The following is a 55778-nucleotide window of genomic DNA, read 5'->3' as shown; positions in this document are numbered from 1 at the left end:
CGCCTTGCAGGAAGGCATGGGCAGCCGTGAGGCGCCGGGCTTGCACGTGCGGCTCGATGCGCCGGTGCCCGGCCAGACGATCGCGCTGGACACGCAGCTGGACGTGCTGCTGGGCGGCACCGAATCCCTCGTGCTGGTGCCGCTGGGCAAGAACAACCGCTTCGAACTGGAGTCGACCTGGCGCCATCCCAGCTTCGCCGGCACGTCGCCGCGACACGACACCAGCGCGGACGGCTTCACCGCGAGCTGGGATATCGCCTCCGTCGCCAGCAACGCGCAGCGCAACTATGTCGAAGGCCTCGCGTCGCCGGAGATGGGCTTGGCGAACATGGACTCCGTCGGCGTGTCGCTGATCGATCCGGTGGACATCTACACGCAGGCCGATCGCGCGACCAAGTACGGCCTGCTGTTCGTGCTGCTCACCTTCGTCGGGTTCTTCTTCTTCGAGCTGATCAAGCAGTTGCCGATCCACCCGATCCAGTACGGCCTGGTCGGCCTGGCGCTGGCGATCTTCTTCCTGCTGCTGGTGAGCCTGAGCGAGCACGTGAAGTTCGTGTACGCCTACCTCGCCGCCAGCGTGGCGTGCATCGGGCTGCTGGGCTTCTACCTGAGCGCGGTGCTGCGCAGCCTGGCGCGCGGCCTGGGCTTCGCGGCGATGCTGACGACGCTGTACGCCGCGCTGTACGGATTGCTGGTCTCGGAGGACAACGCGCTGGTGTTGGGCGCGGGCCTGCTGTTCCTGGTGCTGGCCACGGTGATGGTGGTGACGCGCAGGATCGACTGGTACCAAGTGGCCGGTGCGCGCCCGGCGGTGCGTCAGGCATGAATGAACGCGGCCGTGGGCGAATCCAGCCCACGGCCGCTTCGTCATGCCCGCCGCCCATCCTCCGACCGGGGTCCCCTACCATGTACGTCATGGACGTCAAACCGCTCGACACCGCCCGCCCGCTCGACGTGCGCTGCTACAACGGCGCCGCGATCGAGCCCTGGCTCGGCCACCTGGCCGCGCTGCGCATCGCGGTGTTCCGCGACTGGCCGTACCTGTATGACGGCGACGAGGACTACGAGGCGCAGTACCTGAAGATCTACCTGCAATCGCCGCGCAGCGTGGCGGTGCTGGCCTTCGACGGCGATCTCGTCGTCGGCGCCTCCACCGGGTTGCCGCTGGCGGACGAATCGGAGGCGTTCACGCAAGCCTTCGCGCAGACGTCGATCAATCCGGCCGAAGTGTTCTATTGCGGCGAATCCGTGCTGCTGCCGCAGTACCGCGGTCGCGGCATCGGCCATCGCTTCTTCGACGAACGCGAAGCCCACGCGCGCAGTTATGGCGACTACGCGTGGACGGCGTTCTGCGCGGTCGATCGCGAACCCACGCACCCGCGTCGGCCGGCCTTCCAGCGCGGCAACGACGCGTTCTGGAACAAGCGCGGCTACCGTGCGCGCCCGGAACTGCGCGCCCGCCTGCCGTGGCGCGAAGTCGGGCAGGCCGGCGAGGTCGACCACACCCTCACTTTCTGGCTGCGGCCCCTGGAGCGCACCCGATGACTTCAACGCAGGACCGCCCGGCCACCGCACTCAAGGTGGCCGTGGCCAAGTACACGATCGACGCGCCGGCGGATTTCGACGCCTTCGCGCACAAGCAGGCGCAGTGGCTGGACGAAGCGCAGGCGCTGGGCGCGCGCATCGCGGTATTGCCCGAATACCTGTCGCTGGAACTGGCCGCCACGTTCGACGCGGCCACGCGCGGTGACTTGCATGCCTCGCTGGCGGCGACGCAGCGCTATCACGCAGACTGGATCGCGTTGTTCTCGCGCCTGGCGCGCGAGCGCGACCTGCATGTGGTTGCGGGCACGTTCCTGCTCGACACCGGGCGCGGCCGTTATCGCAACCGCAGCTACGCCTTCGCACCCGACGGCGCGCATGTGTGGCAGGACAAGCTGCGTCTGACCGGTTTCGAGAAAGGCACGGGCGTGATCGAATCGGGCGATGAGCTCAAGGTGTTCGAAACCGACGGCGTGCGCAGCGCGATCGCGGTCTGCTACGACAGCGAGTTCCCGCTGCCGGTGCGTGCGCAATGCGAGGCCGGCGCGCGGTTGCTGATCGTGCCCAGTTGCACCGACACCGACGCCGGTGCGACGCGCGTGCGCGTGGGCTGCCTGGCGCGCGCGCTGGAGAACCGGTGTTTCGTCGCGCAGGCGGTCACGGCCGGCGAAGCGCCGTGGAGTCCGGCGCTGGACGTCAACACGGGAGAGGCGGCGTTGATCGCGCCGATGGACGTGGGCCTGCCGCACGACGGGATGGTGGTGCAGACGCGCGGCGAGCAGCGCTGGGCGGTGGCGACGCTGGACTTCGCGGCGCTGGAAGCCAGCCGCTCGCATGCGCAGGTGGCGAACGATCGCGATTGGGCGGCGCAGTATTTTCCGAGCGTGGCGCGGGCAAGGGTGGTGCGGGCGGCGTAGGGGGTGTCTGGTGTCTGGCGTCTGGCCTCCGGCCTCTGACGTCGGCGCTTGGGCACGCCGGTGACGGCCCCTCATCACCGTCATTCCAGCGAAAGCTGGAATCCATTTTGATTTGGCTTTGGCAGGCTTCTCAAAGAAGGAAGCAACAACAAAGCTTCCGATCGGCTACGCCGCTCGGGTCACTTTTCTTTGCTTGCCCAAAGAAAAGTAACCAAAAGAAAGGGCAGTGGGCCCAGATCAATCCCACGACCGGACGGAGCAAGGGCGCGTTCGCGATTCGCCATCCATGGCTCAGCGCTCACCGCCGCACATCCATGTGCGGCGCCCTTCGGGGCTAGGGACCTGACAGGCTGTTCGACAGCAACAGCAACAGCAACAGCAACAGCAACAGCAACAGCAAATCCATCGTAGCCACAGCAAATCCACCGTCATCCCGGCGAAGGCCGGGACCCAGGCCCGTAAAGCACGGGCACTCCCTTTGCGGAAAACCACCTCACCGTCATTCCCGCGAAGGCGGGAATCCAGGGACTTTTCACGCTTTCCCGCTGCCTATGAACAGCAACAGCAAAATGGATTCCAGCGTCCGCTGGAATGACGAGAAGTGTCGGAAGGCGTGACAGCCTGGATCCCGGCCTTCGCAGGGATGACGGCTTCGGGTTGACGACCGCTAGGCTCACACACGCCCTCACGCCCGCACGCCCGCACGCCCGCACGCCCGCACGCCCTCACGCCCTCACGCCCTCACGCCCGCACGCCCACACGCCCACACGCCCACACGCCCACGCACTCACGCACTCACGCACTCACGCACTCGTTGCACGCACCCCTCAGAACAACGAAACCCCCGGCACCAGCCACAACGACACACCCGCCAGCGCGGTGCCGATCGCCGTCGCCGCAATCACATCGCTCGGGTAATGCAGCCCCAGCACCACGCGCGAGGCCGCCACGCTCGCGGTGAACGGCACCAGCACCCAGGCCAGCACCGGGTAGTGCGCGATGCCGACCAGGCTGAAAGCCACCGCATGCAGCGTGTGGCCCGACGGAAACGAGAACTCGTCCAGCGGCGCCACCCACGCGTGGATGCGCCGGTCCGAAGCGAACGGTCGCGGGCGGCGCGTCCAGCGCTTGAGCAGTTTGTAGAGCGTCAGCGCGATCACGCCGGTGGCGGCCAGGTGCGCGGAGGCGGCCAGTCCATCCAGGCCGTCCACCGCGATCAGCACGGCCATCAGCACGTACCAGAACACGCCGTCGCCGAGCCGGCTCACCGCGGCGAAGTACGAGCGCGAACGCCCGCGTTCGCCCCAGCGGTTCGCGCGCAGGCACCAGCCGGAGTCGCCTGCGGCCAGTCGGTCGTGAAGCGAGCGCTTGTGCAGGGAATGAAGTTTCATGACGCCTCCCGTTCGGCTGCGGTCGGGGTGAGGGTGTCGGCGCTGCGCGCGTCGATCAGTTGCTGCAGCAGTGCGTCGAAGTCCGCGCTGACCTGTTCCGGGCGCAGTGCAGCCACGGCCTGCCGCGCCGCCGTGCGCATCGTTTCGCGCGCGTTGTCGTCGGCGGCCAGGCGCACGCATGCGGCGACGAAGCCGGCTTCGTCGTGCGAGGCGATCGCCGCGCCGTGCACGCCGTCGCGCAGGTATTCGCGCGCGGCGCCGTAGTCGAACGCCACCGTCGGCACGCCGCTGGCGAGCGCTTCCAGCGTGACGTTGCCGAAGGTCTCGCTCAGGCTCGGGAACACGAACAGGTCGCCGCTGGCGAAATGCCGCGCCAGCGCTTCGCCGCGCTGCACGCGGCAGAAGAGGAAGTCGGGGTTGTCCTGTTCCAGCTTCGCCCGCGCCGGCCCGTCGCCGACCCACACGAAACGCGCATCCGGACGCACCGCCTGCAGCTGGCGGAATGCGCGCACGGCCAGCTCGAGGTTCTTTTCCGCGGCGATGCGGCCGACGTAGATCGCCACCAGCGTTTGCTCGCCCGCGCCCCACTGCGCGCGCAACGCGGCGCTGCGGCGCTGCGGATCGAACAGCGCCGTGTCCACCGCGCGCGGCAGACGGACGACGTTGTCGAAACGCTGGGCGCGCAGGAACTCGACCAGCTCGCGCGTGGGCACCAGCGTCGCATCGGCATGGTTGTGGAAGCGGCGCATCCAGCGCAGCGCGGTGCCGGCGAGGAAGCCGGCGCCGTAGTCGCGCATGTATTCGTCGAAGCGGGTGTGGAAGCCGCTCGCGGCGGGAATGCCGAGCCGGCGAGCCGCGCGCAACGCCGACCAGCCCAGCGGACCTTCCGTGGCGACGTACACCGCATCCGGTCGCGCGGCGCGCCACGCGTCCCGAATGCGTCCGCCCGCCGGCAGTCCCAGGCGCAAGCCCGGGTAGCGCGGCAGCGGCGCACCACGCACCAGCACCTCGTGCGCGGCGGCGCGGTCGCTCGCGCCCTGCCGGGGACGGATGAGCTGGACCTCGTGGCCGCGCGTCCTCAGTCCCTGTTCCAGTCCCTGGACGGTGAGGGCGACCCCGTTGATCTCCGGCGGGTACGTTTCGCTGACGATCGCATAGCGCATGCGCGGCTCCCGGTTTGCGCAAGGTTGAGCCGCGGCGGTGTACCGGCGATGGCAGCGGGATGACGCGCGGATGACGCGGCTGTCCGCAAACCGGGACTGAAAACGGTTACCCGGTGTGACGGGAGTGAAAACCCGGCGTCAATGGCCGTCCGTGTCGATCCGATTAACGAATCCCTCCCTAGAATGAATCGCTTTGACATCGCCCAAGGAGTGCGCGTGCACCGACGCGAAGTGTTGCTGGCCGGTCTGTCCTGGCCCGTGTGGTCGTTGTTGGGAGGCGCGCAGGCGCACGCGTGGGCGCCGTCGGGCGCCGCGAGCGCGTTCGATGCCGATACCGTCGCCGGCATGGCGCGGGCCCTGGCGGCCAAACCGTTCGTGCCGCAGAGCAAGCAGCTGCCGGCTTCGCTGGAACGCATCGGCTACGACCAGTACCGCAGCATCCGCTTCAACCCGGCGCAGGCGTTGTGGCGCAGCGAGGGGCTGCCGTTCCAGGCACAGTTCTTCCACCGCGGCTTCTTCTTCCGCGACCGCGTGGACATCTACCAGGTGGCCGAAGGCAAGGCGACGCCGGTCGTCTACAAACCGTCGCAGTTCACCTTCCAGGGCGTGAAGGCGCCGACCGAGACCGACCTGGGCTACGCCGGCTTCCGCCTGCATGCCCCGATCAACCGGCCGGAGTATTTCGACGAGATCGCCGCCTTCCTGGGCGCCAGCTACTTCCGCGCCGTCGCCAAGGGCCAGGCCTATGGGCTGTCGGCGCGCGGGCTGGCGTTGAAGACCGGCGGGACGCAGGAGGAATTCCCGGTGTTCCGCGCGTTCTGGCTGGAGCGCCCGGCGCCCGGCGCGAAGCAGATCACCGTGCATGCGTTGCTGGACAGCCCCAGCGTCGCCGGCGCGTACCGCTTCACCATCACGCCGGGCGAGCAGACGGTGTTCGACGCCTCCGCGCGCATCTTCCCGCGCGTGCCGCTGGACGAGGTGGGCATCGCGCCGCTGACGAGCATGTTCCAGTTCGATTCCAACGACCGCGTCGGCATCGACGACTACCGCCCGGCGGTGCACGACTCCGACGGCGTGGGCATGGTCAACGGTCGCGGTGAACAGATCTGGCGGCCGTTGCAGAATCCTTCGACGGTGCAGGAAAGCGCCTTCGAGGACACCAACCCGCGCGGCTTCGGCCTGATGCAGCGCAAGCGCACGTTCGCCGACTACGCCGACAGCGAAGCGCATTACGAGAAGCGCCCGAGCCTGTGGATCGAACCGCAGGGCGAGTGGGGCGACGGCGCCGTGCACCTGTTCGAGCTGCCGACGGCGGACGAATTCCACGACAACATCGTCGCCTTCTGGCGCCCGAAGCAGCCGCTGGCCGCCGGCCGCGAGCACCGTTTCGATTACCGAATGCACTGGTGCGACCAGCACAGCTGGAAGCCGGAACTCGCCACCGTGGCGCGCACGCGCATCGGCGGGCTGACCTTCGGTGAGAACACCGGCAAGGCGAGGCTGGTGGTGATCGACTTCGACGGCGGCCGCCTGGCGGGCCTGGGCGACAACGCCAAGGTGCGCGCGGACGTGACCGCGTCGAAGGGGAAGATCGCTAACGTCACCGCGCATCCGAACCCGGGCGCGGGCGGCTGGCGACTGGGCTTCGAACTGGTCCCGGGCGAGGAACGCAGCATCGAGTTGCGCGCGGTGCTCGGCGACGAACGCGGCCCGCTCACTGAAACCTGGCTTTATCGGTGGACCCTGTGACCGAAGTTCACGTTCCGCCGGTGGTGACGATTCCCGTGGGCGGCGACGCCTCGCCGTGGCTGCCGCCCGAAGCGCCGCTGACGATGCCGGTGCAGACGCTGCGTGCAGGCGCGCTGCAAAACGCATCGCTGCCGACGACGCCGCGCGCCATGACGCTGCGGCGCACGGCGGTGATCGGCGGCGCCGCACTGCTCACGCTGATCGCCACCTACCAGATCTGGTGGGTGTTGCGCGGCGGCGGCATCGACATTCTGGAAGGCATCCTGCTGGTGCTGTTCGTCGGGCTGTTCGCGTGGATCGCGCAGGCGTTCGTCGGCGCACTGGCCGGTTTCGTGCTGATCGTCGGCCGTCACCGCGCGCGATTGGGCCTGGAATCGGCGCAGGCGCTGCCGCGGCTGGGCACGCGCACGGCGCTGCTGATGCCCACCTACAACGAAGACCCCGAGCGCCTGCTCGCGGGCCTTCAGGCCATCTACGAATCGGTGCAGGCCACCGGTCAGATGTCGCAGTTCGATTTCTTCGTGCTCAGCGACACGACGCGCGCGGACATCCGCGCACACGAGGAACGCGCCTTCGCCGCGCTGCGCGAGCGCATCGGCGGCGGCGCCAACGTGTTCTACCGGCTGCGTATCGACAATCGCGAGCGCAAGGCCGGCAACATCGCCGAGTGGGTGCGGCGCTTTGGCGGCGCGTATCCGCAGATGCTGATCCTGGACGCCGACAGCTTGATGACCGGCGACACCATCGTGCGCCTGGTCGGTGCGATGGAGCGCAATCCCGACGTCGCATTGGTGCAAACGCTGCCGATGATCGTCAATGGCAACACGTTGTTCGCGCGCATGCAGCAGTTCGCCGGGCGCGTGTACGGGCCGGTGATCGCGCACGGCATCGCGTGGTGGCACGGTTCGGAGAGCAATTACTGGGGCCATAACGCGATCATCCGCACGCGCGCCTTCGCCGATGAGGGCGGCCTTCCGGAACTGCTCGGTCCCCGGCCGTTCCGCGGCACGGTGCTGAGCCACGATTTCGTCGAAGCGGCGTTGATGCGTCGCGGTGGCTGGGCGCTGCACATGGTGCCCAACCTCGGCGGCAGCTACGAGGAAGGCCCGCCCTCGCTCACCGACATGCTCGTGCGCGACCGCCGCTGGTGCCAGGGCAACCTGCAGCACGGCGCGGTGCTGCCGGCGAAGGGACTGCACTGGGTCAGCCGCTGGCACCTGATGATGGGCATCGGCCATTACTTCACGTCGCCCATGTGGGCGATGCTGATGCTCGTCGGCCTGGCGATCCCGCTGTACAAGGCGGGGCTGGGACTGGAGATGTTCACGCTGCCGGGCTTTTCGCCGTCGGCCTACTGGCGCGAGCAGGATCCGGAACGCTTCCTGTGGGTGTTCATCCTCACCATGTCGGTGCTGCTGGCGCCGAAGTTCATGGGCTGGCTCACGCTGTTCTTCGACCGCGACACGCGGCGCGGATGCGGCGGCATGGTGCGCTCGTTCCTGAGCATGCTGCTGGAAACGCTGCTGGCCGCGCTGATGGCGCCGGTGACGATGTACGTGCAGTCGCGCGGCGTGGCCGAGGTGCTGGCCGGCAAGGACTCCGGCTGGGACGCGCAGCGTCGCGACGACGGCACGCTGCCGCTGTCGGGCCTGGTGCGCAGCTACGGCGGCGTGACCGTGCTGGGCGTGATCGCCGGCGTGATGGCGTACCTGATCTCGCCGTCGCTGGCGGCGTGGATGGCACCGGTGATCCTCGGCCTGCTGCTGTCGATTCCGATCGTGGCGTTCACCTCCGCACGCGGGCCGGGTTTGTTCCTGCGCCGCATGAAGATCTTCTCGATCCCGGAGGAGCACACTCCGCCGACGGTGCTGGTGCGCGCGGCGGAATTGCGCGCGCTGCCGGCGGAGCATGTGGTGCCGCCGGAGCCGCATCTTTGAGCGCCTGCTGTTCCCGCGAACGGCGCCCATAGAGGCGCGGTACTGAAATGCAAAAGGCGACCTTTCGGTCGCCTTTTGCTGTCTGCCGGCGGTAGGTTACTGGAGCACCAATATCTGCACCGACTCCGAGTCTCCCCAGATGTTGCATTCGCCAGTGCCGTAGATGGTCACCGACTTTCCACTCGCCTGCGCCGACAGGAGGCCGGCAAGTTGCGCCTTGCCGGAGGCGTCGTTCGTATTGATGGCGAATCGTCTGGCCGTGTTGCACGCAGCAGGGGTCGCAATCTGCGCGGGAACGACGAGTACTGCTCCGATCGGCATGAAGAGAACCTGGTTGATCGACCCCTGAGAAGATCCGGCCGCGTAGGCGGGCAGAGAAGATGCCAGCACGAGCATCGACAGAAGTCCTGCCGCAATCTTGCGCTTGGCCAGCGAATTCTTGCGGGAGATGTTCGAAGCAGAGATTTGGTTGTTCATCCTTTTTCACCTTTATGTTGTTTCTGCAGACAAGCAGATGGCGCTAGGCCCGTGGGTTTAGTTCAAAAGCAGCATCAGGGCTGGCGTGATATCGCGAACTCGGCTTTGAACGGTCAGTGCCGGGGAGCTTGATCCCTTGGCAAAGTAGTTGTCTCCGCTGAATGTCGCGGAGAACGTGTAATTGCCTGGCGACGACGGGAGCGTGTATTTCAGCGAGTAGGTGCTGGTGTTGAATCCGTAGTAGTAGAACCGTACGCCGCCGCTATCCACTTGAGCCTTTTGCTGTTGAGGTCCCGTGTTTGAGGGAGTGATTTGCCTGCTTCCAATGAGGTTCTGCCCGGAGAAGATGCTGACGGTTCCGCCGGTTTCAGTGTGCTTCGGATTCCACGGGTCGTAGTTCTTATCGGCTGTTAGGCATGACACCGAAAACGAGCCGACGGGTGCTTCAAGTAGGGCGATCAGGGTGACTTCTTGGCCTGGCCGGGGATTCTCCGGCTCCATGCGGATCGAGATCGTGGTGTCATTGCTTTGAAATCGGCCAGCGTCTTGGCAGGCAGCGAAGGTAATGCCTGAGTAGAGCAGTAGCAGGGCTGGTCCTATGCATCTGTATCGCAACATACGTTCCTCGCGTGTTGGCTTTATGGGCCAATGGAAGGTGCAGTTCGGAGGAGCTTCGCTTGAACTGCCCAACTTTCCTTTGGCGAGGAGGAGCGTGTCGGCGATCAACGCTCGGAGCAATGAGAAAAGTGCATCTACCTTCGTAGTGAAAGGACGAGCATTGCGCTCTCGACATCGCGAAAGCGCCTGGTCAGACGGCGAAGGTAGAAAGGAGCCTGGACTCGGCTCAATCAGTGCTGAAGCGGGACAAGCGACCGCTGTCGATCAATTGGCACTGAGTTGAAGCGACAGGCCCAAGCCGCCGATATCTTCCGGCTCACCTTCCAAATCCGCGCGAACCAACGGACGCGCATCAAGCCAGCGCCGCGATACGGTCAGCGTGAGCGTATTGCCTTCGGCGCGCGCGTCCAGCTGCGGAATCGGATCGGCCTCGTGCGCGCGGTGCAGCAGCACCGCCAGTCGTAGTAGTGCGGCCAGCCTGCGCGCCGATGTGAGCAGGCGGTCCGGCAGTGCATCGAATGCGGACTTGGGAATGTTGCGCCGATGCGTGCGCACCAGCGCCGCGAGGAACTGCTGCTGTTGCCGAGAGAAACCCGCGATGTCCGAATGCTCGACGATGTACGCGCCGTGCACGTGGTACTGGCTGTGCGCGATCGCCAAGCCCAGTTCGTGCAGGCGCGCGGCGCGTTGCAGCATGAGGTTGTCGTCGGCGTCCAGCGACCACGCCTGCGCGACCTGCTCGAACAAGCGCATCGCCGTGCCGGCCACGCGCCGCGCCTGGCTGTCGTCGATGCCGTAGCGTTGCATCAGCGCGGCCACCGAGGCATCGCGCGGATCGTCCGCGCCGCCGCGACCGAGCATGTCGTACAGCACGCCTTCGCGCATCGCCGCCTTGCTCACGGCCATGCGCTTGAGGCCCAGCGCGTCGAACGCGGCTTCCAGGATCAGCACGCCGCCGGCGATCACCGGGCGGCGGTCGGCGGACAGGCCGGGCAGGTCGATGGCCTCGATGCGGTCGGCTTGCAGCAACCGGTCGCGCAATACCGGCAGCGCTTCGGCCGTGACTGCGCCCTTGGTCAGCTTCATCGCCGCGCAGATGTCGCCGATGGCCTTGTTGGTGCCGGACGAACCCAGCGCTTCATTCCAGCCCAGCGCACGGTACGTGCCGGCGAACTGCTGGAACTCGGCGGTGACTTCGGTCAGCGCTTCCTTCCACTTCTTGCGCGAGAGCTTGCCGTTCTCGAAGAAGCGACGCGTGGTCGCGATGCAGCCCAACTGCAGGCTCTCGCGCTCGATCGCCTCGAAGCCGGAGCCGATGATGCATTCGGTCGAACCGCCACCGATGTCGATCACCATGCGCAGCTCGCCCGGGCGCGCGGGCTGCGCGTGGGCGACGCCAAGGTAGATCAGGCGCGCCTCCTCGCGGCCGGCGACGACTTCGATAGCGTGGCCCAGTGCGGTTTCGGCCGGCATCAGGAACGCCTGCGGCACCGCGAGGCGGCGCACGGTGTTGGTGGCGATGGCGCGCACGCGCTGCGGCGGGATGTCGCGGATGCGCTGGCCGAAGCGGGCCAGGCATTCGAGCGCGCGCTGGCGCACTTCAGGCGACAGGCCGCCCTTGCGGTCCAGGCCTTCGGCCAGGCGCACGGTTTCGCGCAGACGGTCCACGATGCGCAGCTGGCCGAGCACGTAGCGCGCGACCACCATGTGGAAACTGTTGGAGCCCAGGTCGACGGCGGCCAGGAGGTCGCCATCGACGAGCGGCAGTTTGCTGGTGGGGAAGGCGTCGCTCATGCGTACATGATCCCCGTTCAGCGGTGGTGGCGTCCATCCATGGCCAGATCGCGGGCGAGATCGCGCCGCATCAGGCGCCGACGTTGCCCAGCAGCGACAGCTGTGCCGAGTGCGGCGTCTCGCCTTCGCCCGGCGTGAGCCGCTCGTAGTGGCCGTCGGGTTGCAGGGTCCAGGCGGTGCAGTTGTCGGCGAGGTAATTGGCCAGCGCCTCCTCGTACACGCGCGTGGCCAGCTCCGGCGCGAGGATCGGGAAACCCGTCTCGATGCGGCGCAGCAGGTTGCGTTCGAGCCAGTCGGCGCTGGAGCAGAACAGGTCCGGGTCGCCGTCGTTGGCGAACCAGTAGATGCGATGGTGCTCGAGGAAGCGGCCGACGATGGAGCGCACGCGGATGTTTTCCGAAATGCCCGGCAGCCCCGGTCGCACGGTGCACGCACCGCGCACGATCAGGTCGATCTGCACGCCCGCCTGCGAGGCCTGGTAGAGCGCACGCACGACCTGCGGCTCGTTGAGGGCGTTCATCTTGGCGATGATGCGCGCGGGCTTTCCGGCCTTGGCGTGGCGGGTTTCGCGGTCGATGCGCTTGAGCACGCCGGCGTGCAGCGTGAAGGGCGACTGCAGCAGGCGCTTGAGCTTCATGCTCGGCGCCAGGCCCGACAGCTGCTGGAAGATGAGGTGCACGTCGTTGCCGATGTCGGCATCGGCCGTGAACAGTCCGAAGTCGGTGTAAACGCGCGCGGTGCCGCTGTGGTAATTGCCGGTGCCCAGGTGCACGTAGCGGCGCAGCCGGCGGCCTTCGCGACGCACGATGAGCATCATCTTCGCGTGCGTCTTGTAGCCCACCACGCCGTACACCACCTGCACGCCGGCGTCCTGCAGGCGATCGGCAAGCCCGAGGTTGGCCTCCTCGTCGAAGCGCGCGCGCAGCTCGACCACCACCGTCACGTCCTTGCCGTTGCGCGCGGCCTGCACGAGGCTGTCGACGATCTGCGATTCCTTGCCGGTGCGGTACAGCGTCTGCTTGATCGCCAGCACGTTGGGGTCTTCGGAGGCCTGCTTGAGCAGTTCCAGCACCGGCGTGAAGGCGTCGAAGGGGTGGTGCAGCAGCACGTCGCCTTCGGCGATCTTGTCGAACATCGCCTCCACGCCCGACAGCTGGCGCGGCTGGAACGGCAGGAACTTCAGATCCGGGCGCTGCACCAGATCGTAGACCTGGATGACGCGGTTGAGGTTGACCGGGCCGTTGATGCGATAGACGGCGTTCTCGGTGAGGTCGAAGTTCTCCAGCAGCGTGCGCACGATGTCGTCCGGGCACTGCTCGGCGATCTCCAGCCGCACCGCGCGCAGGTAGCCGCGGCCGACGAGTTCGTCGCGCAGGGCGAGCGCGAGGTTCTCCACTTCGTCCTCGTCGACGATGAGTTCGGAATTGCGCGTGACGCGGAACTGGTACGCGCCCTTGACCTGCATGCCGGGGAACAGCTCGTCGACGAACGCCGACAGCACTGCCGAGAGGAACACGAAATCGTGCTTGCCGCCGGAGACGTCCTCGGGAATCTGGATGATGCGCGGCAACGAGCGCGGCGCGCGCACGATGGCCAGGTGGCCCTCGCGGCCGAATGCGTCCTTGCCCTTGAGCACGACGACGATGTTCAGCGACTTGTTGAGGATCTTCGGGAACGGATGCGCCGGGTCCAGGCCCAGCGGCGACAGCACCGGCATGATCTCGTCGCGGAAGTACTCGCGCAGCCACTGCGTCTGCTGTTCGCTCCAGCCGTCGCGATGCATCACGCGCACGCCGGCTTCGTCCAGCGCAGGACGCAGCACGTTGTTCCAACATTCGTACTGCTGCTGGACCAGGTGCGCGGCGCGTTCGTGGATGCGCGCCAGCACGGTGGCGGGCGAGAGGCCGTCCGGTCCCGGCGGGACGCCCAGGTCCTGTGCGTGGCGCAGCGTGCCGGCGCGGATTTCGAAGAACTCGTCGAGGTTGGTGCACGAGATGCACAGGTAGCGCAGCCGCTCCAGCAAGGGCACCTGCGGGTCCTGCGCCTGCGCCAGCACGCGGAAGTTGAAGTCCAGCGCCGACAATTCGCGATTGAAGTACAGCTCGCTGTCGCGCAGCGGATCGGTGTCGAGCGCGGTGCTTTCCACGGCGGCATTCATGGCAAAACCTCCGACAGCGCGAGGTCGTCGCGCGGGCGCACGCGTTCGGCGCCGAAGTGACAGGAGAACGTGCTGCCGCGACCGACCTCGCTGGTGATCTCCAGCCGCGCCTGGTGCAGGTTGAGCACATGCTTGACGATGGACAAGCCGAGTCCCGTGCCGCCGCTTTCTCGCGAGCGGCTGGTGGAAACGCGGTAGAAGCGTTCGGTGATTCGCGGCAGGTGCGCGGCGGGAATGCCGTATCCGCTGTCGACGACTTCCAGCACCGCGCCCTTGCCTTCGGGGCGGAAGCGGATGCGGATCGTGCCGCCGGCCGGCGTGTAGCGCACGGCGTTGCTCACCAGGTTGGAGAACGCGCTGTGCAGTTCCTTGTTGGAACCCCACAGATCGCAGCCGGTCGCGTCTTCGACGATGACTTCGTGGCGGCCGTGGCTCAGCGCGACGGCTTCACGCCGCAGCGTCGCCAGCATCGGCGCCATCGCGACGGTTTCCTCGGCCGGCAGGCTGTCCTGCGATTCCAGGCGCGAGAGCATCAGCAGGTCTTCCACCAGCTGGGTCATGCGCTGCGACTGACGCTGCATTTCGGCCAGCATCGGCGCCCAGTCCGGATGCTCCTCAGGATCGAGCATGTCGAGGTAACCGTGCACGACGGTCAGCGGCGTGCGCAGTTCGTGCGAGACGTTAGCGACGAAATCGCGGCGCATCTGTTCCAGTTGCAGCAGGCGGCTGACATCACGCGCGACCAGCATCCACAGGTCGTCGGAGTACGGGATCAGGCGCAGGCTGAGCGTCGCGGCGGGGTTCCAAGGCGAGGCGATTTCCAGCGTTTCCGCGTTGCGTCCGGAGGCGAGCCAGTGCGAGAGCTGCAGCGGCTGCAAACGCTGCGCGAGCGGCGCACCGATGTCGCGCGGATAGCGCAGTTGCAGCAGGCTGGTGGCCGATTCGTTGAACCACTGGATGCGCTGGCTGTTGCGCTCCACGACGACGATGGCGTCGGGCATTGCCGCGGCGGCGGCGCGGTAGGCGCGCAGCATCTCGATCAGGCGCTTCTTGCGCGCGCGCATTTCCTGCTGGCTGCGGTGCAGGAGGCGGTCGAGTTCGTTCCAGATGCCTTCGCCCAGTGGCGGCTTCAGGCGCTGGCGGGCGGTAAGGCGCAGCAACACGTTGCGCAGGCGCCAGTAGTGCCAGGCAACCACGCCGAGCGCGGCCACCGTGATGACCGGCCAGGGATACCCGATCAACAGGCCCAGCACTGCCGCGCCCGCCAGGATCAGGGCCAGCTGGCCAAGGGTGCGCAACCAGGCGGAATGGGCTCGGGGTGGCATGGGCTCTTCGGGAGTGGGGATTCGGGATTCGGGATTCGCAAGAGCGCGCGGTCTATGGATGGTAATCGGCCTGTATGAGGCTTTTTCGAATCTCCAATCCCGAATATCGAATCCCGGCGAAGGTCCTCACGCCTCCACCGAGGCCGAAAAGCGATAACCCGCGCCGCGCACCGTCTGCACCATGCCGTCGAGTTGATGCGGTTCCAGCGTTTTGCGCAGGCGGCGGATGTGCACGTCGACCGTGCGTTCCTCCACGTAGACGCTGCCGCCCCAGACGTGGTCGAGCAGCTGGGTGCGGGTGTAGACGCGCTCGGGGTGGGTCATGAAGAAGTGGAGCAGGCGGTACTCGGTGGGGCCGATCTGCACCGGCTGGTCGCCCTCGGCGGCGTGGGCGAACACGCGGTGGGCCGCGCCGTCGATGCGCAGCGGGCCAACGGCCACGCTGCCGTCCTCGTCGTCCTCGCGCGAGCGGCGCAGCACGGCGCGGATGCGCGCCAGCAGTTCGCGCGCGGAGAAGGGCTTGACCACGTAATCGTCCACGCCTGCTTCCAGGCCGCCGACGCGGTCGTTCTCCTCGCCGCGGGCGGTGAGCATGATGATGGGCACCTCGCGCGTCAGCTGGTCCTTGCGCCAACGGCGGGCGAGTTCCAGGCCGCTGGTGCCGGGCAGCATCCAGTCCAGCAGGATCAGGTCCGGCACGCGGTCGGCGATGGCGGCCTGCGCCTCGCGGGCGTCGCCGGCATGCACCGGCTCGTACTCGCCCTTGCGCAGGGCGAAGGACACCATGTCACGAATGGCGGGTTCGTCTTCGACGATCAGGATGCGCTTCTGCACGCGGTCACCGGGGGAGCGGATGGAGGGGCCTGCCTGCTGCAGGCCCTGCCGTGGGCGGTCCTGCCAAGCCGCGTCAGTACACTACCGTTTTGTGACGGGCGCATGACACCGTCATCCGCGCCATGACGCGCACAACGCCGCTTACTGGCGGCGCAGGTCTTCGTCCCGGATGCCCTGGCGCTTGAGTTCCAGCACCGTCGGCGTGATCGCCGCGATCCGCGCTTCGATCCGGGCGCGGGCGTAATAGTCGAGGTCGGAACGGCGCTTCAGCGTGTTCAGCTGGACCAGCGCCTGCTCCGGCCGTCCGTTCAGGTACGCAGCCTCGGCATACGCCTCGCCGGCGCGGACGGGGTCGCCCGCCATCTCGCACGCACGTGCGAATACCCGCTGGAAGGTCGCATCGTTGGCCGAGCTGCCCAGCAGGGGGCGGAGGATTTCCTGGGCGCGCTTCCCGGCCTGCGGGGTGTCGCGTTCGGCCAGCACGTCGGCATAGCTCAGGACGATCGCGCGGTTGTGCGGCGTCTGGCGCAGCAGGGCTTCGAAGCGGGCATCGGCCGAGTCGCGCTTGCCGGACCTGGCTTCGGCTTCGGCCAGCGCGAGGGTGATCCAGACATCGCCGGGATTCTTCTGCAACAGATCACCCAGCGCCGTGGCCGCGACCGCGGGCTGGTTGGCGCGAAGCCGGGCGAAGGCCAGGCCGTAGCGCTGGGCGTCGGTTTGTTTGCCGGCATCGCCCATGCGCTCGTACTCGCGGATGGCCTCACTGGGCGTATTCGCACTGAGCACGCGCAGGCGCTCGCGGGCGTAGTCGAAACGGCCGGTGCCGCCCGGGCCGAAAGCCGTGCCGAGGTTGGCCTGCAGGGTGGGCGGCAGCAGCGGATTGACCGCGCCGTCGCTCGGGAAATGCGGGCGTGGAGCGGTTTCCTTCTCGCACTGGGCCGGGCCGCTTGGATCGCGCACGCAGACCTCGGAGGTGCCCTGCTCGCGGCGGATGCGCGCCGCGCGGTCCTTGGCCTCGGTGATGCGGGTGATGGTGACCGGGTGCGTCATCAGCCAGTCCGGCGATTCGCCCCAGTAGTTGGCGCCGTTGCTGCGCGAGCGCGCCTGCATGATGGTGAAGAAGTCCGCCATCGCCTCCGGGTCGTAATCGCTGCGCGCCAGAGTCTGGATGCCCAGGCGGTCCGCTTCGGATTCGTTGGAGCGGGTGTAGTTGATCTGGCGCTGCTGCATCAGGCCCATGGCGCCGGCCATCGCAGCCTGTGCGGCGTCGTCGGAGGAATTGCTGTTGGATGCCTGGGCGGCCACGATCGCACCGAGCATCGCCAGCAGGATCGGCAACTGGTCGCGCTGCGCGCGCTCGGCGCCGCGCAGGACGTGCTGCTGGGTGACGTGGGCGATTTCGTGCGAGAGCACGCCGGCCACTTCGTCCTCCTTGTCGGCCGCCAGGATCAGCCCGGAATTCACGCCGATGTACCCGCCCAACGTGGCGAAGGCGTTGATCTGCCGTTCGCGCAACATGAAGAAGGTGAAGGGCTGCTTGGGCTTGTCGCTGTTGGCCGCAAGTCGGGTGCCGAGGGTTTCCAGCCAGCTGTCGATCAGCGGGTCTTCAAGCAGATAGTCGTAGTGCCGCAGCTGCGCCAGCATCATCGCGCCGTACTCTTCCTGCTGCCGTGGGGTCAGCAGTTCGCCCGCCGACGAGCCGATGTCGGGCAGGTTGGCTTCTTGCGCCGGCGCGCACAGGCTGGCGACGGCAAGGGTGAGAGCGGCGGTGAGCAGGGCGGTGCGGCGCAAGTGGACTCCCTCTGGACCCGGCGGCCCGATCGTTCCGCAGGATGCGGCTCGGCATGGGCGGCGGGATGAATCGCCTGTTAATCCTTTTACATCACGGCCCGGCGCATCCACGGGGTGCAGTGTTCCGCGCACGGGGTGGAAATGCCGCAGGGGCGAGCCCATATTCGACCACAGCCGCATCCATGAGTTCATGCAGGAGATTGTCTTGACCCATCCCGCCACCGCGCCGGGCGCTCCGGCGCCCGAGATCGTCATCTATACCACCGCGATCTGCCCGTACTGTGTCGCCGCCAAGAACTTCCTCAAGAGCAAGGGCCAGTCGTGGACCGAGATCCGCATCGACCTGGACCCGGCCCAGCGCGAGACGATGCTGGCGCGCGCCCGGCGCACCAGCGTTCCGCAGATTTTCATCGGCCAGACGCACGTGGGCGGCTATGACGACATGATCGCCCTGCATCGCGCCGGCGGGCTGGAACCGTTGCTGGGCGTGTCGGCGCGTCAAGCCTGACCCCGCAAGGCAGCGCGGTTCGCGTTGAGCGAAACTGACGCGCTGCAGGCCGCTGCCCCGCGTGAGGGCGGCCTCCCACCCTTTCCTTACCCATTCCCCACAAGGCGCCCCATGAGCACCGAAAACGACCGCGTCGCCGAATTCACCGCGTTCCGCAAGCGCATGAACGAGCGCATCCTGGCCGAACCCAACCAGGTCGTGCGCCGCTTCTTCGCACTGGACACGCAGACCTATCAGGCCGGCGCGCTGGATGTGAAGACCAAGGAACTGCTCGGGCTGGTCGCCTCGATGGTGCTGCGCTGCGACGACTGCATCAGTTACCACGTCGCCCAATGCAAGGAAGCCGGCGTGAACCGAGACGAGATGTTCGAGGCGTTCTCGGTGGGGCTGGTGGTGGGCGGCTCGATCGTGATCCCGCACCTGCGCCGCGCCGTGGACTTCCTGGACCGCCTGGAGCAAGGCGAAGCCGCTGCGCCGGCCGGGCACGACCACGGCTGAACGCGCGTCCCGCTGGGCCGAGTCTCCAGAACCCCGAAAAGCCCGCTTCGGCGGGCTTTTTTTCGTCCGCAGGCCGCTTCCCCGACTTTCGTCGGATTCCGCACGCCTGCAGGGCCCGGCCGCTTCCGGCATAATTCCGGGGCTCACCATCCGGCGCCGTACTCCCGTACCGGGCGCCCATCAGTCGGAAGAAACCCCCTATGACGCAGACGATTACGGTCATCCGTGGCGATGGCATTGGCCCGGAGATCATGGACGCCACCTTGCACGTCCTGGACTCGATGAACCTCGGGTTGCAGTACGAATTCGCCGATGCCGGCCTGGTCGCGCTGGAAAAGCACGGCGAACTGCTCCCGCAGGCCACGCTCGATTCCATCCGCAAGAACCGCATCGCGCTGAAGTCGCCGCTGACCACGCCGGTGGGCGAGGGCTTCAGCTCGATCAACGTCGAACTGCGCAAGCGCTTCGACCTGTACGCCAACGTGCGTCCGGCCAAGTCGTTCCCGAACACCAAATCGCGCTTCGCCGACGGCGTGGACCTGATCACCGTGCGCGAGAACACCGAAGGTGCGTACATCGGTGAAGGCCAGTCGCTCTCGGAAGACGGCGAAACCGCGCTGCTCACGCAGAAGGTGACCCGCCGCGGCTCCGAGCGCATCGTGCGCTACGCCTTCGAACTGGCCCGCAAGACCGGCCGCAAGAAGGTCACCGTCGTGCACAAGGCCAACATCCTGAAGTCGACGTCGGGCCTGTTCCTCAAGACCGCGCGTGCGGTGGCGGCGGAATACCCGGACATCGAGTGCAACGAGATGATCGTGGACAACACCTGCATGCAGCTGGTGATGCGTCCGGAGCAGTTCGACATCATCGTCACCACCAACCTGTTCGGCGACATCATCTCCGACCTGTGCGCCGGCCTCGTCGGCGGCCTGGGCCTGGCGCCGGGCGCGAACATCGGTACCGATGCGGCGATCTTCGAAGCCGTGCACGGCACCGCGCCGGACATCGCGGGGCAGGGCAAGGCCAATCCATGCGCGCTGCTGCTGGGCGCCGCGCAGATGCTCGACCACCTGGGCGAGTGCGAGAAGGCCGAGCGCCTGCGCGCGGCGATCATCGCCACGCTGGAAGCGAAGGACTCGTTGACCCCGGACCTGGGCGGCAGCGGCAACACCATGTCGTTCGCCAAGGCGATCGCCAGCCGGATCTGATCGGGCTGCATGGATCCACCTCGACGGGGCGCCTTCGGGCGCCCCGTTGCGTTTGGGGCACGGCAGGCAGTCAAGACGTCATCACCGCGGAGCCGGGGATCCAACTGTCGGATGCAACTATCCTTCTGCAGAGCGTGGCGTGCCGGACGGTTGGATTCCCGCCTTCGCGGGAATGACAGCCGACGGGCAGGCTCTCCGCGGCGCGCCAGCGCTGTCGCGCGCATGCTCGCCCTGTGTTCTGGTCGTGGACTCGACACCGTGCGCTTGCGGCCTCAGAATTCGCCGGCTTTTCGCTTCATACGGATAGAAAGATGAATCAGACCGTCCGGCCGAGCGCCATCGCGCTGGCGCCGCTGCTGGTATTCCTGGGGCTGTTCTTCGGCGCCGGCCTGTACTTCACCAGCCACGGCGAAGCGATGGGCTTCTACCAGCTGCGCGCCCCCGTCGCGATCCTGCCGGCGTTGGCGCTGGCAGCGTTCATCGCGTGGCGGCGCGGACTGAAGCCGCTGGAGACGCTCATCGAAGGCATGGGCGACCACAATGTCGTGCTGATGTGCCTGATCTTCCTGCTCGCCGGTGGCTTCGTGGAGGTGTCCAAGGCGATCGGCGCGGTGGACGCGATCGTCGCGCTCGGCATCGGGCACCTGCATCCGGCGCTGCTGCTGCCGGGGTTGTTCGTGGTGGCGGGTTTCATCTCGCTGTCGTTGGGCACTTCGATGGGCACCATCGCCGCGGTGGCGCCGATCGCGCTGGGCGTGTCCGACGCGTCGGGCCTGGATCGCGCGCTGGTGCTGGGCGCAGTCATCGGCGGTGCGACCTTCGGCGACAACCTTTCGGTGATCTCCGACACGGCGATCGTCGCCAGCCGCACGCAGGGCTGCACGATGCGGGAGAAGTTCCGCGAGAACCTGAAGTTCGCACTGCCCGCCGCGCTGTTGACCGTGGTCGTGCTGGGTTTCATCGGCGAAACCGCGCCGGTGCAGACGCTTGAGCCCGTGTCACCGTGGCTGATCGTGCCGTATGTGATCGTGCTCGGACTGGCCATGGCGGGTGTGGACGTGATCATCGTCCTCAGCCTGGGCCTGGTGATCGCGGGTGTGTTCGGAGCGTTCTTCGCCGACGAGTTCGGCGTCGCCGCCTACGCCACGCACATCTGGGAAGGCTTCGAGAGCATGGTGGAGATCATCCTGCTCTCGCTGCTGGTCGGCGGACTCGGCGCGCTGATGAAGGCGACCGGCGGGCTGGCATGGCTGGCGCAGGTGATCGGCAAGTTCGCGCGTGGACACAAGAGCCGCCGCGCAGGCGAGGTGAGCATCGCCACGCTGTCGGCCACGACGGACGTGTTCACTGCGAACAACACCGTCGCGATCCTCATCAGCGGCGGGCTTGCGCGCGACATCGCGCAGCAGCACGGCGTGCCTCCCGCGCGCGCAGCGAGCGTGCTCGATATCTTCGCCTGCGTGACGCAGGGCGTGTTGCCGTACGGCGCGCAGATCCTGCTGGCGGCGTCGCTGGGTGCGGTATCGCCACTGGCCCTGGCCGGGAGCGTGCATTACAGCTGGTTGCTGGGTGCCATCACGATCACGGCGATGCTCTGGCCGGCGCGCAAGGTCGCGCCGGCGCATGCGGCCGACTGAGCAAGCCTGCGTTGCGGGAAACGAAAAGGGCGCGGATTGCTCCGCGCCCTTTGTTCGTCCGGCGTATGCGAGGTCAGTTGCGCGACTGCAGCTTCGACAGCAGGCGCAGGAACTCCACGTACAGCCACACCAGCGTGACCATCAGGCCGAACGCGCCGTACCACTCCATGTACTTGGGCGCGTTCTGCTCGACGCCGGTCTCGATGAAGTCGAAGTCCAGCACCAGATTCAGCGCCGCGATCACCACCACGAACAGGCTGAAGCCAATACCGATCAGTCCGGATTCGTGGATGAAAGGAATGCGCACGCCGAAGAACGACAGCACGAACGAAGCCAGGTAGACCAGGGCGATGCCGCCCGTGGCGGCGACCACGCCGAGCTTGAAGTTCTCGGTGGCGCGAATCAGGCCCGAGCGGTACGCGAAGAGCAGCGCGAACAGCGTGCCGAAAGTCAGCAGGACCGCCTGCATCACGATGCCCGGGAAGCGGTGTTCGAAGATCGCCGAGATGGCGCCCAGGAAGAAGCCTTCGGTGAGCGCGTACATCGGCGCGGTCACCGGCGCCCATTCCTTCTTGAAGATCGTCGCCAGCGCGAACACCAGGCCGCCGATCGCGCCGCCCAGGACGTAGGGCATCGCGCCGACCGGGCCCTCCGCGGTGAACTGCACCTGGCTCCAGGCGAACGCGGCGGTGAGCACGCACAGCAGCAGAAGCAGGCCGGTCTTGTTGACCGTGCCGTTGAGCGTCATCGTCGCGCCATCGCGCTGGACCACCGTGCCGCTGGAAAGGTCCAGGAAGGTGCCTTCCTTCAATGCGGGATTGCCGCTGCGTCCGATCATGTCGTCCCCTGTCCGTGCTGAATTGGAAGCCCGGAGCATACAACGGCGCATCGCACCGCCCGCCATGCGTTGACAGCGGCGGGCGCTCCGGCCAGACTAGTCGGCCTTTCGCGGCGTTGGCGCGCAACGGAAGTCCCGGCCTCGGGGTATAGCTCAGCCTGGTAGAGCGCCAGCTTTGGGAGCTGGATGTCGTGGGTTCGAATCCCTCTGCCCCGACCATCCAGACAGAGCGGGAAAGTTCGACCACCGGATGCGGCGGGAGTGTCAGTTAAGATGCAACGCTGGCGCCCGTAGCTCAACCGGATAGAGCACCGGCCTTCTAAGCCTGTGGTTGTGGGTTCGAGTCCCGCCGGGCGCGCCACAAGTTGTAGAAAACACCGCAAAACAAGCTTTATGGTGGCTGTAGCTCAGTTGGTTAGAGTACTGGATTGTGATTCCAGATGTCGGGGGTTCGAGTCCCCTCAGCCACCCCAGATGTATTGGCGAAACAGAAAATAGTTGTTATAGTTTCGCTTCTAGTTGTTCCGGGCCGTTAGCTCAGTTGGTAGAGCAGTTGACTCTTAATCAATAGGTCCAAGGTTCGAATCCTTGACGGCCCACCAATCCGGAAAGCACCTGGTCCCCCAGGTGCTTTTTTCTTTTCCGGGGTTTCTCAATTCCCGGAAGCGCGGCCTAGAATGCCGCCGCGGCGTTCATCGCCCGCGTCGATGCGAAAGTGGCGGAATTGGTAGACGCCCTGGATTTAGGTTCCAGTGCCGCAAGGCGTGCGGGTTCGAGTCCCGCCTTTCGCACCAGCCTTCCTCAGTGATTGGCGGCCGGCCAAGTCGAGCGAGCGCTCGCGAGTGATGCTGCCGGCTGCCGGCAGCCAGGCGCCCGCGAGGAAAACCGGGGTCGGCGCCGAATCGGGGCGTGGTGTCCGGCGGGTCAGGCCCAGCGCTGGCACGACGGCCCGCAATCGGCGAAACTATTCCGTTCCGCTGGCCGCGAAGCATTCCGCCCGGGCCGCGGGCAGGACAGGACCATCAACATCGTGCCGCGGCAGGTCGCCGTGGTGGCAGGAGTGGATATGCAAGTTTCGGTCGAATCGCTCGGCAACCTCGAACGTCGCATGACTTTCAGCCTTCCGGCGGATCGTCTGGAAGCCGTGATCGGCGGCCGCCTGCGCGAAATCTCGCGTGGTGCCAAGATCAAGGGGTTCCGTCCCGGCAAGGTGCCGGCCAAGGTGATCGAGCAGCGCTTCGGCGCGCAGGTCCGCGCCGAGGCCCTCGATGGCCTGCTGCGCGAAGGTTTCAGCAACGCCGTCCGCCAGGAAGCGCTGCAGATTGCGGGCAATCCGCAGATCGCGCCGGCCCCGGGCTCGGACGACCAGCTCTCGTACGTGGCGACCTTCGAGGTCGTGCCGGACTTCGGCGACATCGACGTGACCAAGCTCAACGTCGTGCGCCACACCGCCGAAGTGACCGACACCGACATCGACGCGATGATCGAGAACCTGCGCCTGCAGCGTCGCACCTGGAACGCGGTCGATCGCGAAGCCGGCACCGGCGACGCCGTCGAGATCGAAACCTTCTCGCAGGTGGGCGATGAGCGCCTGCCGGCCGAGGGTGTCGAGCGTGGCGCGACCATCATCGGTTCGGCTGCCATGTTCCCGGCGATCGAATCGGCGCTGGTGGGCATGAAGGCCGACGACGAGAAGGCGGTGGACGTCGAGTTCCCGGCCGACTGGCGCGTGCCGGCGTTCGCTGGCAAGACGGTCAAGGTCAACCTGAAGGCCACGAAGGTTTCCGAGCCCGTGCTGCCGGAAGTGGACGCTGCCTTCATCAAGAGCTTTGGCGTGCGCAGCGGTGATGCCGACCAGTTCCGCGTCGACATCCGCAGCAACCTGGAGCGCGAGCTGAAGGGCGCGCTGATGACCCGCCTGCGTCGCGAAGTCGGCGAACAGCTCATCGCCGCCTACACACATGTCGAAATGCCGCCCAAGCTGGTCGAGGGCGAGGCGCGCGACATGGCCCGCCAGACCATCGAAACCGCACGTCGCCAGGGCCGTCCCATCGGCGAAATCCCGGCCGATGCGCACGTGGGCTTCATGGACGCCGCGCGCAAGCGCGTGCTGGTCGGCCTGCTGGTGGGCGAGATCGCCCGTCGCAACGAGCTGCGCCTGGAGTCCAAGCGCGTGACCGAGACGCTGAACCTGATCGCCTCGACCTATGAAGAGCCGCAGCAGGTCATCGAGCTGTACCGCAACGACCCGCAGCTGATGAACGGCCTGCAGGCCCGCGTGATGGAAGAGCAGGTGATCGACTGGATCGCCGAGCGCGCCCAGCACACCGAGCAGGCGCTGGCGTTCAACGAAGCGATCCGCCAGTAATCGTTGCAACGGCCGCGGTTCGCCGCGGCCGGCTCCATCGAAAGGACGCGCCCCTTGCGCTCCGGTCCGGTTGGCCCCAAGTTGACCGGACCGCGCTTCCCCAAGCGCCCCATATCCGATCCAAGGTGCCGTCGAACATGGACAACCTGACCAAAGCTTTGAACCTTGTCCCGATGGTGGTCGAACAGACCAGCCGGGGCGAGCGCGCCTACGACATCTATTCGCGCCTGCTCAAGGAGCGCGTGATCTTCCTCGTCGGTGGCGTGGACGACCATGTGGCGAACGTGATCGTCGCGCAGATGCTGTTCCTCGAGGCCGAGAACCCCGAGAAGGACATCAGCCTGTACATCAACTCGCCCGGCGGCGTGGTCACCGCCGGCCTGGCGATCTACGACACCATGCAGTACATCAAGCCGGACGTGAGCACGATCTGCGTCGGCCAGGCCGCCTCCATGGGCGCGCTGCTGCTGGCCGCCGGTGCAAAGGGCAAGCGCTATGCGCTGCCGAACTCGCGCGTGATGATCCATCAGCCCCTGGGCGGCTTCCAGGGCCAGGCGACGGACATCGACATCCACGCCCGTGAGATCCTGACCCTGCGCCAGCGCCTGAACGAGATCCTCGCCAAGCACACCGGCCAGGCGCTGGAGACCATCGCCCGGGACACCGAGCGCGATAACTTCAAGAGCGCCGAAGCGGCCCGCGAGTACGGCCTGGTCGACCAGGTCCTCGAGCGCCGCCCGGAAGACTCGATCCAGGCCGGCTGACGGCATTCCGGCCCTTGATCCACCCATGACCCGGACCGTGATCCGACCCGCGAGGCGGGCCGGATCGCTGTGTTATCCTCGGGCCGCACCACCTGAACGCGTCCGTCCACGGCGGGTTCGAGACACGAGCACCATTTGGACACAGGCATGAGCGACGACCGACAGGGCCGCAGCACCGGCGACAGCAACAAGATCCTTTACTGCTCGTTCTGCGGGAAAAGCCAGCACGAGGTCCGCAAGCTTATCGCGGGCCCGAGCGTGTTCATCTGCGATGAATGCGTGGAGCTGTGCAACGACATCATCCGCGAGGAGCTCGAGGAGAAGGCGCAGTCGGCCCGGAGCCACCTGCCCAAGCCGCGCGAGATCCTCGAGGTGCTCGACCAGTACGTGATCGGCCAGCAGCGCGCCAAGCGCACGCTCGCGGTCGCCGTGTACAACCATTACAAGCGCATCGAAAGCCGGCAGAAGAACGACGACGTCGAGCTGGCGAAGTCGAACATCCTGCTGGTCGGCCCGACCGGTTCGGGCAAGACGCTGCTGGCCGAAACGCTGGCGCGCCTGCTCAACGTGCCGTTCACCATTGCCGATGCCACCACGCTGACCGAAGCCGGCTATGTCGGCGAGGACGTGGAAAACATCATCCAGAAGCTGCTGCAGAAGTGCGACTACGACGTCGAGAAGGCGCAGCAGGGCATCGTCTACATCGACGAGATCGACAAGATCTCGCGCAAGAGCGACAACCCGTCGATCACGCGCGACGTGTCGGGTGAAGGCGTGCAGCAGGCGCTGCTCAAGCTCATCGAAGGCACCGTTGCAAGCGTTCCGCCGCAGGGCGGGCGCAAGCATCCGCAGCAGGAATTCCTGCAGGTCGACACGCGCAACATCCTGTTCGTCGTGGGTGGCGCGTTCGCCGGCCTGGACAAGATCATCCAGCAGCGCAGCACCGAGGCCGGCGGCATCGGTTTCGGCGCCAAGGTGAAGAGCAGCGAGCGCAAGAACGACATCGGCAAGCTGCTGGCGGACGTGGAGCCGGAAGACCTGATCAAGTTCGGCCTAATCCCCGAGTTCGTCGGCCGTCTGCCGGTGGTCGCCACGCTCGAGGAGCTGGACGAGACCGCGCTGGTCAAGATCCTGACCGAGCCGAAGAACGCCATCACCAAGCAGTTCAAGAAGCTGTTCGAGATGGAGAGCGTGGAGCTGGAGTTCCGCCCGGACGCCCTGGCCGCCATCGCGCGCAAGGCGCTCAAGCGCAAGACCGGTGCGCGCGGCCTGCGCACCATCGTCGAGTCGGTCCTGCTGGACACGATGTACGAGCTGCCGTCCCTGGAAAACGTCTCCAAGGTGGTCGTGGACGAGTCGGTCATCGACCACAAGACCGAGCCGTACCTGATCTACCAGACGCCTCCGGCGGCTCCCAAGGTCGCCTCGGCAGACTGACGGCGACGTGACCGGCGTCCCGCCTCCGGCATCTCGGAGGTGCGGCTAAGCGCCTGATTTTCAACGGATAAATGCCCCAGGCCCGCAGCATAGTCTGCGGGCCGCTTGCATCCGTTCGCGCCGGACCCCATAACCGTCGCCATGGGCTGCGCACGCCCACGAGACCTCCCGGGCGGTCACCGCCCGCACCCCGTTTTCCCGGAGTCCCCCATGACCGTTTCATCCGACCGCGAGACGCTCAATCTGCCGGTCCTGCCGCTGCGCGATGTCGTCGTGTTCCCGCACATGGTGATCCCGCTGTTCGTCGGCCGCGACAAGTCGATCCACGCGCTGGACCTGGCCATGGAGGCCGACAAGCGCATCCTGCTGGTCGCCCAGAAGTCCGCCGAGACCGACGACCCCGGCGCGGATGATCTCTATCAGGTCGGCACGCTCGCCCAGGTCCTGCAGCTGCTGAAGCTGCCCGACGGCACCATCAAGGTGCTGGTGGAAGGCGTCTCGCGCGTGAGCGTCCACGACGTCACCGAGCGCGACGGCGCGCTGAGCGGCCAGGCCGAAGTCGTCGAGCCGGACAACGATCGCGAGGAACGCGAGATCGAGGCGATCGCGCGCTCGCTGATGGGCCTGTTCGAGCAGTACGTGAAGACCAACCGGAAGCTCCCGCCGGAGCTGATGCAGACGCTGTCCGGCATCGACGAGCCCGGTCGCCTGGCTGACACCATCGCCGCCCATCTGGGCGTACGCATCGGCGACAAGCAGAAGCTGCTGGAGACGCACGGCATCGGCGCGCGCCTGGAGCAACTGGTCGGCCTGGTCGATGGCGAGATCGACGTGCAGCAGCTGGAAAAGCGCATCCGCGGCCGCGTGAAGTCGCAGATGGAGAAGAGCCAGCGCGAGTACTACCTCAACGAGCAGATGAAGGCGATCCAGAAGGAGCTCGGCGAGATCGACGACGCTCCCAACGACATCGACGAACTGACCCGCAAGATCGCCGAAGCCGGCATGCCCAAGCCGGTGGAAACCAAGGCCAAGGCCGAGCTCAACAAACTCAAGCAGATGTCGCCGATGTCCGCCGAAGCGGCCGTCGTGCGCAACTATCTTGATTGGCTGCTGGGCGTGCCGTGGAAGAAGCGCACCAAGGTGCGCAAGGACCTTAAGGCCGCGCAGGACGTGCTCGATGCCGACCACTTCGGTCTGGAGAAGGTCAAGGAACGCATCCTTGAATACCTCGCCGTGCAGTCGCGCGTGAAGCAGATGAAGGGCCCGATCCTGTGCCTGGTCGGACCGCCGGGCGTGGGCAAGACCTCGCTGGGCCAGTCGATCGCGAAGGCGACGAACCGCAAGTTCGTGCGCATGTCGCTGGGCGGCGTGCGCGACGAGGCCGAGATCCGCGGCCACCGTCGTACGTACGTGGGTTCGATGCCGGGCCGCATTGTGCAGAACCTCAACAAGATCGGCAGCAAGAACCCGCTGTTCGTGCTCGATGAGATCGACAAGATGTCGATGGACTTCCGCGGCGATCCGTCTTCGGCGCTGCTGGAAGTGCTCGATCCGGAACAGAACAACGCCTTCAACGATCATTATCTGGAGGTCGATCTCGACCTGTCGGAAGTGATGTTCGTCGCCACGTCCAACTCGCTCAACATTCCCGGTCCGCTGCTGGACCGCATGGAAGTGATCCGCATCCCGGGTTACACCGAGGAAGAGAAGCTCAACATCGCCATGCGTTATCTGCTGCCCAAGCAGATCAAGGGCAATGGTTTGAAGCCGGAAGAGCTCAAGGTCGCCGAAGGCGCGGTGCGCGACATCGTGCGGTACTACACGCGCGAATCCGGCGTGCGCAGCCTGGAGCGTGAGATCGCCAAGATCTGCCGCAAGGTGGTGAAGGAAATCGCGCTGGCCGGTCCGACGAAGAAGGGCATCAAGAAGGGCGCCGTCAACGTCACCTCCAAGAACCTGGACAAGTACCTCGGAGTGCGTCGCTTCGATTTCGGTCGCGCGGAAGAGCAGAACGAAGTCGGCCTGGTCACGGGCCTGGCCTGGACGGAAGTCGGCGGCGATCTGCTGCAGATCGAATCCACGCTCGTGCCGGGCAAGGGTCAGCTGCTGCTCACGGGCCAGCTCGGCGACGTGATGAAGGAATCGGCGTCCGCCGCGCTGTCGGTCGTGCGTGCGCGCACCGAGCAGCTCGGCATCGACCTCGACTTCCTGCAGAAGCACGACGTGCACGTGCACGTGCCGGAAGGTGCCACGCCGAAGGACGGCCCGAGCGCCGGTATCGCGATGGCGACCGCGCTGGTGTCCATGCTTACGCGTAACCCGGTGAAGGCCGATGTGGCGATGACCGGCGAGATCACGCTGCGCGGCCGCGTGCTGCCCATCGGCGGCCTGAAGGAGAAATTGCTGGCCGCGCTGCGCGGCGGCATCCGCACGGTGATCATCCCCGACGAGAACCGCAAGGACCTTGCCGATCTTCCGAAGGCCGTGACGCAGGGAATGAAGATCATCCCGGTGAAGTGGATCGACGAAGTGCTGGGCATCGCTCTGGAACGCGCACCGACGCCTGCGCCTGCGGCGTCGGGCAAGGAAGAAGTGCCGGTGCGCGACGGTGCCAAGACGGTCACGCAGACCGACGTCAAGCATTGATTCCCACCGCCTGTCGGATGCAACCCAAAAACGCTGGAAGCCGCGCCACAGCTAGGTTTCCAGCTTGCGACGCCAAAATGCCGCTGGTATAACGGCTGCGGACCGCGCAGGCCATTGCAGCGCAATGGCTGCGCGGCAAGAGTCGATCGGGGGGAACGCCTTCGATTACATGCTGCTTCTTACGAACATGCGGCATCAATCCGCACAGGGAGTCGAAACGAATGAACAAGGCTGAGTTTGTTGGCGCCGTTGCCGAGGCCGCCGAGCTGTCCAAGACCGACGCTGCCAACGCCGTCGATGCCATGATCAATGTCGTGACCAAGGCGCTGAAGAAGGGCGACACGGTCACGCTGGTCGGCTTCGGCACCTTCCAGGTCCGCAAGCGCGCCGCCCGCCAGGGCCGCAATCCGAAGACCGGCGAGACGATCAAGATCAAGGCCTCGAAGAATCCGTCCTTCAAGGCTGGCAAGGCGCTCAAGGATGCCGTAAACTAAGCGACTCGCCGACGGGTGCTTAGCTCAGCGGTAGAGCGTCTCCTTTACACGGAGAGGGTCGGGGGTTCGAAACCCTCAGCACCCACCATCGAGCACCCCACGGGTTGTTTGAAAAGTTTCACCAGGTTTTGAAGCATGCGGAGTGGTAGTTCAGTCGGTTAGAATGCTGGCCTGTCACGCCGGAGGTCGCGGGTTCGAGTCCCGTCCACTCCGCCAGTTTCGTCAAAGGCGCCGGGAACGGCGCCTTTGGTTTTATAATTAGTGAGAGGACCGGAAACGCGGCTTGCCGCGCCAGGGTTCGGGGCGCCAGTCCCAGGTTTCAAAGCGCGGAGTGGTAGTTCAGTCGGTTAGAATGCTGGCCTGTCACGCCGGAGGTCGCGGGTTCGAGTCCCGTCCACTCCGCCATTTTCGTCAAAGGGCACCGGAAACGGTGCCCTTTGTTTTTTTACAGGTCCGGGCAGCGGAAACGGCGCCTTCCGTTTTTCCGGCATCAACCCGTTTCCCGCCGATCGTCGAATTTCCCTCGACGGCCCGCCGTGCCGGCTTCCGGCCGCGCTAAACTGTCCGGCTTACGACTGAACGCGTCCCGGACATGCTGCAGAAACTACGCGACAAGACCTCCGGCTGGATCGCCACCGTGATCCTGGGCCTGTTGATCATTCCCTTCGCCTTCGTCGGCATCGAGCAGTACCTCGGCCAGCGCACCGACACCTCCGTCGCGCGCATCGACGCGCCGCCGACCTGGTGGCCGTCCGCGCCGTCATGGTGGCCGGTGTCGGTGTTCTGGACGCACGAGAAGATCGGTGTGGACGAGTTCCGCAACCGCTTCGAGCAGGAGCGCCAGCAGCGCCGCGCCCAGCAGGGCGAGGCGTTCGACGCACGGGCGTTCGAGAGCGCGGACAACAAGCGCGCCATCCTCGACAGCCTGATCGACGCGCGCGTGCAGGAGATCGCCGCGCAGCGCCAGGGCCTGGTCGTCAGCAACGCGATGGTGCAGAAGGCGATCATGGACGTGCCGGGCTTCCAGGTGGACGGCAAGTTCAACTACGACCGCTACAAGCTCGCACTCGCCTCGCTGGCGCCGCCGCAGAGCGAGCGGCAGTTCGAAGAGAACGTGCGCGACGACCTGCAGCGTTCGCTGCTCGCCGTCGGCGTGGGCAGCAGCAACTTCGTCACCTCTGCCGAGATGGACCGTCTGCTGCGCCTGATGGGCGAACAGCGCGACGTCGCGCTGCTGATGTTGCCGCCTCCCGCGGCCGACACCGCGGCCGTGAGCGCGGCCGAGATCCAGCAGTGGTACGACACCCACACCGCGCAGTTCCGTGCGCCGGAGATGGTCGAGATCGAGTTCGTCGAGGTCGACGGCAGCAAGCTGCCGGCCGTCGCGCCGGCCGACGACGCTGCGCTGCGGCAGCGTTACGAGCAGGAAAAGAACCGTTTCGTCGAGGCCGAGCAGCGTCTGGCGTCACACATCCTCGTGCGCGTGGATGAGAAGGCCGACGCCGCCGCCCAGAAGGCGGCCGAGGAGAAGGCCAAGCGCCTGGCCGAGCAGGCCAAGGCGCAGGGCGCCGACTTCGCCGCGCTCGCCCGCGCCAACAGCGACGACACCGGCTCGCAGGCCACGGGTGGCGACCTGGGTTGGGTGAGCAAGGGCATGATGGTGGCGCCGTTCGAGAACGCGCTGTTCGCGATGCAGGCAGGCGAGGTGAGCGGTCCGGTCAAGAGCGAGTTCGGCTGGCACGTCATTCAGTTGCGCGAGGTCAAGACGGGCGCACAGGAAAGCTTCGAGCAGGCACGCGAGACGCTGGCGCGCGAACAGGCCGAAGCCGATCGCGATCGCGCGATCAGCGAGTTCACGAGCCGCCTGGTCGACCTCACGCTGAAGAACCCGACGTCGCTGGCGCCTTCCGCGCGCGAGATGAACCTGCCGCTGCAGAAGCTCGGCCCGTTCTCGCGGGCGAACGCGCAGGGCATCGCCGCCAATCCGGCGGTGCAGCGCGTGGCGTTCTCGGAAGACGCGATCCAGGACGGGAACATCAGCGATCCGATCGAGATCGCCCCGGGCCACAGCGTGCTGCTGCGCGTCACCGCGCACACTCCGGAACGCGCGCAGCCGCTGGCGCAGGTGCGCGAGCAGGTGATCGCCGCCGTGCGCGCCGATCGCGCCGCAAAGGCCGCGCGCAAGGACGCCGAAGCGCTGGTCGCGCGTGTGAACGGCGGCGAGACGCTAGACGCCATCGCCGCGTCGAAGCAACTGCCGCCGCCGCAGGTCCTGCCGGGCGTGCCGCGCGGCGCGCCGGTGCCGGACGCTTCGGTGGCCCATGCGATCTTCGCGGTGCCGGCGCCGGCCGAAGGCAAGGTGTCGGCCGGTCACGCTGCACTGCCGAACGGTGCCATCGTGCTGTTCGCGGTGAACAAGGTCACGCCGGGTGATCTGGCCACCCTGCCGCCGCAGCAGCGCGAGATGCTGCAGCAGCAGATCGCCCAGGTGGGCGGTGGCGACGACGTGCGCGCGCTGGTCAACGCGCTGCGCAAGCGCGTCAAGGTCGAGGTGGTCGAGCAGAACCTCTGACCACCGCGTGACGCGCCGGGCTCCGGCGCGTCAACGGCAGCAGAAACAAAAAGGCCCGGCAATGCCGGGCCTTTTGTTTTGCGTGGGAACGGCGGTGACGTTTACTCGGTGTGGATGCCCGTCATGCCCATGATGTTGTAACCGGCGTCGACATACGTCACTTCGCCCGTCACGCCCGCGGCCAGGTCCGAGCACAGGAATGCGGCGACGTTGCCCACATCCTCGATCGTGACGGTGCGGCGCAGCGGCGCGTTCTCTTCGACATGGCCGAGGATCTTGCGGAAACCCGCGATGCCCGCCGCGGCCAGCGTCTTGATCGGGCCGGCGGAGATCGCGTTGACGCGCGTGCCTTCCGGGCCGAGGTTGAGCGCGAGGTAGCGCACCGAGGCTTCCAGGCTCGCCTTCGCCACGCCCATCAGGTTGTAGTTGGCCAGCGCGCGTTCGGCGCCCAGGTAGCTCAGGGTGATGATCGAACCATTGCGGCCCTTCATCATCGGGCGCGCGGCCTTGGCCATCGCCGACAGCGAATAGGCCGACACGTCGTGCGCAATCGCGAAGTTCTCGCGCGTCATGCCGTCGAGGAACTCACCGGCGATGGCTTCGCGCGGCGCGAAGGCGATGGCGTGCACGAGGATGTCGAAGCCGTCGTTCCAGCGCTGGCCGAGCTGTTCGAAGCAGGCGGCGATCTGTGCGTCGTCGCTGACGTCCAGCGGGATGACGATGTCGCTGCCGTATTCCTTCGCCGCTGATTCCACGCGCGACTTCAGCTTCTCGTTCTGGTAGGTGAACGCCAGTTCCGCGCCCTCGCGGTGCATGGCCTCGGCGATGCCGCTGGCGATCGAACGCTCGCTGGCGATGCCGGTGATCAGTGCACGCTTGCCTTGCAGAAAACCCATGAGCCGATTCCTCTGTGATGCCTTTTGGTGGTCGCGACCGCAGCGCGGTCGAGCAAAGGACCTAGTGTAGCCGCGGGCGACGCCGCGTTGCGGCGATGCGCCGGCGTAGGGTGGTCAGGGCGAGCCAGTGGCGGACGGCAGCGCGTCGCCCTGCCGGTCCAGCGCATCGATCAGCAGCTTCTGGCCCGGACGCAGCACGGCCTTGGCGGACAGCCCGTTGCGCTGCAGGAGATCGTCGACGCCGATGCGGTAGCGCTTGGCGATGGTCGAAGCGCTCTCGCCCTTGGCGACCGTGTGGCGACGCGGTTCGCGCGCCGGCGGTTCGTCGTCCGTCACGGCCATCGCCATGGCATCGCTGATGTCGTTGGGATCGGCGGGCCTGGCTTCGTCGGCGACCGCCCGAGCGCCCACATCGGCGATCGCCAGCAGGCGCGCGGCCGAGCCGCCCGCTGCCGTGATGCGGCCTTCGGGGAAGGCTGGATTCAAGCGCTTGAGCTGCTCGACGCTCTGGCCCGTGCGCGAGGCCCACTGGTCCATGCGCTGCACGCCCTTGGGCAGCGAGACCGCCTGCAGGCGCGGCACGTTGCGGTCGAGTGCGCGCATCCATTCCTCGCGATCGTCGGCCTGCTCGATCAGGCACGACAGCGCGTGCAGCTTGCGCACATAGGCGGTGGTGATGTCCGACAGACCGACGAGCTTGTCGATCTGCACGTTGCGCGCGTTCTGGCCGCTGCGCTTGAGCGCGCCGAGCACGCGGTATTCGCCGGCGTTGTAGGCCATCGTCGCCAGACGCCAGTCGCCGGCGAACATGCCGTGCAGCGTCTTGAGGTAGCGCACGGCGGCCTGGGTCGAATCGACGGGCGACAGCCGGCCGTCGTAACCGTTGCGTATCGTCACGCCGTGGTTGCGTGCGGTGATCGCGATCATCTGCCACAGCCCGGCGGGCCCGGCGGCACTGCGCGCGCCCGGACGGTAGCCGCTTTCCACGAAGGGGATCAGCGCGAACTCGGTCGGCACGTTGCTCTCGCGCAACGCATCCACGACGTACCCGAACAGGGGCAGCACATCGTCATTGCCCGCGGCCAGCCGGCGCGGCACATGGGCGAAATGCTGGCGCCAGCGCGGCGAGGTCGCGTCCGCATCGCATTCCGGCTCGGCCAGGCCATCGCGGAAGCTGCGGTAGATCTCCAGGCCGTTGCGGAGCGTCGGGTCGCCGGAGGAGCCCGTCGCCGTCGCTGCAGGCGCGGGCGACCCGGCGCCGGTGGCTTCCTGCGCGAAGACGGGTAGTGCGGTGCATGCGGCCAGACAGAGTGCGCCCAGCCGGTGACGCCATCGGGAAGCGCCCGTCACGCGACGAATCCGTCCTTCCAGCGCCGCAACGCGGCGAATGCATCGACGCTGTCGGCCGGCGCCTGGCCGGTCTCGCGCGCCAGGCTGGCGCGTACTTCGGGGCTGTCCACCCGCAGGAAGGGATTGGCCGCAAGTTCGTCGCCCAGCAGGCTGGGCAGGGTCGGTCGTCCGGTCTCGCGCATGGCCTGGGCCTCCTCGATGCGGCGCCGCAGCGCCCGGTTGCCGGGTTCTACCACGAGGGCGAAGGCCGCGTTTGCGAGCGTGTACTCATGTCCGCAACAGACCCGGGTCTCGGGGGGCAGGGCGGCCAGCCGCGAGAGGGAGGCATGCATCTGTCCCGGTGTGCCCTCGAACATGCGCCCGCAGCCCAGGCTGAACAGGGTGTCGCCGCAGAACAGCAGGCCGTGGCCGTGGTAGGCGACGTGGCTGCGGGTGTGGCCGGGGACGGTCAGGACGTTGAACTCCCAGCCGGCGATCCCGACCGCGTCCCCGCCGCCGACGCGGCGGTAGCTGGCGGGAATGCGGTCATCGTCCGGTGCGAAGACCGGCAGGTCGGGCCAGCGTTCCAGCAGGCCGGGCACGCCGCCGATGTGGTCGCCGTGATGGTGGGTCAGCAGGACGCCGGCCGGTTGCAGGCCGTGCTCGGCAGCGGCGAGGACGGGGCCCGCCTCGCTGGGGTCGACGATGAGCGCACGCATGCCGCCCTCGCCGGAGAGCGTCCAGATGTAGTTGTCGCTCAGTGCGGGCAGGGGTGTCAGGTGCATGGGGTGTCGGGAGTGGCCCGGAGGCGGCGTGCGTGTCGCACAATCCGACCGTACACGCCGCAGGTCGCGGCATCCTGGAAACGGTCCCGACCATGCCCGGCCCCCACTACCTGCGTCAATTGGAAACATCCGAATCGGCCCTGCGCTGGTTCAGCAGCGAGGCCGGGCAGGGGCTGGTGGCGGTGGAGGAAGCCGCGATGTTGCGCGTGTTGGCCGGTTGCCCCGCCGCACCCTGGGCGTGGCTGGGCGTGGACGGCGCGCCGGCGCCGGAGGTCGGCGGGCGCGGTCTGCTGCTCAGGCGCGCGGGGCTGGGGTTCCATGGTGCGGTGCGGTGCCGCCTGCCGCTGCCGGTGGCCAGCGAAGTGTTCGGCGCCGTGCTGCTGCAGCACGCGCTCGACGACGACGTGCCGATCGAGCCCTTGCTCGACGAATGCGCCCGCGTTCTCGCGCCGGGCGGCGTACTGTGGCTCGCCGTACTGAACCCGTGGAGCCCGTACCACCTACGTTGGGCCCGCACCGGCCTGCGTGCGTACGACCCGGGCGTGTGGCAATCGGCGCTGCGACGCGCCGGTTTCGCCGCCGATACGGTGAGCCTGCAATGGCTCGGGCCGCACTGGCGCGTTGCGCACGGTGAAGTCGGCGTTGGCGCGTCCGATCGCCTGCGCGCCGGTGTCGCGCTGACGGTGAACAAGCGCGTGCACGCACTGATCCCGCCCAAGCCGTTGCGCGGGCTTCGTTGGCAGGCAGGCACGCGCACGCATCTGGTCCGACGCACACCGGTGTCGTCGTCGGACAAGCGATAATGGCGCCATGAATCACGCTGATCCGACGTCGTCATCTCCCAGCTCCCCCAAACACATCGAAGCCCACACCGACGGCGCCTGCCTGGGCAATCCCGGCCCGGGCGGTTGGGCCGCACTGTTGCGTTATCGCGGCCACGAGCGCGAACTCGCCGGCGGCGAGGCCGACACCACGAACAACCGCATGGAGCTGATGGCCGCGATCATGGCGCTGGAAGCGCTGAGCGAGCCGTGTACGGTGGTGCTCACCACCGACTCCCAGTACGTGCGCCAGGGCATCACCGAGTGGATCAACAACTGGGTGCGACGCGGCTGGAAGACCGCCGCTGGCGATCCGGTGAAGAACCGCGATCTGTGGGAGCGCCTGCACGCGGCGTCGCAGCGCCACCGCATCGAATGGAAGTGGGTGAAGGGCCACTCCGGCGATCCCGACAACGAACGCGTGGACGTGCTCGCCCGCACCCAGGCGCAGCGCTTGCGCGCCGCCGCACGCTGAGCCGCGACGGAAACATGTGAGAATGCAGCCGATGCGGCAGATCATCCTCGATACCGAAACCACCGGCCTGAGCTGGGAACGCGGCAACCGCGTGGTCGAAATCGGCTGCGTCGAATACGTGGAGCGCCGCCCCAGCGGCCGCACGTTCCACGTCTACCTCAAGCCGGACTGCGACTTCGAGCAGGGCGCGCAGGAAGTGACCGGCCTGACGCTGGAATTCCTCGCCGACAAGCCGGAATTCGCGCAGGTCGCCGAGGAGTTCCTCGCCTTCATCGAAGGCGCCGAGCTGATCATCCACAACGCCGCGTTCGACCTGGGCTTTCTCGACAACGAGCTGCGCCGGCTGGGCGAGCAGTACGGGCGCATCAAGGATCGCTGCACGGTCGAAGACACGCTGCTGCTGGCGCGTCAGCGGTTCCCGGGCCAGCGCAATTCGCTGGATGCGCTGTGCAAGCGCCTGGGCGTGGACAACTCGCATCGCCAGCTCCACGGCGCGCTGCTCGACGCGCAGATCCTGGGCGATGTGTACCTGGCGCTGACGTCGGGCCAGGAAGAAATCGGCTTCGCCGTGGACGCCGTCGCCAATGCGGTGGAAACGGTGCACTTCCGCAGCGATCCCAATGCCGCGCGTCCGCGCGTGCAGATCAGCCCCGAGGAGCGGGCCGCGCACGAGGCGCGTCTGGAAAAGCTCCGCAAGAAGGCCGGCAAGGTCGTCTGGGACCAGTTCAACGTGGTCGAGGCGGACGCCAACGCGGAACTCGCCACCGCCTGACGGTGGTGGCGCGCCTCTCGGCGCGGGAATCAGTGGTGGCGAACGAGGATGACGGTGACGTTGTCCGAACCGCCGCCGTCCAGCGCCGCGGCGACCAGCGTATCCACGCATTCCTGCGCGCTGCAGTCGGCCTGCGAGAGCACGCGTGCGATGCCGCGATCATCGACTTCTTCGGTCAGCCCGTCGCTGCACAGCAGCAGCTGCATGCCGGGCTTGAGCTCGCCGGTCATGGTTTCCACGTTGAGGTTGCGCGGGTCGGTCACGCCCAGCGCCTGCGTCACCACGTTGCGATGCGGGTGGCTGCGGGCCTGCTCCTGGGTGATCGCGCCGTTGGCGATCAGCTCCTGGACGTAGCTGTGGTCCTGCGAAAGCTGGGCCAGGTGGCCCTCACGCCACAGGTAGACGCGGCTGTCGCCGACCCAGGCCACTTCGAAGCGGTTGTTGACGATGCGCGCGGCAACCACGGTCGTGCCCATCGGCAGCGCGTCGTTGCGGCGTTTGGACGTGCGGATGATCTCTTCGTCGGCGATGCGGATGGCCTGCGCCAGCGGCGTGCCGTCGCGGATCTCGCGCACGATGGTCTCGCGCGCCAGGGCGCTGGCGACCTCGCCGTATTCATGACCGCCCATGCCGTCGGCCACCAGCCACAGCCCGAGCTCGCCGTCACCGTAGTAGGTGTCTTCGTTCAGCTCGCGGCGCAGGCCGACGTGCGTGAGGTGTCCGAATTCGATCATGCGTCGGGTGGCTTCGCGTCGTCGGGTCTTTCAGGCGGTAACGGAATGATCGGGGTGTGGCGGCCGCGAGGCAAGGAGGACGGACGGCGGGTGAATTCGGCGCGATGGGGGAGTGAGCCGAGGCGGGAGTATGGGCCACGAACGCACTGCGACCTGACACGGGATGGATTCGCGCCATCCATGGCCCTCACCCTTCGGCGCTTCGCGCCTGCGGGGCAGCCTGCGGCTGTCCAAATCGGCTGTCCAGCCGATTTGTCGAACCGAGGGTTCAAACCAAAGTCCGCGCTCACCCCCAGGCAAAAAAGAAGGGCCCCCTTTCGGGAGCCCTGTCTTTCATATCTGGCGGAGAGGGAGGGATTCGAACCCTCGGTACGCTATAAACGTACGCCTGATTTCGAGTCAGGTACATTCAACCACTCTGCCACCTCTCCGGGTGCAGTGAGCCGGCAATTCTACGGGCGCGAAGCGCGCGCGGCAAGCCGTCCTGGAGGCCGGCTACACTGTAGCCCCCTGAATGAACGGCCCCGTCATGTCCGAAATCCTCGTCCCGGTCTCCTTTGGCGAACTGCTCGACAAGATCGCGATCCTGCAGATCAAGTCCGAGCGCATGACCGATCCGGCCAAGCTGGAGAACGTCCGCAACGAGTTGTCCGCGCTGGAAAAGACCTGGATGGCCCATCCGGCCGCCGGCAAGGACATCGCCCGCCTGCGCGCGGACCTGAAGGCCGTCAACGAGCGGCTGTGGGTGATCGAGGACGACATCCGCATCAAGGAAAAGGCCCAGGCCTTCGACGAGGAGTTCATCCGTCTGGCGCGCAGCGTCTACTTCGAGAACGACGAGCGCGCGCGGATCAAGAAGGACATCAACCTCGCGCTGGGTTCGTCCTACGTCGAAGAGAAGTCCTACCAGGACTACAAGACCGGCAACACGCCTTGATTGGATGACTCATCCGTCTGGCGGGGAGGCCGGCGTGAAGGAGCGTGTTTCCTGGTGGCATGACGATCTGCTTGCCTGGGTGTGTCCGGGCGGCTTGCTGGTGACCGCGCTCATCGTGCGTTTCCCGGTGACGCTGCATGTGCTTCGGGCCCAGGCGCCGGAGCTGACGCTGCCTGCGTGGCTGGCCGCCGCTTATGTGCTGGGCCTGGCGCTGAGTCCGCTGGGGCGTCTCATCTATTCCGTGGCGCAGGGCATCGTTTGGCCGCGCCTGCGCCAGGCCTGGGCTCCGGCCATCAAGTTCCTCGGCGAGCGGCTGGCGCGGACGGAAGGGCTGGTCGTCCCGGACGCCATGCAAATGTCCACGTCGCTCTTTCACGATGTCGACCGACGCCTGCGCGAGTACCTGGAGGCGGTGGATCCGTCGTCCCGCGCCGTGCTCAACCGGATGAAGGTCCTGTGCAGCATGGCGTGCAATGCGGCTGCGGCATGTCTGGTCTTTGTCGCGATCGATGCGATCGCAGGCAACGCCACGACCTGGACACCGGCCCAGTTCGGTGCCGGAATGCTGGCGATCCTCCTCGCGCTGATCGCCGCGGTCTATCGCGAGCGCCGGCGTCAGCGCACGCAATTGTCGATCTGGCGTCGGTTGCAGATCAGCGACCGCGCTCCATCGGGTCAGTGACGACGCGCCCGCTGGCCGCTAACGCGCCAGCGCGAATGCCGCCACGGCGAACGCCAGCACTGCCGCGGTGACCGCCACCCCGACGATCCACTGCATCGCGTGAAGCCGGCGATCGTGTTCGGCCTGCTGGCGGCGCAGATCGGCCAGCGTGCTTTCCAGCTGCGTGGACGCCTGTTTCAACGCCGACAGCGTCTGCTCCATCTCGCCGGCCAGTGTGCGGATCGCCTGGTCGTTGCGATCGACCGCGTCCTGCAGTTCGCGGATCTGCTGCGGAATCTGCGAAGGCTCGCGGCTGCGAGTAAACATCGGCCGCGCGGCGCGGATCAACTCCGGCAGCAGCGGCGCGACGACGGTGAACCAGGCGGCCATCATGGCTCCTCCCGCGACGCCGGCGCGGCGTGGTCGGCGCAGTAGCGCTCGAACGCGGCGATGGCGTCGTCGACGGTGATCAGGTCCATCACGCCGGCATGCTCGATCTTCGTGCCCCAGCGCAGTTCGGAGGCGGGTTTGCCCAGGTACTTGCGCGCGGCGTCGTCGTAACGGTCCACGCAGTAGCGGCGGTCGCTGTAGGGCCCGCTGCGCACCGGGTTGCTCGCCGCGTGCAGGCCCAGCACCTTGGTGCCCATCGCGTTGGCGATGTGCATCGGCCCCGAGTCCGGAGTCAGCAGCAGCTGGCCGCGTTCCAGCAGCGCCGGGAGCTGCTTGAGCGTGTCCTTGCCGATCAGGTCCAGCACCGGCTGTCGCATCGCGGCGATGATCGCGTCGCCCGTGGTGCGTTCGAGTTCGCTGCGTCCGCCGCACAGCACCACGCGCCAGCCTCGTCCGGCCGCATGGTCGGCGACGGCGGCGGTACGTTCGTTCGGCCAGTTGCGCAGCTCATGGCTCGAACACGGTGAGATCAGCAGCGTCGGCACGCCATCGCGCGGCCACTGCGCCCGCGCCCATTCGCGCGCCTCGTCCGGGACCGGCAGGTCCCAGCGCACGTGGTCCTGGCGCAGACCCAGCGGTTCGCAGAAGCTGCCGATGGCGTCGAGCACATGGATGCCCGGACGGTCCGGGATGCGCTCGTTGATGAAAACCCCGTGCAGGTCTTTCGAACGCGAGCGGTCGTATCCCACGCGCCGGCGCGCCGGAATGAAGGCCGACAACAGGTTCGCACGCGCGGCCACCTGCATCTGCAGCAGCACGTCGAAACGGCGCGCATCGCCGAGACGTTCGCGCAACTGCGCGCGCAGCGCACGCATGCCGGCGACGCCAGTCTTCTTGTCGTATTCGACAAAGTCCACGCCGGGCAGGCCGGCCAGCAGGCGGTGCTCGCCCTTGCCGATGACCCAGGTCAGCCGCACCTGCGGCCAGGCCGCCTGGAGCGTGCGCACCAGCGGTACGACGTGGGTCACATCGCCCAGCGCCGACAGGCGCAGCAGGCAGATCGAAGCGGGAGCGGGAGTTGCGATGGAGGAGGCAGCGGGCACGTGAATTGCTAGACTCCGGCGAATGACGGGGTTCGATGCTGCCGAAGAGTTGACGCCGTTCCGCGACGACAGCGGGTACGGAGCCATTCTGTTCGACCGTAACCGGGTGCGGCAAGCAAGCCCGGAATGGTTCGTGCCGTCCTTCTGGCAGCAGCGCGCGCGCCCGGTCGAAAGTGGCGGGCGCGGCGGTGCATGGTTCGTCGATGCACCCTTCGGCCCGGCGCTGCTGCGTCGCTACCTGCGCGGCGGACTGGTGGCGAAGGTCAGCCGCGATCGTTACTGGTGGCACGGCGCGGCCAGCACGCGCAGCTTCGCCGAGTTCCGCCTGACCCGCACGATGGCCGAGAAAGGCGTGCCCGTGCCCCGGCCCATCGCCGCCTGCTACCGCCGCGATGGCCTGTTCTACCGTGCGGCGATCCTGTTGGAGCGCCTGGACGACGTTCGCTCGCTCGCCGACCGCGCCGCGGTCGCCGGCGACGGCGCCCCCTGGGAAGAGGCCGGCCGGCTGATCGCCCGGGCCCACCGGGCCGGGCTCGACCATGCTGACCTCAACGCCCACAACCTTCTTTTCACGACCACCGGGCGAGGCTGGATCATCGACCTGGACCGCGGCCGGATCCGCATCCCCGCCACCGGCTGGCGCGAGCGCAACCTGGCCCGGCTCAAGCGCTCGCTGCTGAAGCTGCGCGGGAAGCGGTCGGTGGACGAGGTCGAACGGGATTTCGGCCGCCTGCATGCGGCCTACGATCGGGCCTGGGAACGAGGCTACTGAGATGGCGTGGCAATTGCGTCTGCATGGCGTCGGCAATGCGTCGGCGGTCGAACTCGGCTCGGCGATGGCGACCATCGAGCGTGACGGCGCGCCGTGGCTGACCATCGACTGCGGCGGCGAGGGGCTCACCGCCTACCAGGCGTACTACGGCGATATGCCGCGCGCGCTGTTCATCACGCATACGCATCTGGATCACGTGGCGGGCTTCGAGCGTCTGTTCGTCACCAGCTATTTCGACCCGGCGCGGCGCGGTCGCGTGCGCCTCTACGTGCCGGCGTCCGTGGTTCCGCTGCTGCACCAGCGCGTGGGCGACTACCCCAACGCACTGGCCGAAGGCGGCGTGAACTTCTGGGATGCGTTCCAGGTGATTCCGGTCGGCGGCTCGTTCTGGCACGACGGCGTGCGCCTGGAAGTGTTTGCCACGCGCCACCACTGGCCTGAAACCGCCTACGGCCTGCGCCTGCACGGCAGCATGGTGTGGACCGGCGACACCCGGCCCATTCCCGAGATGCTGGCGCGCTATGCCGATGCCGGCGAACTCATCGCGCACGACTGCGCCCTCCACGGCAATCCGTCGCACAGCGGCATCGAGGACCTGGAGCGCGAGTACGCGCCGGCCCTGCTGGAACGTTGCCTGCTCTACCACTACGGCAATCGCGAGGAAGGCGAGATCCTCGCCGCGCGCGGTTATCGCGTGGCGCACCCGGGCCAGGTCGTCGGCCTGGTCGAACCCACCGCGGCGCAGGCCGAGCCCGCATGAACGCCGCCGTTCCCGCGCCGCTCCCGCAGCACGCCGCGCTGCCGCTGGATCGACGCGGCCGGCCGTTGCGCGACCTGCGGCTGTCGGTGATCGAAGCCTGCAACTTCCGTTGCCCGTACTGCATGCCGGCCGATCGCGTGCCGGACGATTACGGCTTCGATGCCGCCACGCGCCTGTCGTTCGACGAGATCGAAACGCTGGTGCGCGGCTTCGCGCAACTGGGCGTGCACAAGCTGCGCATCACCGGCGGCGAGCCGCTGCTGCGCAAGGGGCTGCCGACGCTGATCGAGCGGCTCTCGCGAATTGCGGGCCTGGACGACATCGCGCTGACCACCAACGGCTCGCTGCTGGCCGCGCAGGCGCGTGCGTTGCGCGAGGCGGGACTGGGCCGCATCACGGTGAGCCTGGACGCGATGGATCCGGCACGCTTCCGCGAGATGTCCGGTGGTCGCGGCGACATCGTCCAGGTGCTCGCCGGCATCGAGGCAGCGCGGGCGGCGGGATTCGCCTCGATCAAGATCAACTGCGTGGTCGAACGCGGCATCAACGACGACCAGGTGTTGCCGCTGGTGTCGCATTTCCGCGGCACGGGCCATGTCGTGCGCTTCATCGAGTTCATGGACGTGGGCACCTGCAACGACTGGTCGCGTGACCGCGTCGTTCCGTCGGCCGAATTGCGCGACCGCATCGCCGCGCGCTGGCCGCTGCGTGCGCTGGAAGCGAACTACCGGGGCGAAGTCGCCTCGCGTTACGCCTTCGAGGACGGGCAGGGCGAGGTGGGCTTCGTCAGTTCGGTGAGCGAACCGTTCTGCGGCGACTGCCACCGCGCCCGCGTCTCCGCCGACGGACGCCTGTACACCTGCCTGTTCGCCGGCGACGGACACGACCTGCGCCCGGCGCTGTCGCAAGGCGTGGACGCGCTGCGCGAACATGCGGCGGGCGTGTGGACCGAGCGCGCGGACCGCTACAGCGAAGTGCGCGGCGCGGCGAACGCCTCGCGCCGGCATGTCGAGATGTTCCTGATCGGCGGGTGAGGCAGGCCGCTTGCGCGGCACTGCCGCGCGGCCTGCCGAACGACCGGCCAGGATGGCCGGGCAGGGCCACCCGGAGCCTGGAGCGCGCCGCCATGGATGGCAATCAACCGCTTGATCGCAGTGATGCTTGCGCGGCACTCGGTGGCCCATGTCGCCGCGTCCAGCGTGCATCCCAGGCCCCCCCTCGCCACAATATCCCCATGAAGAAGCCCGCCAAGAAGCTCACCCATCTCGACCCGCGCGGCCGGCCGGCGATGGTCGACGTCTCCGACAAGGCGACGACTGCACGCGAGGCCCGCGCCGAATGCCGCGTGCGATTCCCCGCGGACGTGGCGCGACAACTGCGAGCCTCGGGACTGAAGAGCGCGAAAGGCGGCATCGTCGAGACGGCGATCATCGCCGGCACGATGGCGGTCAAGCGCACGCACGAGTTGATCCCGTTCTGTCATCCGCTGCCCATCGACGGCTGCCGCATCGGCATCGAATGGGATGGCGAATCGGCGCTGCGTATCGAATGCGCGGTGAAGACCATGCACCGCACCGGCGTGGAGATGGAAGCGCTGACTGGCGCGACCGTCGCCGCGCTCACCGTCTACGACATGTGCAAAGCACTGTCGCACCGCATCGTGCTCGGCCCGGCGAAGCTGCTGGGCAAGCGCGGTGGTCGCCACGATTTCGGAGCGTTGTGATGGCGCGCGTGACGGTGCTGTATTTCGCCAGCCTGCGCGATGCGGCAGGTGTGGCGTCCGAAATCGTCGACCTCGACGGCGATTTGCACGCGCTCTATGCCGCACTGCGCGAACGCCATGGTTTCGTGTTGCCGCCCGAACGCCTGCGCGTTGCGGTGGACGGCGCATTCGCGCGCTGGGGCGACGCGGTGCGCGAAGGCAGCGAGGTCGCATTCATCCCGCCGGTGAGCGGTGGGTGAGGCAGGCCGCTTGCGCGGCACTGCCGCGCGGCCTGCCGAACGACCGGCCATGGATGGCCGGGCCGGGCGACCCGGAGCGCGAAGCTTGTCGCCATGGACGGCATCCAATAGCCCGATCGCAGCGAGGCTTGCGCGGCATCGCAGCAATCACCGCCTGATGCCACAATCCGCCCCATGCCCCGTTTCTCTCTCTCGCAAACCCCCATCGACACCGCCACGCTGCGAACGCAGTTGCTCGACGACCGCGGCGGCGGCTACGCGAGTTTCGAAGGCTGGGTGCGCAACCACAACGAAGGCCGCGACGTGCACGGGCTGCGCTACGAGGCCTACGTCACGCTCGCGGAGGCGGAGGGCGAGAAGGTGCTTCACGAGGCCATGCACCGGTTCGCCATCCTCGATGCGCGCTGCGTGCACCGCATCGGCGACCTTGCGATCGGTGACATGGCGGTGTGGGTCGGCGTCAGCGCCGCGCATCGCGATGCCGCCTTCGCCGCCTGCCGTTACGTCATCGACGAAGTCAAAGCGCGCGTGCCGATCTGGAAACACGAGCGTTACGCCGAAGGCGACGCCGGCTGGCTGCATCCCGAACCCAAGGACTGAACCTTCGGAGGATTCGCCGTGATTCGTAGTTTCGTGCTGCCGCTATACGTCGCCGCGATGCTTGCGGCCGGTCCCGCCCTCTCGACCGACCTGCTGGTCGGCAACAAGTCGGCCGATACGGTGTGGCGTCTGTCCACGAAGGACGGCACGCGACTGGGCGAATTCGCAACGGGGCAGGGCCCGCACGAAATCGTGATCAGCCGCGATCACCGCTTCGCGCTGGTCAGCAACTACGGCGCCGCGACGCCGGGCCACAGCATCACCGTGCTGCAACTGGGCGGAAAGGGCGGCACGCGCACGATCGACCTGGGCGACAACGGCAAGCCGCATGGCATGCGCCTGCTGCCGGGCGACGCGCGCGCCGTCGTAACCACGGAAGGTTCGCGCAAGTTGCTGCTGGTCGACATCGCCGCCGGACGCGTCGAACACGCCATCGACCTGGGCGAAGGGCGCGGCCACATGGTCGCACTGGCCGCCGACGGCAAGACCGCATTCGTCACCAAGATCGACGCCGGCACGGTGGGCCGCGTGGATCTCGCCTCGCGCACCAAGACGCACGAAGTCGCCGCCGGCGCGGGTGCGGAAGGCGTCGCCGTGCATCCGGGCAGCGGCCGGGTGTGGGTCAGCAATCGCGAAGCCGGCACGGTGACGGTGCACGATCCGGACACGCTGGCGATCGAGCACACGGTGTCCAGCCCGGGCTTTCCGATCCGCGTCGTGTTCACGGCCGATGGTCGTCATGCGCTGGTGACCAATGCGCGCGCAGCGACGTTGTCGGTGATCGACACCGCGACGAAGCAGGTGACGCACACCGTCGCGTTATCGAGCCCCGGCGCCGAGTACCGCGAGACCATGCTGGGTCGCGCCGCACTGCCGATCGGCGTCATCGCCGACCCGAAGCGACCGCGCGTGTACGCGGCGATCAGCGGCGGGGACGAGATCGCGGTGATCGATGCGACGCAGTGGAAGGTGATCGACCACTGGAAGACCGGCCGTGAGCCGGATGCGCTGGGCGTGGTGGAGTAGGGCGCGCGCGTGCCGTCATGCGGACGGTGCGGCTCGAACGTCAAAATGGATTCCAGCTTTCGCTGGAATGACGGTGCCTGACGGATGCGCTGCGGGTCTGGATCCCGGCCTTCGCTGGGATGACGGCGGGTTTCTTCGCCGGTTGTCGTGTCTGCTGCAGCGAGCGGCGCGCGTACAGACGAAGCAGCCCCCTTGGTAAGGGGGCGCCCCGGCAGGGGCAGGGATCGGAAGCACATAGCCGGCGCCCGAGATTCGCACCGCGAATCTTGGGATTTCAAATGTGCAGCATGCGAAATGGCGATGACCCCGCCGGCTTGCCTCGGCACCCGCGTCAGTCGATACCGTTGCTGCCTTCCGGCCCTGGCGGGGTTTTCGACCTAGCGTCGCGAGGGGCCGACGGGGCCACCATAGAGACGTTCATCAAAAGCCCCGCCGTGAAGCGGGGCTTGGGAAATCTGGCGGAGAGAGGGGGATTCGAACCCCCGAAGCGCGGTTTAGACGCTTACACACTTTCCAGGCGTGCTCCTTCAACCACTCGGACACCTCTCCGTTTTTCCCGGGATACCTTGCGGTATCGGCCTGAACGCGGCATTGGGCCGTGTCGAGGTGCACTCCAGGGCCGTGAATTCTAGCCGCCAGGGCCCGCCCGGACAAGCGCGGCGCATCTGTCGCAGCCGGCGCGATGCGGCGTGGCAGAATGAGGGCATGTCCTATCTCGTCCTCGCCCGTAAGTGGCGTCCGAAGCGCTTCGCCGAGTTGGTCGGGCAGGAGCATGTGGTCCGTGCGCTGAGCAATGCGCTCGATACGGGCCGCGTTCACCATGCGTTCCTGTTCACCGGCACGCGCGGTGTCGGCAAGACCACCATCGCCCGCATCTTCGCCAAATCGCTCAATTGCGAGCGTGGCACGTCGGCCGAGCCCTGCGGTGAATGCGCGGCCTGCCGCGACATCGACGCAGGCCGGTTCATCGACCTGCTGGAGATCGACGCGGCCAGCAACACCGGCGTGGACGACGTGCGCGAGGTCATCGACAACGCGCAGTACATGCCCAGCCGCGGTCGGGTGAAGGTCTACCTGATCGACGAAGTGCACATGCTGTCCAAGTCGGCCTTCAACGCGCTGCTCAAGACGCTGGAGGAGCCGCCGGGCCACGTGAAGTTCCTGCTGGCGACCACCGACCCGCAGAAGCTGCCGGTGACGGTGCTCTCGCGTTGCCTGCAGTTCAACCTCAAGCGCCTGGACGAGCAGCAGATCAACGGCCAGATGACGCGGATCCTGGAAGCCGAGGGCATTCCCGCCGAGGCCGGCGCGATCCGCCAGCTGTCCAAGGCCGCCGACGGCAGCCTGCGCGACGGCCTCTCGCTGCTGGACCAGGCCATCGCCTACACCGGCGCCAGCGCCGGCGGTGGTGTGCTCGCAGACGCGGGCGTCGCGGCGATGCTGGGCACGGTCGATCGCACGCGCGTGGGCGCGCTGCTGTCCGCCCTGGCGGAAGGCAAGGGCGAGCAGCTGTTGGCCGAAGTCGCGACGCTGGCCGAGTTCTCGCCGGACTGGGGCAGCGTGCTGGACGCCTTCAGCGATGCGCTGCACCGCGTGCAGGTGCGCCAGCTCGTGCCCGAGGCGCAGGTGGAGGCCGACGGCGTCGACCTCGATGCGCTCGCCGGCCGGCTGCGTCCGGAAGTCGTGCAGCTGTGGTACCAGATGGCGCTCAACGGCCGACGCGACCTCGCGCTCGCGCCGAGCCCGCGCGCCGGTTTCGAGATGAGCCTGCTGCGCATGCTGGCGTTCCGTCCGGCCGAAGGCGAGGGCGCGCGCGCTGCGTCGCCGTCGTCGGGCGCAAGCCGCGAGCCGGTGCGCAGCGCGGCGTCGGCCGCGCCGCCGGCGCCGTCGCCCGCGCCGCGCATGCCGCCGCCGAATCCCTTCGCCGATGCCGCCCCCGCCGCGCGACCTGCACCGCCGCCGCCGCGAGAGAGGCCGCAGCCGGAAGCGCCGCCGGTACGTGAGGCGACGCGACCCGTGCAAACGACATCGTCGGCCGATGATGTGCCGCCGTGGGAGGTTCCGCGTGAAGTCGTCCGGGACACTCCGCGCGAACCCGCTCCCGAACCCGTCCGCGCACCGCCGGTGGCCGCGGCCCCCGCGCCTGTCGCGCCGACCCCGGCCCCGAGCGCACCGCCGCCGCGTCCCGGCTTCGTCCACGACGCCGGCATCGCCGACGCCGATGCCTGGCATTCGCTGGTCGCCAATTCGAGCCTGCGCGGCCCGTCGCGCGTGCTGGCCGAACACGCCGGCTTCGTCGGCTACGCCGATGGCGTGTTGAGCCTGTCGCTTTCGCCCGCCGATGAACTCCTGCGCAGCAACGCGATGACGGTGAGCCTGGTTGCCGAAGCGCTCGCGCCGGCGCTCGGCGTCACGCCGCAGATCCGTTTCGTCGAAGGTTCGCGTCCGGCCGAATCGCTGCGCGAGCGCAACGACCGCGCGCGCGACGAACGCCAGGCCAACGCGGAAGCCAACTTCATGAGCGATCCCGACGTGCAGCGGTTGATCTCGCAGCACGGCGCCAAGGTGGTGCCGGATTCGATCCGGCCCTACGACGAGAACTGATTTCCCGCCGCGCGCCAGCGTCGCCGCGGCTCCTCAACGCCCCCAGAGAAACACGAGAACGAACATGCGTGGAAACATCGCCCAACTGATGCAGCAGGCGCAGCGGATGCAGGAAAACGTGCAGCGCGCGCAGGAAGAACTCGGCAAGCTGGAAGTCACCGGCAACGCCGGCGGCGGCATGGTCAGCGTGACCATCACCGGCCGCATGGAGTGCCGCAAGGTGCGCATCGATCCGAGCATCCTGTCGGACCAGGAAATGGCCGAGGACCTGATCGCCGCCGCCTTCAACGACGCGGTGAACAAGGTCAACGCCGAGTCGCAGGCCAAGATGTCGGCCGCCACCGCCGGCATGCCGATCCCGCCCGGCATGAAGATGCCGTTCTGATCCATCGCGGCGACGCAGCGGGGCGCGCGCAATGCCGTGCGCCCTCGTGAGGCGTCGCCGGATCCTGCCGACGCATGACGTCCTCACTTCTGGAACAACTGATCGACGCCTTCCGCGTGCTGCCGGGCGTCGGCCAGAAGTCCGCACAGCGCATGGCCTACCACGTGCTCGAACGCGAGCGCGCCGGCGGCCAGCGTCTGTCCGCCGCGTTGGCGGAGGCGGTAGAAAAAATCGGCCATTGCGAACGCTGCCGTGATTTCAGCGAAACGCAGGTCTGCGCGACCTGCGCCAGCGCGGCGCGTGATGCGCACCTGTTGTGCGCCGTGGAGTCGCCCGCCGACCGCCTCGCGATCGAGCAGGCCACGGGTTTTCGCGGCTTGTACTTCGTGCTGCAGGGACGGCTGTCGCCGCTGGACGGCATCGGCCCGCGCGAACTCGGCCTGGACACGCTGGCCGCGCGCCTGGCCGAAGGCGAGGTGCAGGAGCTGATCATCGCCACCAACCCCACGGTGGAAGGCGAAGCCACCGCGCACTACCTGGCGCAGCTGGCGCGCCAGCACGGCGTGCGTCCGAGCCGCCTCGCCCACGGCGTCCCGTTGGGCGGCGAACTGGAATACGTCGATCGCGGCACGCTCTCGCATGCCTTCGGCAGCCGCAGCGAGATGGAGTAAGGCCGGGATTTGATGAGAGGGATTCGGGCTTCGTGAAAGCCGCGAAGCGGATGCGGCGTATGCTTCCCCGAATCCCGAATCCCGAATCCCGAATCCCGAATCCCGAATCCCGAATCCCGAATCCCGCCCATGTCCGACACCATCTTCCACAAGATCATCCGCCGCGAGATCCCGGCCGACATCGTCTACGAAGACGATCACCTGATCGCATTCCGCGACATCGCGCCGCAGGCGCCGGTGCACATGCTGTTCGTGCCCAAGATCGACATCGCCACGCTCAACGACCTCGCGCAGGACCAGGCGGTGATCGTCGGCCGCCTCGCGCACGCCGCGGCGCAGTACGCCAAGCGCGAAGGATTTGCCGAAGACGGCTATCGCATCGTCATGAACTGCAACGGCCACGGCGGGCAGACCGTGTTCCAGATCCACCTGCACCTGCTGGCGGGTGCGCCGCTGGGGCGGTTTGGGACGCCGAAGGTCTGAAAGGCCGGGATTCGGGATTGGGGATTCGTAACAGCAAAAGCCCGCCATTCGGCGGGCTTTTTGTTTCTGCGAACCTCGAACCTCGAATCCCGAATCCCCAATCCCGGCCCTTACCACCACCCCCACCACGGCCACGGCGCCGGGTAGGCCATCGCATCCACGGTTTCGCGTTCCGGCCACAGATAGACGACGTCGGCCTCCACGCGCGGGAAGCGATAGTCGTATTGGCCGATGCGACGGTTCTCGTAGCCGGCAACGCGACCGACGAAGGTCACTTCGCGGTTCTTCTCGAACACCTCCGGATCGTAGAAGCCGCTGCGGCAGGCGAGAAAGCGGCCGCCGGTGTCGTCGCTGCCCCAGTAGGGGCGACCGGAATCGCTGAGGTGGGTGGAGATCATCTCGAAGCAGGTGCGGTTCTGCTGCGGCTCGACGCTGACAATGCGGCCGCCCCAGCGCACCGGGGCGCCGGTGCTGTCGGTCGCGGTCGCGTCGCGCGGCGTGATCGCAGTGAAGCTGCCCTGCAGCGGTTGGGGCCCCGTTGCGCACGCCGCGAGCAGGGCGGCGCTGACGGCCAACAGGGTGAGACGGACGTTCATCGGCGTTCTCCTGGAGAAGTCGCGGGCGGGCGGTGCGCGCGCAACGCCTTGGTCAAGGCGCGAGCCGAACGTCCCCCCGGTTCGGCATCAGCGTACCGCCAATCGCTGAAATTTTGGCTGAGCGTGGACAGCTCTGCGACAAGGTCTGGGCGTGCGGCCGCCACGCGCGCCACCCAGGTGGATGCGGGTTCGGACGCTTCGCGCTCCAGGCCGAAACGGCGGTAGCGACGGCCCAGGCGATGCCATGCGCGCAGCACCGGATCGCGTTCGCGTTCGTTGCGGCGACTGAGCCAGACCATCCACAACAGACCCAGGCCGAGGGCGCCGGAGAGCAGCACGATCAGCGCGCGATCGTCGAGCCGCTCGATGCCGAACGGACGGAGCAGGCGTTGCTGCTGCTGTGCATCGAAGGCGACCACCAGATCGTTCCAGCCGCGACGCATCCAGTCGGCGACATCGGTCAGCGTGCGCACACCCTGGAACGCCGGGCCCGCGAACGCCCGCGAATCGAGCGTGTCATAGACGCGCTCCGGCGCCACGGCCGCGGTGGGATCCACGCGCACCCAGCCACGATCGCGCAGCCACACTTCGGCCCAGGCATGCGCATCGGAGCGACGCACCAGCCAGTAGTCGCCGATCGGATTGCGATAGCCGCCCGTGTAGCCGGTGACCACGCGCGCCGGAACGCCCGCCGCGCGCATGAGCACGACGAAGGCAGAGCTGAAGTGTTCGCAGAATCCGGCCTTCTGGTCGAACAGGAATTCGTCCACCGAGTGCCGGCCCAGCAGCGGCGTTTCCAGCGTGTAAGCGAAGTCGCGCCGGATCCAGTCCAGGGCCCGGTTGACGATCGCGGCATCGCCGGCCGGGCCTGCCTGCGTGCGCCATTGCCGTGCCAGCGCCACGGTTCTGGGATTGAATCCGTCGGGAAGAATGAGTGCATACCGACGTGCGGCCAGCGAGAGGTTCGTCTCGTAACGCGCCGGCGGCGCGGATTGCATGCGCCAGCGCGTCATCGCGCCGAGCGGGCGGAACGTCTGCAGCGCGTGGTCGGGATTGAGATAGGTGCCCTGCGGCACGTTCAGCGGCAGATCGAGCGCGACCAGCTGCCGCGTATCGGTCGGCTCGACTTCCATCTCGTAGTCCCAGCGCGTGGCGCCGGGCTCGGCCAGGGTGTCGGCTTGTCCCGGCCGCCAGCGCGGCTGCGTCCAGGTGCGTCCGTCGAAATTCCACAGCACCGGCCCGCGCCAATACATCTGCGAGGTGTCCGGCGTCGCGCCGAAGAAACGCACGCGCAATGCGGGCGTGTCGTCGCTCATCAGGTCGAGCCAGTCGCCCGGGCTCATCCGGTCCGACAGGCCCGTGCGGGCCATCGCGCGTTCGGGAATGCCCCACATGGGCGTGCCCATGCGCGGGAACAGCCAGAACGCTGCCAGCGCGATCGGCAAGCCCACCGCGAGCAGCTTGCCCACGCCCGTCAGCCGGCTTCGCAGCGGGACGGTGGCGACGTCATGCGATTCCAGCTCGGCCAGGCGCTGCAGCGTGGACAGCACCAGCACGACCGCGAGCAGGGCGAGCACCAGCGAAAGCGGTCCCTGGTCGAGCAGGAACGTCGCGAACGGCGCGAACAGCGCGAAGCCCATGAGGCTGCGGCCATCGCGCAGGGTGAAGGTCTCGGCGGGTTTTATCGCGAGCATGGCCGCGAGCAACGCGCAACCGGTGTCGCGACCGATGGCGAAGCGGCTCAGCCCGAACACGGCGGCGATCAACGCCAGCGATATCAGCAATCGCAGGAGCCCCGGCATCGGATGGCGCCACGACAGCGCGACGACGCCCGCGGCGCTCACCGCGATCGCGCCGCCCAGCTGCGGGGGCAGTTGCAGCAGCAGCGGCAGCAGGCAGGAGCCGGCGCTCAGCAGCGCCCAGCGGCGGGTGGACTCGTCCAGGGGCATCGACGGATGGCTAGACATGCGGCATCAGCGCCAGGGCGCGCAGGCAGGCGTGGCGATGGGCGGGCCCGCGGTCGGGGCCGAGGGCGGGCTGGCCGGGCAGGCGCAGCTGGTAGCGACGTCCTTCGCGCTCGGCTTCGTCGATCCAGCGCGCAAGCCGCGAGATGCGCCCCTCGTAGGGCACGCCCGCGGCGGTGTGCCAGTCCAGCACGACTTCGGCCCCCATGGGCTGTTCGAACTCGCGCACGATCAGCGCGTCGCGACGCGCCGAGGGCTTCCACGCGATCGCACGGCGCGAGTCGCCGGCCCGGTAGCCACGCAGGTGGTGGACGTCGTCGCCGGCCGGGTTCAGGCGCGCCTGCGCGCTGTCGCCGTGGCCGGTGGGCAGCGGCGGCCCGTGTGCCTCGGGCGCGGGATAGACCAGCAGGGGCGACTCCGGCCAGACATAGGCCCAGGCCCGCGCCAGTCCCAGCGGGCGCGTGGTGGAAAGACGCAGGCGGGGCAGGTCGAGCCAGCCGCGGCGTTGCGTGGGCAGCAGCAACTGCGCGTCGCCCACGCCCTTGTCGAGACTGAGCACCGCCGGTTCGGCATCGAATGCCCCGTCATCGTCCAGCCGCACACCGCGCCGCGCGCGGCCCGGATTGGCGCGCGCATGAAGGCGCAGCGCCATTGGCGTGCCGGCGGCGACGGGCTCGGCCTCGGCCGCCACCAGTTCCATGTCCGCCAACTGCATCTGCGCGGCGATCAGGCTCGCCAGGCCGGCGCCACCCAGCAGCATGCCCAGCAGCAGCGCGGGATTGTTGTTGTAGTTCAGCGCGCCCGCCAGCATCGTCAGCAGCGCGAACGCATAGAACATTCCGAAGCGCGTGGGCAGCACGTAGATGCGGCGGCGGTGCAAACGCGCCGGCAGCGACTCCGGATCGCGCGGCTGCGTCCACACCATGGCGATCTCGTGAGCGCGGCGGTACAGGCGCCGTGCGGCGGCGACGGGCATGGATCAGTCCACCGGCACCGCGTGCAGGATCGCCTTCGCCAGCGCCGCGTCCTTGCCGGCATCGACCTCGGCCACCAGACGGTGCGCGGCGACGGCGGGGAACAGCGCCTGCACGTCCTCCGGCAGCACATGCGCACGGCCCAGCAGCAGCGCGTACGCACGCGCGGCGCGCAGCAGTGCCAGGCCCGCGCGCGGCGACAGGCCCACGCGCACGCCCGGGTGGCGGCGGCTGCGCGCGAGCAGCGCCTGCACGTAGGAAATCAGCGCTTCACTGGCGTGGATTTCCTGCACGGCCTGGCGCGCGGCGAGCACGTCCTGCGTGCCCAGCAGCGGCATCACGCGCGCGATCATGTCGCGGCGATCGGCGCCGGCGAGCAGGTCGCGTTCGGCGGCCTCGCCGGGGTAGCCCAGGCTCAGGCGCAGCAGGAAGCGGTCCAGTTGCGAGTCCGGCAGCGGATACGTGCCCGACAGGTCCACCGGGTTCTGCGTGGCGATCACGAAGAACGGCTCCGGCAGCGGATGCGTCGTGCCATCCACCGTGACCTGGTACTCGGCCATCGCCTCCAGCAGCGCGCTCTGCGTGCGCGGCGGGGCGCGGTTGATCTCGTCGGCCAGCAGCACCTGCGTGAAGACCGGGCCGGGGTGGAACTGGAACTCGCGCGCCTGCGGGTCGAACACCGACACGCCCACCACGTCGGCCGGCAACAGGTCCGAGGTGAACTGCACGCGCTGGAAGTCCAGCCCCAGCGTCGCGGCCAGCGCATGCGCCAGCGTGGTCTTGCCCAGGCCCGGCAGGTCCTCGATCAGCAGGTGGCCGCCCGCGAGCAGCGCTACGAAGGCCAGCCGCACTTCCTGCGGTTTGCCCAATACCAGTCCGTTGACCTGTGTCTGCGCGCGGTCGAGGGATGCACGAAGGCCATCGGTTAGCATGGCCGCCGTCGAAAGGGATACCGCCATCGTGCGTGTCTCCTGGAAGGTGTAGCCGTCGTGCGTCGCGAATTGCCGCGCGGACCGGCGGGCGTCGATGGCGACGCTCGGCCCGGGTTCCCCTCCACGCGGCGGCGGTCCGGCGGTGCCGGGTCGGCCCGGCGGCGCACGGCGCACCGATTTCTCCCGAGTGTAGCGAGGTCACGATCGGATGCGGGATGCAGTGCGCGCGCGGCGTGCCTTTTGGGTGCTGTGGGTCTCGGTTCTGGCGGTGAAGTTGCTCATCGCCGCACGCTTGCCGCTGTTCGTCGATGAAGCCTTCTACTGGCAGGAAGGCCAGCATCCGGCCGCCGCGTATTCGGATCTTCCGGGCCTGACCGCATGGCTGACGCGCCTGGGCGTGGCGTTCGGCGAGAACACGTTCGCGCTGCGTTTGCCGTTTCTGCTCATTGGCGCGGCGGTGCCGCTGCTGATGGTGCATAT

General features: G+C 67.7%; 52 protein-coding genes, 10 tRNA genes and 1 other RNA gene (2 of these 63 cut by a window edge). 40 read left to right on the top strand and 23 right to left on the bottom strand.

The window, feature by feature from the left end:
* The 3 genes from creD to AAFF32_RS16795 form a co-directional block, all read left to right on the top strand.
* Positions 1-826, top strand: partial view of a cell envelope integrity protein CreD gene (gene creD, locus AAFF32_RS16805; RefSeq protein ID WP_342315814.1) — the 3' portion only. 503 nt of this gene lie to the left of the window's left edge; 826 of the gene's 1329 nt are visible here — the last part of the coding sequence; its start codon lies off the left edge, out of view; it ends in the stop codon at positions 824-826.
* 89 nt (positions 827-915) lie between these two features.
* Positions 916-1545, top strand: coding sequence for a GNAT family N-acetyltransferase (locus AAFF32_RS16800; RefSeq protein ID WP_342315813.1), 630 nt, complete (start codon positions 916-918; stop codon positions 1543-1545).
* On the top strand, positions 1542-2459 hold the full coding sequence (locus tag AAFF32_RS16795) for a carbon-nitrogen hydrolase family protein (RefSeq protein WP_342315811.1): 918 nt from the start codon (positions 1542-1544) through the stop codon (positions 2457-2459). The genes AAFF32_RS16800 and AAFF32_RS16795 overlap by 4 nt, the downstream gene beginning before the upstream one ends.
* Positions 2460-3286: 827 nt before the next feature.
* On the opposite strand, the gene AAFF32_RS16790 is transcribed toward AAFF32_RS16795, so the two are convergent.
* Together AAFF32_RS16790 and AAFF32_RS16785 are read right to left on the bottom strand one after the other, a co-directional pair.
* Positions 3287-3850 (bottom strand): phosphatase PAP2 family protein, encoded by a 564-nt coding sequence (locus AAFF32_RS16790; protein ID WP_216962602.1) that lies wholly within the window; start codon positions 3848-3850, stop codon positions 3287-3289.
* Positions 3847-5013 (bottom strand): glycosyltransferase family 1 protein, encoded by a 1167-nt coding sequence (locus AAFF32_RS16785; RefSeq protein WP_342315810.1) that lies wholly within the window; start codon positions 5011-5013, stop codon positions 3847-3849. The genes AAFF32_RS16790 and AAFF32_RS16785 overlap by 4 nt, the downstream gene beginning before the upstream one ends.
* A gap of 216 nt (positions 5014-5229) precedes the next feature.
* Here AAFF32_RS16785 and AAFF32_RS16780 point away from each other — a divergent pair, with 216 nt between their 5' ends.
* Both AAFF32_RS16780 and mdoH read left to right on the top strand, forming a co-directional pair.
* Positions 5230-6762 (top strand): glucan biosynthesis protein G, encoded by a 1533-nt coding sequence (locus AAFF32_RS16780; RefSeq protein WP_342315809.1) that lies wholly within the window; start codon positions 5230-5232, stop codon positions 6760-6762.
* A 20-nt stretch (positions 6763-6782) separates the two neighbouring features.
* Entirely contained in the window at positions 6783-8699 is a 1917-nt protein-coding gene (mdoH, locus tag AAFF32_RS16775; protein WP_342317300.1) for a glucans biosynthesis glucosyltransferase MdoH, read from the top strand.
* 96 nt (positions 8700-8795) lie between these two features.
* Here the strand turns inward: mdoH and AAFF32_RS16770 are convergent, their stop codons facing one another.
* The 7 genes from AAFF32_RS16770 to AAFF32_RS16740 all read right to left on the bottom strand — a co-directional run bounded on the left by AAFF32_RS16770 (position 8796) and on the right by AAFF32_RS16740 (position 17726).
* Positions 8796-9176: a hypothetical protein gene (locus tag AAFF32_RS16770; RefSeq protein WP_342315807.1), complete on the bottom strand. Its 381-nt coding sequence runs from the start codon at positions 9174-9176 to the stop codon at positions 8796-8798.
* Between the two features lie 57 nt (positions 9177-9233).
* Positions 9234-9677, bottom strand: a complete 444-nt coding sequence (locus AAFF32_RS16765) for a hypothetical protein (RefSeq protein ID WP_342315805.1) — start codon at positions 9675-9677, stop codon at positions 9234-9236.
* A 381-nt stretch (positions 9678-10058) separates the two neighbouring features.
* Positions 10059-11588 carry an exopolyphosphatase gene (ppx, locus tag AAFF32_RS16760; protein ID WP_342315804.1) on the bottom strand — a complete coding sequence of 510 codons (1530 nt, stop codon included), beginning with the start codon at positions 11586-11588 and terminating at the stop codon, positions 10059-10061.
* A 70-nt stretch (positions 11589-11658) separates the two neighbouring features.
* The gene (gene ppk1 / locus AAFF32_RS16755; RefSeq protein WP_216962574.1) at positions 11659-13746 is read right to left on the bottom strand and encodes a polyphosphate kinase 1; all 2088 of its coding nucleotides are present in this window, start codon (positions 13744-13746) and stop codon (positions 11659-11661) included.
* Positions 13743-15071 carry a phosphate regulon sensor histidine kinase PhoR gene (gene phoR, locus AAFF32_RS16750; RefSeq protein WP_342315803.1) on the bottom strand — a complete coding sequence of 443 codons (1329 nt, stop codon included), beginning with the start codon at positions 15069-15071 and terminating at the stop codon, positions 13743-13745. The genes ppk1 and phoR overlap by 4 nt, the downstream gene beginning before the upstream one ends.
* Positions 15072-15197: 126 nt before the next feature.
* Complete coding sequence (phoB, locus tag AAFF32_RS16745) at positions 15198-15905, bottom strand: phosphate regulon transcriptional regulator PhoB (RefSeq protein ID WP_216962568.1); 708 nt, start codon at positions 15903-15905, stop codon at positions 15198-15200.
* Between the two features lie 141 nt (positions 15906-16046).
* Entirely contained in the window at positions 16047-17726 is a 1680-nt protein-coding gene (locus AAFF32_RS16740; RefSeq protein WP_342317299.1) for a M48 family metalloprotease, read from the bottom strand.
* Between the two features lie 175 nt (positions 17727-17901).
* On the opposite strand from AAFF32_RS16740, the gene grxC reads away from it, so the two are divergent.
* The 4 genes from grxC (at position 17902) to AAFF32_RS16720 (ending at position 21547) form a co-directional block, all read left to right on the top strand.
* Positions 17902-18204, top strand: coding sequence for a glutaredoxin 3 (grxC, locus tag AAFF32_RS16735; protein WP_254200521.1), 303 nt, complete (start codon positions 17902-17904; stop codon positions 18202-18204).
* Between the two features lie 111 nt (positions 18205-18315).
* On the top strand, positions 18316-18702 hold the full coding sequence (locus tag AAFF32_RS16730; RefSeq protein WP_216962562.1) for a carboxymuconolactone decarboxylase family protein: 387 nt from the start codon (positions 18316-18318) through the stop codon (positions 18700-18702).
* Between the two features lie 200 nt (positions 18703-18902).
* Positions 18903-19910, top strand: a complete 1008-nt coding sequence (locus AAFF32_RS16725; RefSeq protein WP_216962559.1) for an isocitrate dehydrogenase — start codon at positions 18903-18905, stop codon at positions 19908-19910.
* 311 nt (positions 19911-20221) lie between these two features.
* A complete protein-coding gene (locus AAFF32_RS16720) occupies positions 20222-21547 on the top strand; it encodes a Na+/H+ antiporter NhaC family protein (RefSeq protein ID WP_216962557.1) in 1326 nt (441 codons plus the stop codon).
* A 73-nt stretch (positions 21548-21620) separates the two neighbouring features.
* Here AAFF32_RS16720 and AAFF32_RS16715 read toward each other — a convergent pair whose 3' ends face one another.
* Positions 21621-22385: a Bax inhibitor-1/YccA family protein gene (locus AAFF32_RS16715; protein ID WP_216962554.1), complete on the bottom strand. Its 765-nt coding sequence runs from the start codon at positions 22383-22385 to the stop codon at positions 21621-21623.
* Positions 22386-22527: 142 nt separating this feature from the next.
* Between AAFF32_RS16715 and AAFF32_RS16710 the strand changes: the two genes are divergently transcribed.
* The 14 genes from AAFF32_RS16710 to AAFF32_RS16645 all read left to right on the top strand — a co-directional run bounded on the left by AAFF32_RS16710 (position 22528) and on the right by AAFF32_RS16645 (position 32666).
* Positions 22528-22604 (top strand) — tRNA-Pro (locus tag AAFF32_RS16710).
* Between the two features lie 65 nt (positions 22605-22669).
* A tRNA-Arg gene (locus tag AAFF32_RS16705) sits at positions 22670-22746 on the top strand.
* Positions 22747-22781: 35 nt separating this feature from the next.
* A tRNA-His gene (locus AAFF32_RS16700) sits at positions 22782-22858 on the top strand.
* A gap of 53 nt (positions 22859-22911) precedes the next feature.
* A tRNA-Lys gene (locus AAFF32_RS16695) sits at positions 22912-22987 on the top strand.
* 107 nt (positions 22988-23094) lie between these two features.
* Positions 23095-23179 (top strand) — tRNA-Leu (locus AAFF32_RS16690).
* Between the two features lie 272 nt (positions 23180-23451).
* The gene (gene tig / locus AAFF32_RS16685; RefSeq protein WP_216962551.1) at positions 23452-24753 is read left to right on the top strand and encodes a trigger factor; all 1302 of its coding nucleotides are present in this window, start codon (positions 23452-23454) and stop codon (positions 24751-24753) included.
* Positions 24754-24890: 137 nt separating this feature from the next.
* A complete protein-coding gene (gene clpP / locus AAFF32_RS16680; protein WP_115842923.1) occupies positions 24891-25517 on the top strand; it encodes an ATP-dependent Clp endopeptidase proteolytic subunit ClpP in 627 nt (208 codons plus the stop codon).
* A 147-nt stretch (positions 25518-25664) separates the two neighbouring features.
* Positions 25665-26954 (top strand): ATP-dependent Clp protease ATP-binding subunit ClpX, encoded by a 1290-nt coding sequence (clpX, locus tag AAFF32_RS16675; protein ID WP_216962548.1) that lies wholly within the window; start codon positions 25665-25667, stop codon positions 26952-26954.
* A gap of 210 nt (positions 26955-27164) precedes the next feature.
* Positions 27165-29600, top strand: a complete 2436-nt coding sequence (gene lon, locus AAFF32_RS16670; protein ID WP_216962545.1) for an endopeptidase La — start codon at positions 27165-27167, stop codon at positions 29598-29600.
* A 221-nt stretch (positions 29601-29821) separates the two neighbouring features.
* Positions 29822-30094, top strand: a complete 273-nt coding sequence (locus AAFF32_RS16665; RefSeq protein ID WP_115842926.1) for an HU family DNA-binding protein — start codon at positions 29822-29824, stop codon at positions 30092-30094.
* A 13-nt stretch (positions 30095-30107) separates the two neighbouring features.
* Positions 30108-30182, top strand: a tRNA-Val gene (locus AAFF32_RS16660).
* Positions 30183-30233: 51 nt separating this feature from the next.
* Positions 30234-30310: transfer RNA gene (locus AAFF32_RS16655), tRNA-Asp, on the top strand.
* A gap of 112 nt (positions 30311-30422) precedes the next feature.
* Positions 30423-30499, top strand: a tRNA-Asp gene (locus AAFF32_RS16650).
* Between the two features lie 187 nt (positions 30500-30686).
* Positions 30687-32666, top strand: coding sequence for a peptidyl-prolyl cis-trans isomerase (locus tag AAFF32_RS16645; RefSeq protein WP_342315801.1), 1980 nt, complete (start codon positions 30687-30689; stop codon positions 32664-32666).
* Between the two features lie 101 nt (positions 32667-32767).
* Here the strand turns inward: AAFF32_RS16645 and AAFF32_RS16640 are convergent, their stop codons facing one another.
* The 3 genes from AAFF32_RS16640 to gloB all read right to left on the bottom strand — a co-directional run bounded on the left by AAFF32_RS16640 (position 32768) and on the right by gloB (position 35676).
* The gene (locus tag AAFF32_RS16640; protein ID WP_216962539.1) at positions 32768-33562 is read right to left on the bottom strand and encodes an enoyl-ACP reductase; all 795 of its coding nucleotides are present in this window, start codon (positions 33560-33562) and stop codon (positions 32768-32770) included.
* A 114-nt stretch (positions 33563-33676) separates the two neighbouring features.
* Positions 33677-34912, bottom strand: a complete 1236-nt coding sequence (locus AAFF32_RS16635; protein WP_342315800.1) for a transglycosylase SLT domain-containing protein — start codon at positions 34910-34912, stop codon at positions 33677-33679.
* Positions 34909-35676: a hydroxyacylglutathione hydrolase gene (gene gloB / locus AAFF32_RS16630; RefSeq protein ID WP_342315799.1), complete on the bottom strand. Its 768-nt coding sequence runs from the start codon at positions 35674-35676 to the stop codon at positions 34909-34911. Before gloB ends, AAFF32_RS16635 begins: the two co-directional genes overlap by 4 nt.
* Before the next feature lie 32 nt (positions 35677-35708).
* On the opposite strand from gloB, the gene AAFF32_RS16625 reads away from it, so the two are divergent.
* From AAFF32_RS16625 to dnaQ, 3 genes are read left to right on the top strand one after another with little or no spacing between them, the layout of a single operon-like run.
* On the top strand, positions 35709-36479 hold the full coding sequence (locus AAFF32_RS16625; protein WP_342315798.1) for a hypothetical protein: 771 nt from the start codon (positions 35709-35711) through the stop codon (positions 36477-36479).
* Between the two features lie 7 nt (positions 36480-36486).
* Positions 36487-36972, top strand: a complete 486-nt coding sequence (rnhA, locus tag AAFF32_RS16620; protein ID WP_216962528.1) for a ribonuclease HI — start codon at positions 36487-36489, stop codon at positions 36970-36972.
* Positions 36973-37003: 31 nt separating this feature from the next.
* Positions 37004-37744 carry a DNA polymerase III subunit epsilon gene (gene dnaQ / locus AAFF32_RS16615; protein WP_216962524.1) on the top strand — a complete coding sequence of 247 codons (741 nt, stop codon included), beginning with the start codon at positions 37004-37006 and terminating at the stop codon, positions 37742-37744.
* 29 nt (positions 37745-37773) lie between these two features.
* Here the strand turns inward: dnaQ and AAFF32_RS16610 are convergent, their stop codons facing one another.
* Together AAFF32_RS16610 and AAFF32_RS16605 are read right to left on the bottom strand one after the other, a co-directional pair.
* Positions 37774-38478, bottom strand: coding sequence for a PP2C family serine/threonine-protein phosphatase (locus AAFF32_RS16610; RefSeq protein ID WP_216962521.1), 705 nt, complete (start codon positions 38476-38478; stop codon positions 37774-37776).
* Between the two features lie 340 nt (positions 38479-38818).
* Positions 38819-38909 (bottom strand) — tRNA-Ser (locus AAFF32_RS16605).
* A gap of 98 nt (positions 38910-39007) precedes the next feature.
* On the opposite strand from AAFF32_RS16605, the gene AAFF32_RS16600 reads away from it, so the two are divergent.
* On the top strand, positions 39008-39415 hold the full coding sequence (locus AAFF32_RS16600; RefSeq protein WP_216962518.1) for a DUF6165 family protein: 408 nt from the start codon (positions 39008-39010) through the stop codon (positions 39413-39415).
* A 34-nt stretch (positions 39416-39449) separates the two neighbouring features.
* Complete coding sequence (locus AAFF32_RS16595) at positions 39450-40097, top strand: hypothetical protein (protein ID WP_342315797.1); 648 nt, start codon at positions 39450-39452, stop codon at positions 40095-40097.
* An 18-nt stretch (positions 40098-40115) separates the two neighbouring features.
* On the opposite strand, the gene AAFF32_RS16590 is transcribed toward AAFF32_RS16595, so the two are convergent.
* Both AAFF32_RS16590 and AAFF32_RS16585 read right to left on the bottom strand, forming a co-directional pair.
* A complete protein-coding gene (locus AAFF32_RS16590) occupies positions 40116-40466 on the bottom strand; it encodes a hypothetical protein (RefSeq protein WP_216962513.1) in 351 nt (116 codons plus the stop codon).
* A complete protein-coding gene (locus AAFF32_RS16585; protein ID WP_342317298.1) occupies positions 40466-41551 on the bottom strand; it encodes a glycosyltransferase family 9 protein in 1086 nt (361 codons plus the stop codon). The genes AAFF32_RS16590 and AAFF32_RS16585 overlap by 1 nt, the downstream gene beginning before the upstream one ends.
* A 40-nt stretch (positions 41552-41591) precedes the next feature.
* Between AAFF32_RS16585 and AAFF32_RS16580 the strand changes: the two genes are divergently transcribed.
* The 7 genes from AAFF32_RS16580 (at position 41592) to AAFF32_RS16550 (ending at position 46689) form a co-directional block, all read left to right on the top strand.
* Positions 41592-42341: a 3-deoxy-D-manno-octulosonic acid kinase gene (locus AAFF32_RS16580; RefSeq protein WP_216962508.1), complete on the top strand. Its 750-nt coding sequence runs from the start codon at positions 41592-41594 to the stop codon at positions 42339-42341.
* A gap of 1 nt (position 42342) precedes the next feature.
* The gene (locus AAFF32_RS16575; RefSeq protein WP_342315796.1) at positions 42343-43101 is read left to right on the top strand and encodes an MBL fold metallo-hydrolase; all 759 of its coding nucleotides are present in this window, start codon (positions 42343-42345) and stop codon (positions 43099-43101) included.
* Positions 43098-44135, top strand: coding sequence for a GTP 3',8-cyclase MoaA (gene moaA / locus AAFF32_RS16570; protein ID WP_342315795.1), 1038 nt, complete (start codon positions 43098-43100; stop codon positions 44133-44135). Before AAFF32_RS16575 ends, moaA begins: the two co-directional genes overlap by 4 nt.
* Positions 44136-44335: 200 nt before the next feature.
* On the top strand, positions 44336-44824 hold the full coding sequence (gene moaC, locus AAFF32_RS16565) for a cyclic pyranopterin monophosphate synthase MoaC (RefSeq protein WP_342315794.1): 489 nt from the start codon (positions 44336-44338) through the stop codon (positions 44822-44824).
* Positions 44821-45063 carry a MoaD/ThiS family protein gene (locus tag AAFF32_RS16560; RefSeq protein WP_216962497.1) on the top strand — a complete coding sequence of 81 codons (243 nt, stop codon included), beginning with the start codon at positions 44821-44823 and terminating at the stop codon, positions 45061-45063. Before moaC ends, AAFF32_RS16560 begins: the two co-directional genes overlap by 4 nt.
* Before the next feature lie 174 nt (positions 45064-45237).
* A complete protein-coding gene (locus AAFF32_RS16555; protein WP_216962494.1) occupies positions 45238-45663 on the top strand; it encodes a molybdenum cofactor biosynthesis protein MoaE in 426 nt (141 codons plus the stop codon).
* A gap of 18 nt (positions 45664-45681) precedes the next feature.
* On the top strand, positions 45682-46689 hold the full coding sequence (locus AAFF32_RS16550; RefSeq protein ID WP_342315793.1) for a gluconolaconase: 1008 nt from the start codon (positions 45682-45684) through the stop codon (positions 46687-46689).
* Between the two features lie 303 nt (positions 46690-46992).
* Here the strand turns inward: AAFF32_RS16550 and ffs are convergent.
* Both ffs and AAFF32_RS16540 read right to left on the bottom strand, forming a co-directional pair.
* An RNA gene (ffs, locus tag AAFF32_RS16545) (signal recognition particle sRNA small type) lies at positions 46993-47089 on the bottom strand.
* Between the two features lie 56 nt (positions 47090-47145).
* A tRNA-Ser gene (locus AAFF32_RS16540) sits at positions 47146-47238 on the bottom strand.
* Between the two features lie 156 nt (positions 47239-47394).
* Here AAFF32_RS16540 and dnaX point away from each other — a divergent pair.
* From dnaX to AAFF32_RS16520, 4 genes are all read left to right on the top strand, one after another.
* Entirely contained in the window at positions 47395-49293 is a 1899-nt protein-coding gene (dnaX, locus tag AAFF32_RS16535; RefSeq protein WP_216962491.1) for a DNA polymerase III subunit gamma/tau, read from the top strand.
* A gap of 64 nt (positions 49294-49357) precedes the next feature.
* Positions 49358-49678, top strand: coding sequence for a YbaB/EbfC family nucleoid-associated protein (locus tag AAFF32_RS16530; RefSeq protein WP_216962488.1), 321 nt, complete (start codon positions 49358-49360; stop codon positions 49676-49678).
* Between the two features lie 74 nt (positions 49679-49752).
* Positions 49753-50349: a recombination mediator RecR gene (recR, locus tag AAFF32_RS16525; RefSeq protein ID WP_216962486.1), complete on the top strand. Its 597-nt coding sequence runs from the start codon at positions 49753-49755 to the stop codon at positions 50347-50349.
* A 129-nt stretch (positions 50350-50478) separates the two neighbouring features.
* Positions 50479-50832, top strand: coding sequence for a histidine triad nucleotide-binding protein (locus AAFF32_RS16520; RefSeq protein WP_342315792.1), 354 nt, complete (start codon positions 50479-50481; stop codon positions 50830-50832).
* Positions 50833-50942: 110 nt separating this feature from the next.
* On the opposite strand, the gene AAFF32_RS16515 is transcribed toward AAFF32_RS16520, so the two are convergent.
* Genes AAFF32_RS16515 through AAFF32_RS16500 form a run of 4 tightly spaced genes read right to left on the bottom strand, consistent with a single transcriptional unit; the run spans position 50943 to position 55325 of the window.
* Entirely contained in the window at positions 50943-51428 is a 486-nt protein-coding gene (locus AAFF32_RS16515) for a Slp family lipoprotein (protein ID WP_342315791.1), read from the bottom strand.
* A complete protein-coding gene (locus AAFF32_RS16510) occupies positions 51425-53395 on the bottom strand; it encodes a DUF3488 and transglutaminase-like domain-containing protein (protein WP_342315790.1) in 1971 nt (656 codons plus the stop codon). Before AAFF32_RS16510 ends, AAFF32_RS16515 begins: the two co-directional genes overlap by 4 nt.
* Positions 53388-54317, bottom strand: coding sequence for a DUF58 domain-containing protein (locus tag AAFF32_RS16505; protein ID WP_216964206.1), 930 nt, complete (start codon positions 54315-54317; stop codon positions 53388-53390). The genes AAFF32_RS16510 and AAFF32_RS16505 overlap by 8 nt, the downstream gene beginning before the upstream one ends.
* A 54-nt stretch (positions 54318-54371) precedes the next feature.
* The gene (locus tag AAFF32_RS16500) at positions 54372-55325 is read right to left on the bottom strand and encodes an AAA family ATPase (protein ID WP_254200516.1); all 954 of its coding nucleotides are present in this window, start codon (positions 55323-55325) and stop codon (positions 54372-54374) included.
* Between the two features lie 181 nt (positions 55326-55506).
* Here AAFF32_RS16500 and AAFF32_RS16495 point away from each other — a divergent pair, with 181 nt between their 5' ends.
* Positions 55507-55778 carry the 5' end (the start) of a glycosyltransferase family 39 protein gene (locus AAFF32_RS16495; RefSeq protein ID WP_342315789.1) on the top strand. Its footprint extends 1573 nt past the window's final position, so the window shows 272 of its 1845 coding nt (coding positions 1-272); its start codon is at positions 55507-55509; its stop codon lies beyond the right edge, outside the window.

It is taken from the genome of Lysobacter sp. FW306-1B-D06B, from assembly GCF_038446665.1.
GTDB lineage: Bacteria > Pseudomonadota > Gammaproteobacteria > Xanthomonadales > Xanthomonadaceae > Lysobacter_J.
Note: the sequence above shows the minus strand (reverse complement) of the source record. Positions and strands in the feature narration are given on the sequence as shown.

Bases quoted from the DNA above. Each gene is read 5' to 3' on its own strand.
- AAFF32_RS16725 (WP_216962559.1), top strand. From the start codon at position 18,903: ATGACGCAGACGATTACGGTCATCCGTGGCGATGGCATTGGCCCGGAG.
- AAFF32_RS16555 (WP_216962494.1), top strand. From the start codon at position 45,238: ATGCCCCGTTTCTCTCTCTCGCAAACCCCCATCGACACCGCCACGCTG.
- AAFF32_RS16580 (WP_216962508.1), top strand. From the start codon at position 41,592: ATGACGGGGTTCGATGCTGCCGAAGAGTTGACGCCGTTCCGCGACGAC.
- AAFF32_RS16520 (WP_342315792.1), top strand. From the start codon at position 50,479: ATGTCCGACACCATCTTCCACAAGATCATCCGCCGCGAGATCCCGGCC.
- clpX (WP_216962548.1), top strand. From the start codon at position 25,665: ATGAGCGACGACCGACAGGGCCGCAGCACCGGCGACAGCAACAAGATC.
- AAFF32_RS16790 (WP_216962602.1), bottom strand. From the start codon at position 3,850: ATGAAACTTCATTCCCTGCACAAGCGCTCGCTTCACGACCGACTGGCC.
- rnhA (WP_216962528.1), top strand. From the start codon at position 36,487: ATGAATCACGCTGATCCGACGTCGTCATCTCCCAGCTCCCCCAAACAC.
- AAFF32_RS16590 (WP_216962513.1), bottom strand. From the start codon at position 40,466: ATGGCCGCCTGGTTCACCGTCGTCGCGCCGCTGCTGCCGGAGTTGATC.
- AAFF32_RS16720 (WP_216962557.1), top strand. From the start codon at position 20,222: ATGAATCAGACCGTCCGGCCGAGCGCCATCGCGCTGGCGCCGCTGCTG.
- dnaX (WP_216962491.1), top strand. From the start codon at position 47,395: ATGTCCTATCTCGTCCTCGCCCGTAAGTGGCGTCCGAAGCGCTTCGCC.
- ppk1 (WP_216962574.1), bottom strand. From the start codon at position 13,746: ATGAATGCCGCCGTGGAAAGCACCGCGCTCGACACCGATCCGCTGCGC.
- AAFF32_RS16730 (WP_216962562.1), top strand. From the start codon at position 18,316: ATGAGCACCGAAAACGACCGCGTCGCCGAATTCACCGCGTTCCGCAAG.
- AAFF32_RS16715 (WP_216962554.1), bottom strand. From the start codon at position 22,385: ATGATCGGACGCAGCGGCAATCCCGCATTGAAGGAAGGCACCTTCCTG.
- AAFF32_RS16640 (WP_216962539.1), bottom strand. From the start codon at position 33,562: ATGGGTTTTCTGCAAGGCAAGCGTGCACTGATCACCGGCATCGCCAGC.
- AAFF32_RS16515 (WP_342315791.1), bottom strand. From the start codon at position 51,428: ATGAACGTCCGTCTCACCCTGTTGGCCGTCAGCGCCGCCCTGCTCGCG.
- AAFF32_RS16500 (WP_254200516.1), bottom strand. From the start codon at position 55,325: ATGGCGGTATCCCTTTCGACGGCGGCCATGCTAACCGATGGCCTTCGT.
- AAFF32_RS16765 (WP_342315805.1), bottom strand. From the start codon at position 9,677: ATGGAGCCGGAGAATCCCCGGCCAGGCCAAGAAGTCACCCTGATCGCC.
- ppx (WP_342315804.1), bottom strand. From the start codon at position 11,588: ATGAGCGACGCCTTCCCCACCAGCAAACTGCCGCTCGTCGATGGCGAC.
- AAFF32_RS16770 (WP_342315807.1), bottom strand. From the start codon at position 9,176: ATGAACAACCAAATCTCTGCTTCGAACATCTCCCGCAAGAATTCGCTG.
- gloB (WP_342315799.1), bottom strand. From the start codon at position 35,676: ATGCACCTGACACCCCTGCCCGCACTGAGCGACAACTACATCTGGACG.
- AAFF32_RS16665 (WP_115842926.1), top strand. From the start codon at position 29,822: ATGAACAAGGCTGAGTTTGTTGGCGCCGTTGCCGAGGCCGCCGAGCTG.
- AAFF32_RS16645 (WP_342315801.1), top strand. From the start codon at position 30,687: ATGCTGCAGAAACTACGCGACAAGACCTCCGGCTGGATCGCCACCGTG.
- recR (WP_216962486.1), top strand. From the start codon at position 49,753: ATGACGTCCTCACTTCTGGAACAACTGATCGACGCCTTCCGCGTGCTG.
- moaC (WP_342315794.1), top strand. From the start codon at position 44,336: ATGAAGAAGCCCGCCAAGAAGCTCACCCATCTCGACCCGCGCGGCCGG.
- AAFF32_RS16530 (WP_216962488.1), top strand. From the start codon at position 49,358: ATGCGTGGAAACATCGCCCAACTGATGCAGCAGGCGCAGCGGATGCAG.
- dnaQ (WP_216962524.1), top strand. From the start codon at position 37,004: ATGCGGCAGATCATCCTCGATACCGAAACCACCGGCCTGAGCTGGGAA.
- AAFF32_RS16785 (WP_342315810.1), bottom strand. From the start codon at position 5,013: ATGCGCTATGCGATCGTCAGCGAAACGTACCCGCCGGAGATCAACGGG.
- phoR (WP_342315803.1), bottom strand. From the start codon at position 15,071: ATGCCACCCCGAGCCCATTCCGCCTGGTTGCGCACCCTTGGCCAGCTG.
- AAFF32_RS16575 (WP_342315796.1), top strand. From the start codon at position 42,343: ATGGCGTGGCAATTGCGTCTGCATGGCGTCGGCAATGCGTCGGCGGTC.
- moaA (WP_342315795.1), top strand. From the start codon at position 43,098: ATGAACGCCGCCGTTCCCGCGCCGCTCCCGCAGCACGCCGCGCTGCCG.
- lon (WP_216962545.1), top strand. From the start codon at position 27,165: ATGACCGTTTCATCCGACCGCGAGACGCTCAATCTGCCGGTCCTGCCG.
- AAFF32_RS16795 (WP_342315811.1), top strand. From the start codon at position 1,542: ATGACTTCAACGCAGGACCGCCCGGCCACCGCACTCAAGGTGGCCGTG.
- AAFF32_RS16610 (WP_216962521.1), bottom strand. From the start codon at position 38,478: ATGATCGAATTCGGACACCTCACGCACGTCGGCCTGCGCCGCGAGCTG.
- AAFF32_RS16600 (WP_216962518.1), top strand. From the start codon at position 39,008: ATGTCCGAAATCCTCGTCCCGGTCTCCTTTGGCGAACTGCTCGACAAG.
- AAFF32_RS16505 (WP_216964206.1), bottom strand. From the start codon at position 54,317: ATGGTGTGGACGCAGCCGCGCGATCCGGAGTCGCTGCCGGCGCGTTTG.
- AAFF32_RS16510 (WP_342315790.1), bottom strand. From the start codon at position 53,395: ATGTCTAGCCATCCGTCGATGCCCCTGGACGAGTCCACCCGCCGCTGG.
- clpP (WP_115842923.1), top strand. From the start codon at position 24,891: ATGGACAACCTGACCAAAGCTTTGAACCTTGTCCCGATGGTGGTCGAA.
- AAFF32_RS16800 (WP_342315813.1), top strand. From the start codon at position 916: ATGGACGTCAAACCGCTCGACACCGCCCGCCCGCTCGACGTGCGCTGC.
- tig (WP_216962551.1), top strand. From the start codon at position 23,452: ATGCAAGTTTCGGTCGAATCGCTCGGCAACCTCGAACGTCGCATGACT.